This window comes from Rhodococcus sp. IEGM 1381 (assembly GCF_030056795.1).
Lineage (GTDB): Bacteria > Actinomycetota > Actinomycetes > Mycobacteriales > Mycobacteriaceae > Rhodococcoides.
On record NZ_JASHKQ010000001.1, the window covers coordinates 1837452 to 1893293 of the forward strand.

General features: G+C 65.0%; 61 protein-coding genes, 1 pseudogene and 1 riboswitch (2 of these 63 running past the window's edge). Of the genes and pseudogenes, 25 read left to right on the forward strand and 37 right to left on the reverse strand.

The features are described from left to right. A protein-coding gene (locus QM797_RS08635; RefSeq protein ID WP_283274878.1) for an alpha-ketoglutarate-dependent dioxygenase AlkB crosses the window boundary here: on the reverse strand, nucleotides 1–599 show its 5' portion. 22 nt of this gene lie to the left of the window's left edge; the window shows 599 of its 621 coding nt (coding positions 1–599); it begins with the start codon at nucleotides 597–599; its stop codon lies beyond the left edge, outside the window. A gap of 58 nt (nucleotides 600–657) precedes the next feature. Here QM797_RS08635 and QM797_RS08640 point away from each other — a divergent pair, with 58 nt between their 5' ends. Further along, nucleotides 658–1083, forward strand: coding sequence for a VOC family protein (locus QM797_RS08640; protein WP_283274880.1), 426 nt, complete (start codon nucleotides 658–660; stop codon nucleotides 1081–1083). Here the strand turns inward: QM797_RS08640 and QM797_RS08645 are convergent. Both QM797_RS08645 and QM797_RS08650 read right to left on the reverse strand, forming a co-directional pair. Further along, the gene (locus QM797_RS08645) at nucleotides 1076–2101 is read right to left on the reverse strand and encodes an AraC family transcriptional regulator (RefSeq protein WP_283274882.1); all 1026 of its coding nucleotides are present in this window, start codon (nucleotides 2099–2101) and stop codon (nucleotides 1076–1078) included. The genes QM797_RS08640 and QM797_RS08645 overlap by 8 nt on opposite strands. Beyond that, nucleotides 2098–3270 (reverse strand): pyridoxal phosphate-dependent aminotransferase, encoded by a 1173-nt coding sequence (locus QM797_RS08650; protein WP_283274883.1) that lies wholly within the window; start codon nucleotides 3268–3270, stop codon nucleotides 2098–2100. Before QM797_RS08650 ends, QM797_RS08645 begins: the two co-directional genes overlap by 4 nt. 62 nt (nucleotides 3271–3332) lie before the next feature. Here QM797_RS08650 and QM797_RS08655 point away from each other — a divergent pair, with 62 nt between their 5' ends. Further along, complete coding sequence (locus tag QM797_RS08655; protein ID WP_283274884.1) at nucleotides 3333–4319, forward strand: LLM class F420-dependent oxidoreductase; 987 nt, start codon at nucleotides 3333–3335, stop codon at nucleotides 4317–4319. Here QM797_RS08655 and QM797_RS08660 read toward each other — a convergent pair. From QM797_RS08660 to QM797_RS08670, 3 genes are all read right to left on the reverse strand, one after another. Then, complete coding sequence (locus QM797_RS08660; RefSeq protein WP_283274886.1) at nucleotides 4300–4989, reverse strand: DUF3239 domain-containing protein; 690 nt, start codon at nucleotides 4987–4989, stop codon at nucleotides 4300–4302. The genes QM797_RS08655 and QM797_RS08660 overlap by 20 nt on opposite strands. A 39-nt stretch (nucleotides 4990–5028) precedes the next feature. Continuing rightward, nucleotides 5029–6684 (reverse strand): DNA repair helicase XPB, encoded by a 1656-nt coding sequence (locus QM797_RS08665; protein ID WP_283274887.1) that lies wholly within the window; start codon nucleotides 6682–6684, stop codon nucleotides 5029–5031. A gap of 89 nt (nucleotides 6685–6773) precedes the next feature. Next, nucleotides 6774–9065 (reverse strand): helicase-associated domain-containing protein, encoded by a 2292-nt coding sequence (locus tag QM797_RS08670; RefSeq protein ID WP_283274889.1) that lies wholly within the window; start codon nucleotides 9063–9065, stop codon nucleotides 6774–6776. A 61-nt stretch (nucleotides 9066–9126) separates the two neighbouring features. Between QM797_RS08670 and QM797_RS08675 the strand changes: the two genes are divergently transcribed. Continuing rightward, a complete protein-coding gene (locus tag QM797_RS08675; RefSeq protein WP_032395857.1) occupies nucleotides 9127–9315 on the forward strand; it encodes a hypothetical protein in 189 nt (62 codons plus the stop codon). Nucleotides 9316–9393: 78 nt separating this feature from the next. On the opposite strand, the gene QM797_RS08680 is transcribed toward QM797_RS08675, so the two are convergent. From QM797_RS08680 to QM797_RS08690, 3 genes are all read right to left on the reverse strand, one after another. Beyond that, a complete protein-coding gene (locus QM797_RS08680) occupies nucleotides 9394–9999 on the reverse strand; it encodes a transglycosylase family protein (RefSeq protein ID WP_283274912.1) in 606 nt (201 codons plus the stop codon). Nucleotides 10000–10007: 8 nt separating this feature from the next. After that, nucleotides 10008–10209: riboswitch (cyclic di-AMP (ydaO/yuaA leader) on the reverse strand. A gap of 276 nt (nucleotides 10210–10485) precedes the next feature. Further along, the gene (locus QM797_RS08685) at nucleotides 10486–10860 is read right to left on the reverse strand and encodes a YccF domain-containing protein (RefSeq protein WP_283274913.1); all 375 of its coding nucleotides are present in this window, start codon (nucleotides 10858–10860) and stop codon (nucleotides 10486–10488) included. Nucleotides 10861–10863: 3 nt separating this feature from the next. Next, nucleotides 10864–11082 carry a hypothetical protein gene (locus tag QM797_RS08690; protein ID WP_283274914.1) on the reverse strand — a complete coding sequence of 73 codons (219 nt, stop codon included), beginning with the start codon at nucleotides 11080–11082 and terminating at the stop codon, nucleotides 10864–10866. 188 nt (nucleotides 11083–11270) lie between these two features. Between QM797_RS08690 and QM797_RS08695 the strand changes: the two genes are divergently transcribed. Continuing rightward, nucleotides 11271–11687, forward strand: a complete 417-nt coding sequence (locus QM797_RS08695; protein ID WP_283275326.1) for a cold-shock protein — start codon at nucleotides 11271–11273, stop codon at nucleotides 11685–11687. 12 nt (nucleotides 11688–11699) lie between these two features. Here the strand turns inward: QM797_RS08695 and QM797_RS08700 are convergent, their stop codons facing one another. Genes QM797_RS08700 through QM797_RS08710 form a run of 3 tightly spaced genes read right to left on the reverse strand, consistent with a single transcriptional unit; the run spans nucleotide 11700 to nucleotide 14756 of the window. Further along, nucleotides 11700–12212: a DUF2771 family protein gene (locus QM797_RS08700; protein WP_283274917.1), complete on the reverse strand. Its 513-nt coding sequence runs from the start codon at nucleotides 12210–12212 to the stop codon at nucleotides 11700–11702. Beyond that, nucleotides 12209–13888 carry an MFS transporter gene (locus QM797_RS08705; RefSeq protein WP_283274919.1) on the reverse strand — a complete coding sequence of 560 codons (1680 nt, stop codon included), beginning with the start codon at nucleotides 13886–13888 and terminating at the stop codon, nucleotides 12209–12211. Before QM797_RS08705 ends, QM797_RS08700 begins: the two co-directional genes overlap by 4 nt. A 4-nt stretch (nucleotides 13889–13892) precedes the next feature. After that, nucleotides 13893–14756: a glutaminyl-peptide cyclotransferase gene (locus QM797_RS08710; protein ID WP_502942279.1), complete on the reverse strand. Its 864-nt coding sequence runs from the start codon at nucleotides 14754–14756 to the stop codon at nucleotides 13893–13895. 41 nt (nucleotides 14757–14797) lie between these two features. Between QM797_RS08710 and QM797_RS08715 the strand changes: the two genes are divergently transcribed. Genes QM797_RS08715 through QM797_RS08725 form a run of 3 tightly spaced genes read left to right on the forward strand, consistent with a single transcriptional unit; the run spans nucleotide 14798 to nucleotide 19060 of the window. After that, the gene (locus QM797_RS08715; protein WP_283274924.1) at nucleotides 14798–15793 is read left to right on the forward strand and encodes a DUF3027 domain-containing protein; all 996 of its coding nucleotides are present in this window, start codon (nucleotides 14798–14800) and stop codon (nucleotides 15791–15793) included. Continuing rightward, nucleotides 15790–18519, forward strand: a complete 2730-nt coding sequence (locus tag QM797_RS08720; RefSeq protein WP_502942303.1) for a sacsin N-terminal ATP-binding-like domain-containing protein — start codon at nucleotides 15790–15792, stop codon at nucleotides 18517–18519. Before QM797_RS08715 ends, QM797_RS08720 begins: the two co-directional genes overlap by 4 nt. Beyond that, entirely contained in the window at nucleotides 18509–19060 is a 552-nt protein-coding gene (locus QM797_RS08725) for a phosphatase PAP2 family protein (RefSeq protein ID WP_283274929.1), read from the forward strand. Before QM797_RS08720 ends, QM797_RS08725 begins: the two co-directional genes overlap by 11 nt. Here the strand turns inward: QM797_RS08725 and QM797_RS08730 are convergent. Together QM797_RS08730 and QM797_RS08735 are read right to left on the reverse strand one after the other, a co-directional pair. After that, nucleotides 19029–19172, reverse strand: a complete 144-nt coding sequence (locus QM797_RS08730; RefSeq protein WP_283274930.1) for a hypothetical protein — start codon at nucleotides 19170–19172, stop codon at nucleotides 19029–19031. The two genes, QM797_RS08725 and QM797_RS08730, sit on opposite strands and share 32 nt — an antisense overlap. Nucleotides 19173–19312: 140 nt before the next feature. Next, nucleotides 19313–19552 carry a DUF2530 domain-containing protein gene (locus QM797_RS08735; RefSeq protein ID WP_057479284.1) on the reverse strand — a complete coding sequence of 80 codons (240 nt, stop codon included), beginning with the start codon at nucleotides 19550–19552 and terminating at the stop codon, nucleotides 19313–19315. A 59-nt stretch (nucleotides 19553–19611) separates the two neighbouring features. Here QM797_RS08735 and QM797_RS08740 point away from each other — a divergent pair, with 59 nt between their 5' ends. From QM797_RS08740 to QM797_RS08750, 3 genes are read left to right on the forward strand one after another with little or no spacing between them, the layout of a single operon-like run. Next, nucleotides 19612–21063, forward strand: a complete 1452-nt coding sequence (locus tag QM797_RS08740) for an NCS2 family permease (RefSeq protein ID WP_283274932.1) — start codon at nucleotides 19612–19614, stop codon at nucleotides 21061–21063. Between the two features lie 49 nt (nucleotides 21064–21112). Further along, a complete protein-coding gene (locus QM797_RS08745) occupies nucleotides 21113–21544 on the forward strand; it encodes an Rv0880 family HTH-type transcriptional regulator (protein ID WP_283275328.1) in 432 nt (143 codons plus the stop codon). Nucleotides 21545–21601: 57 nt separating this feature from the next. Continuing rightward, on the forward strand, nucleotides 21602–22873 hold the full coding sequence (locus QM797_RS08750; protein ID WP_283274933.1) for an MFS transporter: 1272 nt from the start codon (nucleotides 21602–21604) through the stop codon (nucleotides 22871–22873). 6 nt (nucleotides 22874–22879) lie between these two features. Here QM797_RS08750 and QM797_RS08755 read toward each other — a convergent pair whose 3' ends face one another. The 5 genes from QM797_RS08755 to QM797_RS08775 are packed head-to-tail and all read right to left on the reverse strand — an operon-like array spanning nucleotide 22880 to nucleotide 26595. Next, nucleotides 22880–23485, reverse strand: coding sequence for a response regulator transcription factor (locus QM797_RS08755; RefSeq protein ID WP_283274934.1), 606 nt, complete (start codon nucleotides 23483–23485; stop codon nucleotides 22880–22882). Continuing rightward, entirely contained in the window at nucleotides 23482–24618 is a 1137-nt protein-coding gene (locus QM797_RS08760) for a sensor histidine kinase (protein ID WP_283274935.1), read from the reverse strand. The genes QM797_RS08755 and QM797_RS08760 overlap by 4 nt, the downstream gene beginning before the upstream one ends. Nucleotides 24619–24656: 38 nt before the next feature. Further along, nucleotides 24657–25424, reverse strand: coding sequence for an ABC transporter permease (locus QM797_RS08765; RefSeq protein ID WP_283274936.1), 768 nt, complete (start codon nucleotides 25422–25424; stop codon nucleotides 24657–24659). After that, nucleotides 25421–26371 (reverse strand): ABC transporter ATP-binding protein, encoded by a 951-nt coding sequence (locus QM797_RS08770; protein ID WP_283274937.1) that lies wholly within the window; start codon nucleotides 26369–26371, stop codon nucleotides 25421–25423. The genes QM797_RS08765 and QM797_RS08770 overlap by 4 nt, the downstream gene beginning before the upstream one ends. After that, nucleotides 26368–26595 carry a hypothetical protein gene (locus QM797_RS08775; RefSeq protein ID WP_283274939.1) on the reverse strand — a complete coding sequence of 76 codons (228 nt, stop codon included), beginning with the start codon at nucleotides 26593–26595 and terminating at the stop codon, nucleotides 26368–26370. Before QM797_RS08775 ends, QM797_RS08770 begins: the two co-directional genes overlap by 4 nt. Before the next feature lie 552 nt (nucleotides 26596–27147). On the opposite strand from QM797_RS08775, the gene QM797_RS08780 reads away from it, so the two are divergent. The 4 genes from QM797_RS08780 (at nucleotide 27148) to QM797_RS08795 (ending at nucleotide 30565) form a co-directional block, all read left to right on the forward strand. Beyond that, the gene (locus QM797_RS08780; RefSeq protein WP_283274940.1) at nucleotides 27148–27510 is read left to right on the forward strand and encodes a YciI family protein; all 363 of its coding nucleotides are present in this window, start codon (nucleotides 27148–27150) and stop codon (nucleotides 27508–27510) included. Nucleotides 27511–27542: 32 nt separating this feature from the next. Beyond that, on the forward strand, nucleotides 27543–28823 hold the full coding sequence (locus tag QM797_RS08785) for an RNA polymerase sigma factor (protein WP_283274942.1): 1281 nt from the start codon (nucleotides 27543–27545) through the stop codon (nucleotides 28821–28823). A gap of 41 nt (nucleotides 28824–28864) precedes the next feature. Next, on the forward strand, nucleotides 28865–29038 hold the full coding sequence (locus QM797_RS08790) for a hypothetical protein (RefSeq protein WP_283274944.1): 174 nt from the start codon (nucleotides 28865–28867) through the stop codon (nucleotides 29036–29038). A 201-nt stretch (nucleotides 29039–29239) separates the two neighbouring features. Beyond that, a complete protein-coding gene (locus tag QM797_RS08795; RefSeq protein WP_283274945.1) occupies nucleotides 29240–30565 on the forward strand; it encodes an MFS transporter in 1326 nt (441 codons plus the stop codon). Here the strand turns inward: QM797_RS08795 and QM797_RS08800 are convergent. After that, entirely contained in the window at nucleotides 30562–31761 is a 1200-nt protein-coding gene (locus QM797_RS08800; RefSeq protein WP_283274947.1) for a GNAT family N-acetyltransferase, read from the reverse strand. The genes QM797_RS08795 and QM797_RS08800 overlap by 4 nt on opposite strands. Nucleotides 31762–31835: 74 nt before the next feature. Between QM797_RS08800 and QM797_RS08805 the strand changes: the two genes are divergently transcribed. Further along, nucleotides 31836–32639, forward strand: a complete 804-nt coding sequence (locus tag QM797_RS08805) for a TrmH family RNA methyltransferase (protein ID WP_283274948.1) — start codon at nucleotides 31836–31838, stop codon at nucleotides 32637–32639. Further along, entirely contained in the window at nucleotides 32636–32905 is a 270-nt protein-coding gene (locus QM797_RS08810; RefSeq protein ID WP_283274950.1) for a DUF2537 domain-containing protein, read from the forward strand. Before QM797_RS08805 ends, QM797_RS08810 begins: the two co-directional genes overlap by 4 nt. A gap of 5 nt (nucleotides 32906–32910) precedes the next feature. On the opposite strand, the gene QM797_RS08815 is transcribed toward QM797_RS08810, so the two are convergent. The 5 genes from QM797_RS08815 to QM797_RS08835 form a co-directional block, all read right to left on the reverse strand. Then, on the reverse strand, nucleotides 32911–33642 hold the full coding sequence (locus QM797_RS08815) for a DUF6928 family protein (RefSeq protein ID WP_502942280.1): 732 nt from the start codon (nucleotides 33640–33642) through the stop codon (nucleotides 32911–32913). A gap of 123 nt (nucleotides 33643–33765) precedes the next feature. Beyond that, nucleotides 33766–34659: a septation protein SepH gene (gene sepH, locus QM797_RS08820; protein WP_283274953.1), complete on the reverse strand. Its 894-nt coding sequence runs from the start codon at nucleotides 34657–34659 to the stop codon at nucleotides 33766–33768. A 111-nt stretch (nucleotides 34660–34770) separates the two neighbouring features. Next, a complete protein-coding gene (locus QM797_RS08825; protein WP_283274954.1) occupies nucleotides 34771–35442 on the reverse strand; it encodes a rhomboid-like protein in 672 nt (223 codons plus the stop codon). 96 nt (nucleotides 35443–35538) lie between these two features. Continuing rightward, the gene (serC, locus tag QM797_RS08830) at nucleotides 35539–36657 is read right to left on the reverse strand and encodes a phosphoserine transaminase (protein WP_283274956.1); all 1119 of its coding nucleotides are present in this window, start codon (nucleotides 36655–36657) and stop codon (nucleotides 35539–35541) included. 69 nt (nucleotides 36658–36726) lie between these two features. Then, nucleotides 36727–37845 carry a citrate synthase 2 gene (locus QM797_RS08835; protein ID WP_283274957.1) on the reverse strand — a complete coding sequence of 373 codons (1119 nt, stop codon included), beginning with the start codon at nucleotides 37843–37845 and terminating at the stop codon, nucleotides 36727–36729. 78 nt (nucleotides 37846–37923) lie between these two features. Between QM797_RS08835 and pdxH the strand changes: the two genes are divergently transcribed. The 5 genes from pdxH to QM797_RS08860 all read left to right on the forward strand — a co-directional run bounded on the left by pdxH (nucleotide 37924) and on the right by QM797_RS08860 (nucleotide 43104). Then, on the forward strand, nucleotides 37924–38598 hold the full coding sequence (pdxH, locus tag QM797_RS08840) for a pyridoxamine 5'-phosphate oxidase (RefSeq protein WP_502942281.1): 675 nt from the start codon (nucleotides 37924–37926) through the stop codon (nucleotides 38596–38598). Nucleotides 38599–38603: 5 nt separating this feature from the next. After that, on the forward strand, nucleotides 38604–39887 hold the full coding sequence (locus tag QM797_RS08845) for an MFS transporter (RefSeq protein WP_283275330.1): 1284 nt from the start codon (nucleotides 38604–38606) through the stop codon (nucleotides 39885–39887). Then, nucleotides 39871–40800: an aldose 1-epimerase family protein gene (locus tag QM797_RS08850; protein WP_283274958.1), complete on the forward strand. Its 930-nt coding sequence runs from the start codon at nucleotides 39871–39873 to the stop codon at nucleotides 40798–40800. The genes QM797_RS08845 and QM797_RS08850 overlap by 17 nt, the downstream gene beginning before the upstream one ends. After that, a complete protein-coding gene (locus QM797_RS08855) occupies nucleotides 40797–41735 on the forward strand; it encodes a carbohydrate kinase family protein (RefSeq protein WP_283274959.1) in 939 nt (312 codons plus the stop codon). The genes QM797_RS08850 and QM797_RS08855 overlap by 4 nt, the downstream gene beginning before the upstream one ends. Nucleotides 41736–41805: 70 nt before the next feature. Continuing rightward, nucleotides 41806–43104, forward strand: coding sequence for a citrate synthase (locus QM797_RS08860; RefSeq protein WP_283274961.1), 1299 nt, complete (start codon nucleotides 41806–41808; stop codon nucleotides 43102–43104). Nucleotides 43105–43233: 129 nt separating this feature from the next. Here QM797_RS08860 and QM797_RS08865 read toward each other — a convergent pair whose 3' ends face one another. Further along, nucleotides 43234–44022, reverse strand: a complete 789-nt coding sequence (locus QM797_RS08865) for a carbon-nitrogen hydrolase family protein (protein WP_283275331.1) — start codon at nucleotides 44020–44022, stop codon at nucleotides 43234–43236. Between the two features lie 58 nt (nucleotides 44023–44080). On the opposite strand from QM797_RS08865, the gene QM797_RS08870 reads away from it, so the two are divergent. Beyond that, the gene (locus QM797_RS08870) at nucleotides 44081–44722 is read left to right on the forward strand and encodes a GntR family transcriptional regulator (RefSeq protein WP_269605279.1); all 642 of its coding nucleotides are present in this window, start codon (nucleotides 44081–44083) and stop codon (nucleotides 44720–44722) included. Here the strand turns inward: QM797_RS08870 and QM797_RS08875 are convergent. Then, nucleotides 44694–46043, reverse strand: coding sequence for an MFS transporter (locus tag QM797_RS08875; protein WP_283274964.1), 1350 nt, complete (start codon nucleotides 46041–46043; stop codon nucleotides 44694–44696). The genes QM797_RS08870 and QM797_RS08875 overlap by 29 nt on opposite strands. A gap of 130 nt (nucleotides 46044–46173) precedes the next feature. On the opposite strand from QM797_RS08875, the gene QM797_RS08880 reads away from it, so the two are divergent. Next, the gene (locus QM797_RS08880; protein WP_283274965.1) at nucleotides 46174–46848 is read left to right on the forward strand and encodes a DUF2848 domain-containing protein; all 675 of its coding nucleotides are present in this window, start codon (nucleotides 46174–46176) and stop codon (nucleotides 46846–46848) included. 85 nt (nucleotides 46849–46933) lie between these two features. Then, entirely contained in the window at nucleotides 46934–47293 is a 360-nt protein-coding gene (locus QM797_RS08885) for an FKBP-type peptidyl-prolyl cis-trans isomerase (RefSeq protein ID WP_283274966.1), read from the forward strand. Here the strand turns inward: QM797_RS08885 and QM797_RS08890 are convergent. From QM797_RS08890 to QM797_RS08905, 4 genes and pseudogenes are all read right to left on the reverse strand, one after another. Continuing rightward, nucleotides 47268–48307, reverse strand: a pseudogene (locus tag QM797_RS08890) (isopenicillin N synthase family dioxygenase). The gene QM797_RS08885 and the pseudogene QM797_RS08890 sit on opposite strands and share 26 nt — an antisense overlap. Nucleotides 48308–48369: 62 nt before the next feature. Next, a complete protein-coding gene (locus QM797_RS08895) occupies nucleotides 48370–49689 on the reverse strand; it encodes a sensor histidine kinase (RefSeq protein WP_283274967.1) in 1320 nt (439 codons plus the stop codon). Beyond that, nucleotides 49686–50414 (reverse strand): response regulator transcription factor, encoded by a 729-nt coding sequence (locus tag QM797_RS08900; protein WP_283274968.1) that lies wholly within the window; start codon nucleotides 50412–50414, stop codon nucleotides 49686–49688. Before QM797_RS08900 ends, QM797_RS08895 begins: the two co-directional genes overlap by 4 nt. Before the next feature lie 10 nt (nucleotides 50415–50424). Further along, nucleotides 50425–50631, reverse strand: coding sequence for a hypothetical protein (locus QM797_RS08905; RefSeq protein ID WP_283274969.1), 207 nt, complete (start codon nucleotides 50629–50631; stop codon nucleotides 50425–50427). 141 nt (nucleotides 50632–50772) lie between these two features. Between QM797_RS08905 and QM797_RS08910 the strand changes: the two genes are divergently transcribed. Next, nucleotides 50773–52101, forward strand: a complete 1329-nt coding sequence (locus QM797_RS08910) for a cryptochrome/photolyase family protein (RefSeq protein WP_283274970.1) — start codon at nucleotides 50773–50775, stop codon at nucleotides 52099–52101. Nucleotides 52102–52105: 4 nt separating this feature from the next. Here the strand turns inward: QM797_RS08910 and QM797_RS08915 are convergent, their stop codons facing one another. The 6 genes from QM797_RS08915 to QM797_RS08940 form a co-directional block, all read right to left on the reverse strand. Beyond that, the gene (locus tag QM797_RS08915; protein ID WP_283274971.1) at nucleotides 52106–53008 is read right to left on the reverse strand and encodes a DMT family transporter; all 903 of its coding nucleotides are present in this window, start codon (nucleotides 53006–53008) and stop codon (nucleotides 52106–52108) included. Between the two features lie 63 nt (nucleotides 53009–53071). Next, nucleotides 53072–54286 (reverse strand): cation:proton antiporter, encoded by a 1215-nt coding sequence (locus tag QM797_RS08920; protein WP_283274972.1) that lies wholly within the window; start codon nucleotides 54284–54286, stop codon nucleotides 53072–53074. A gap of 7 nt (nucleotides 54287–54293) precedes the next feature. Beyond that, nucleotides 54294–54458, reverse strand: a complete 165-nt coding sequence (locus QM797_RS08925) for a hypothetical protein (RefSeq protein WP_283274973.1) — start codon at nucleotides 54456–54458, stop codon at nucleotides 54294–54296. A 110-nt stretch (nucleotides 54459–54568) separates the two neighbouring features. Next, on the reverse strand, nucleotides 54569–54733 hold the full coding sequence (locus QM797_RS08930; protein WP_283274974.1) for a hypothetical protein: 165 nt from the start codon (nucleotides 54731–54733) through the stop codon (nucleotides 54569–54571). An 89-nt stretch (nucleotides 54734–54822) separates the two neighbouring features. After that, nucleotides 54823–55392: a flavoprotein gene (locus QM797_RS08935; protein WP_283274975.1), complete on the reverse strand. Its 570-nt coding sequence runs from the start codon at nucleotides 55390–55392 to the stop codon at nucleotides 54823–54825. Further along, nucleotides 55389–55842, reverse strand: the 3' portion of a protein-coding gene (locus tag QM797_RS08940; protein WP_283274976.1) for a hypothetical protein. The gene runs 374 nt beyond the window's last position; only the last 454 of its 828 coding nucleotides appear in the window; its start codon lies beyond the right edge, outside the window — the gene reads right to left on this strand; its stop codon occupies nucleotides 55389–55391. Before QM797_RS08940 ends, QM797_RS08935 begins: the two co-directional genes overlap by 4 nt.

The window sequence follows — 55842 nt, forward strand, 5'->3', positions numbered from 1 at the left end:
AACTGCGCGCTGATGCGTGGGCCGGTCGCGCGGGTGGACTTGGGAATCGCGTGTTCCCACGTGCGTTGACACGAGCCTCCCATCACCACCAGATCGCCGTGCCCGAGCGTGAACTTCAGCGACGTACCGCCGCCGCGAGGTCGAAGCATGAGTTGTCTTGTCGCACCGAGCGAGACGATCGCCACCATGGTGTCCTCAGTGGCGCTGCGGCCGATGTTGTCGCCGTGCCAGGCGACGCTGTCGGAGCCGTTGCGGTAGTGGCACAGACCGGCGGTGGCGAAGGACTCGCCGAGTTCGGCGCGGTAGTGATCGTCGAGCGCGTCCCGCGCCTCGTACAGTGCCGTGTGCGGCCAGTGCTCGCGCTCGGCGTAGAACCGGACCAGGCGTGGCACATCGACCACGCGGTCGTACATCTGTCTGCGTTCGGCGCGCCAGTCGACGTCGGTCACCAGCGAGTCGAAGAGATGGGTATCGGACAACCAGCCCGGGCGCACGTCGATCCAGGCACCGAGCGTCAGCTCCCGTCGGGTGACGGACTGCAGCGACCCGACGCCACCGTCGTCGTCACCGAACAACGAACCTTGCATCGCGAGCGACATGAAGCGACTGTATCGAACAGGTGTTCCCATTTCCACTACACGGCGGTATCTTCTTCCCATGGGCTATCGATTTCAGGTCGTCGTGGACAGCGCCAACCCCCATGCGCTGGCGAAATGGTGGGCACAGACGCTGGGTTGGCAGTCCGAACCCAGCAACGAGGACTTCATTCGCGAGATGGTCTCCGCGGGGCATGCTCGCGAGGAGGATACGACCACCTTCGAAGGCGTTCTCGTGTGGCAGGCGGGCGCGGGAATCGTCGATCCCGACTCGCCCGGCTCCCCGCGGGTGCTGTTCCAGTCGGTAGTCGAGCCGAAATCGGTGAAGAATCGCTTGCACCTCGACATCCGCGTCGGTGACGAGCGTGAGTCGGTGGTGACGGAACTCGAAGCGCGGGGTGCGTCGGTACTTCATCGGGGAAATCAGGGTCCCAGCATCTGGATCACCATGACCGACCCCGAGGGCAACGAATTCTGCGTCAGCTGAGACGGTACGAGCCGGGGGTCTGACCGGTCCAGCGCTTGAAGGCACGGCGGAACGCGCTTGGCTCGGAGAAGCCCAGACGAGCGGAGATGTCGTCGACACTGTCTCCGCGGCTCAAACCGGAAATCGCTGCATCGCGCAGCACTTCTTCGCGCAGTTGGTTGATCGAGGTGCCCTCCTGGCGAAGGACGCGGCGAAGGTGCGGCGGGCTGATGTTGAGCATCGCCGCGATGTCCTCGGTGCCCGGTGCGCCGCCTTTGAAGCCGGTTTCGAGCGCCCGGCGAACCTGGCTCGACGCAGTGCTGTCGTAGTCTCGGGACGAGAACAGCAGATTGGGTGACTCGGCCAGATACTCGGCGAGGGTCTCCTCGGTCTGCACTATCGGTGCTCGCATCACACCACTGTCGAATTCCAATGTCGCGCGGTCGGTTCCGAACTCGACATGGGTTCCGAAGATGGTGTCGTACATCTTGCCTGCTTCGGGTCCGGGTAGCGAGTACGGCAGTTGCACCGACAGCAGCTTCACCCGATTGCCGATGAGCCACGCCGCGAACCGGTGCAGCAGAATCAACAGAAAATCGGTGAGTAATCGCTCGGCGAGTTCGTTGGCTTCCGCGCTCAGATGAGTCGTGGGCGTGACGTGCACCGTCAACACCGTGGATTCTTCGGTGCGGTCCAACGTCATGGGGCGAACAGGAATCAGCACCCGCATGGTTTCGGACATCCTGATCAGAGCCGCCCAGAGGTTCTCCGAATGAATCAGCGTCTGGCAAATGACGCGAAAGCTGCCGCGGCGCACCGGTACTGCGGCGAGGCCGAACAGCTCGTCGCCGGTCATCGCCCAGACCGCCTGAGTGAAGGCAGTGACTTGGCGGGTGGTCAGGCGTTCCGCCGGGTTTCCGAGAATGGTGGGCACGATGCCGGCCATCGACAACGGGTAGGTCAAGTCCATCCCGCCGCTCGTCGCGAGGTCGACGGCCTGCCTCACGAAGTACGCCGGGATCGTCGGTTGCGGAGTCACAATCTCCGTAACCTCTCGGCTGCGTCGGCGAGTACCTCGTCTTGCTTGCAGAAAGCGAAGCGTACCAACGACTTCCAGGGAGCTGGTTCGTCGACGAAGGCGGTGACCGGGACCGCAGCGACGCCCACCAGATCCGGCAGGGAGCGGCAGAATTCGTACGCGTCCCCACGCCCGATCGGCGCGATGTCGGCGCACACGAAATATGTTCCCGCGCTGTACTTCACGTCCGCGCCGGCGGCGGCAAGTGCGGCCGAGAGCGTGTCCCGCTTGCGTTGCAGACCGTCGCGCATCGAGGTGATCCACGCCTGCTCGTGCTCGAGGGCGTAGGCGACGGCAGGTTGGAAAGGGGTGCCACCGACGAAGCTCATGAATTGTTTGGCGGCGCGCACGGCATCGATCAATTCGGCCGGGCCCAGCGCCCACCCCGTCTTCCACCCCGTTGCGTTGAAGGTTTTCGCCGCACTGGAGACGGTGACGGTGCGCTCGAACATCCCCGGCAGGGTCGCGATCGGCGTGTGCACCTTGTCGTCGAAGGTCAGGTGCTCGTAGACCTCGTCGGTCAAGACGAGCAAGTCGTGTTCGACGGCGATCTCGGCGATACGGACCATGGTGGCGCGGTCGAAGACGGTACCGGTGGGGTTGTGCGGGGAGTTGACGATCAGCATGCGTGTTCGGGGGCCGACGGCACGATCGAGGGCGTCGGTGTCGACCGTCCACCCGTTGCCGTCGGAAACCAGTGGCACGGCGGTGCGGGTCGCTCCGGCAAGGGCGATGGCGGCCGCGTACGAGTCGTAGAACGGCTCGATCAGCAGCACCTCGTCGCCCGGCTCGATCAGGCCGAGCAGCGATGCCGAGATCGCCTCAGTGGCACCGACGGTGACCAGTACCTGCGAGTCGGGGTCGTAGTGCAGCCCGAATCGCCTTTCCCGGTCGGCTGCGACGGCACCCCGCAGCACCGGCATACCGGGGCCGGGGGAGTACTGATTGAGTCCGCTCGCAATGGCCTCACGTGCGGCCTCGAGCATGGCAGGCGGCCCGTCGGTGTCGGGAAAGCCCTGCCCCAGGTTGACGGCATTCTTCGCCACCGCGAGAGCGGTCATTTCGGCGAATATCGTCGATGCGAACGGGCGCAGGCGCGCCACTGTGCGCGAGGGCGGCATCTCGGACATTCGTCCAGCGTAGTTCACCGGCCTGAACCGGGCTTTCGCCCTGCATCTGTACTGTGCCTGTCATGCGATTCGGATTGTTCGTTCCACAGGGTTGGCGCCTGGATCTGGTCGGTATCGATCCCGCCCGGCACTGGAATGTGCTGCGTGACCACGCGCTCGCCGCCGAGGCCGGTCCGTGGGAGTCCCTGTGGGTGTACGACCATTTTCACACCGTTCCCACCGCAACCGACGAGGCGACGCACGAGGCATGGTCGCTGATGTCCGCACTGGCCGCGAGCACCTCCCGGATCAGGCTCGGGCAGATGTGCACTGCGATGTCGTATCGCAACCCGGCCTACCTCGCCAAAGTTGCTGCCACGGTGGACATCATTTCCGGCGGACGCGTCGAGATGGGCATCGGCGGCGGCTGGCACGAGCACGAGTTCCGCGCCTACGGTTACGGATTTCCCTCTGCGGGTGAACGATTGGGTCGACTCGACGAGGGCGTGCAGATCTTCAAGCAGGCATGGACGACCGGAGAGGTGTTTCTCGACGGAAAGCACTACCAGATCGACGGTGCCGTGGTTCGCCCGCTCCCGCTGCAGGAGGGCGGAATCCCGCTGTGGATCGCGGGCGGAGGCGAGAAGGTGACGCTGAAGATCGCCGCGAAGTACGCCAACTACACCAACTTCGATGGAACCCCCACCGGATTCGCTGCCAAATCGGCTCTGCTGCGTGAGCATTGCTCCGCCGTGGGCACCGACTTCGATGCCATCGTCCGCTCGGCGAACTACAACGTCGTCATCGGGGCGACCGAGTCCGAAGTGGAAGACAAGCTCCGCGCCCTGGAGAGTCGGCTCACCGACTACGTGGGCGCGGACAAAGCAGAAGGAGCGCTGGCGGCGTTCCGCGGTATGCCGGCCGTCGGAACCCCGGAACAGATCGTCCGGAATCTGACGGCGCTGCAGGAGCAGGGGATGACGTACGGAATCTTCTACTTCCCCGAAGCTGCCTACGATCGCTCCGGAATCGAACTCTTCGAGCGCGAGGTCATTGCGGCTCTTCTGTAGCTCGTCTCAGGTCGTCGGGAAGATCCGCCGGATCGATCAGTAGCTGTTGGTTCTTGGCCTTGCGTACCTTTTCGGACAAGCCGATGTTCGCGTGCAACAGCGCCCACTCGCCCTCGGTGATCTCGTCGGTTGCGCGTGCGAGAACCATTGCATCGGGGGTGCCCCAGGCGATGGGCATCGCCGAAACCAGCTGCCAGGTTCGCCCGCCCGTGTTCGTTCCGCGGTCGGCGAGAACCGACACCGAGGGCACCTTCGCTCCCCGCTCCATCGCGTGGCCGGGCAATGCTCGCACGACCCGGGTGATCAACACGTAGTGCGGTTCTTCGACACCCGGCTTCGCGATGTCGACCAGGGCCAGCAACAGCGCTCCGCTCGGTAGTTTCTCGGCCACCATCGCAGGAACCAGATCGCCTGCAGCGTATTGCGCTTCGATGGACCCCATCTTGCGCGGTGCCCACAGCATCACCCACAGCGAGGTGGCCGCACCGATGCAGAACACCGCGCCGAGGATGTACGACCACGGGGTTGCGATCCAGATGAACCACACCCCCAGAGCAGTCAGGATCGCTGCCGTGAGCGCCGCAGAGGCGCGCAGCCGCCGAAGCTCGGTGAACGTCTCGTTCACCGACTTCGCGTGGGCTACGTCTACTGGGAACTGGAATCGGCGCACACAACTATTCCTAGCACGCCGCCCATGCCGACAGAAGCGTCAGATCGCCGGACCGAGCAAGTCGTCCGCGTCGGTGATGCGGTACGCGTACCCCTGCTCGGCGAGGAAACGCTGACGGTGCGCGGCGTACTCGGCGTCGAGGGTGTCGCGGGAGACCACCGAGTAGAAGTGCGCCTGACCGCCGTCGTGCTTGGGTCGGAGCAGTCGGCCGAGGCGCTGCGCTTCTTCCTGCCTCGATCCGAACGTTCCCGAAACCTGAACTGCGACAGACGCTTCCGGGAGGTCGATCGAGAAGTTCGCCACCTTGCTCACCACGAGCGTCTCGATCTCGCCCTTGCGGAAGGCGTCGAAGAGCACCTCGCGTTCCTTGTTTTTGGTCGAGCCCTGAATGACCGGTGCGTTCAACGCCTCACCGAGTTCGTTGAGCTGGTCGAGGTACGCTCCGATCACCAGCGTCGGCGCGCCCTTGTGTTTGGCGAGGATCGACTTCACGACGGCAACCTTGGTATGAGCCGTCGAGCACAGCTTGTAGCGTTCTTCGGGTTCGGCTACGGCATACGACATGCGCTCGGCATCGGTGAGAGTGACGCGAACCTCGATGCACTCCGCCGGTGCGATCCACCCTTGCGCCTCGATGTCCTTCCACGGCGCGTCGTACCGTTTGGGTCCGATCAGCGAGAAGACGTCACCCTCGCGCCCGTCCTCGCGGACGAGCGTCGCGGTGAGGCCAAGGCGTCGACGCGATTGCAGATCGGCCGTCATGCGGAACACCGGCGCGGGGAGGAGATGCACCTCGTCGTAGATCACCAGACCCCAGTCGCGGGAATCGAACAGTTCCAGGTGCTTGTATTCACCCTTGGTACGACGCGTGATCACCTGGTACGTGGCGATTGTCACAGGGCGAATCTCTTTGCGCTCTCCCGAATACTCGCCGATCTCCTCCTCGGTGAGCGAGGTGCGCGCGATCAGCTCGCGCTTCCACTGCCTACCGGCGACGGTGTTGGTGACCAGAATCAGCGTGGTCGCCTTGGCTTTGGCCATGGCGGCCGCGCCGACCATCGTCTTGCCGGCTCCACACGGCAGCACCACGACGCCCGAGCCACCGGCCCAGAACGAATCCGCCGCCATCTCCTGGTAGTCGCGCAGTGTCCACTTGCCGCCCTCGGTGTCGAGTTCGATGGGGTGCGCTTCGCCGTCCACGTAGCCGGCCAGGTCCTCGGCCGGCCAGCCGATCTTGAGCAACATCTGCTTCACGTGGCCGCGCTCGCTGGGGTGGACGATGACGGTGTCCTCGTCGACCATCGCGCCGAGCATGGGCGCAATCTTCTTGTGCCGCATCACCTCTGTGAGCACTGCACGGTCGAGGCTGATGAGCACCAGCCCATGGACAGGGCTCTTGACCAACTGCAGTCGGCCGTAACGCGCCATGGTGTCGACGATGTCGACCAGCAGCGGCTGCGGTACCGCGTAACGCGAGAAATTCACCAGCGCGTCGACCACCTGCTCGGCGTCGTGGCCCGCGGCCCGCGCGTTCCACAGGGCCAACGGGGTGATGCGATAGGTGTGCACGTGCTCGGGGGCACGCTCGAGTTCCGCGAACGGTGCGATGGCCGCCCGCGCAGCACCCGCGAGTTCGTGATCGATCTCGAGCAACAGCGTTTTGTCGGACTGAACGATCAGCGGGCCGTCGGTCACGGTTCCTCCTAGAGACTTCCGCTGCGCCCGAAAGAGCGCAACTTCTCCATTGTCCACAGGTACGGGCGCGCGTGCACGTGAGCGTCGAACTACTCGACCAGAGCGACCGAGGTGATGCGATGCAGGGTGAAGCGCCGCACCCCTCCCGTGGCGGGGTCGAACGCGTCGAGTTGACCGCCGCCGATGCTGATCGGATCGACGATCCGGTGGGTCGCGACCCCCTGTGCATCGACGTAGCCGATGCTGACGCTGCGTTTGACCTTGGCTGCGGTCTGCAGCAGCGTCATCGTCGCGGTACTGCTCGCGCGCGACCCGTCGGCGCGCACCACCGCGCCGCCGTTGCCTGCGGCCCGGTCGGCTGCGCGCATCCCACGCACCAACGAACCGAGCTGTTCGTCGGTAGGGACAGCCGGAGTACGGAACGTCTGGCGTGGCCGCCTCGCCGATACCCGCGACCCGCGGGCGCGCAGATCGACGATGGTGCCGGACGAGTCTTCACCCGCAGGGGCGAACCCGGCCCCGGCCAGCACCGTGAGCACCTCGGCGAGCGGGGCCTGCGAGATCGCGACGGTCGGGGCGAGGGCTCGAAGGGCAAGCGACTCGGCTGCGGGCGAGGCCATCACCTCGGCCAACAGTGCGGGATCCTCGCATCGGACGAACGAGGCGGCGACGCCTGCTCGCAAGCGGCCGTGTCGACGCGCCACGTCGTCGATCAGGTAGGTCAAGGCCTGCGGCACCGGCGTGCGTGAGTGGGTCGCGAACAACGCGTGCAGCTCCGACGCGCTCAATCCCACATCGAGGGCGCGGCGCAGGCTCGTGTCGCTGATGCGGTACATCGTCGCCGCGCCTGCCGATTCGACATCGGCAACCAGCGCGATCCGATCCTGCAGGTCCGGCTCCAGCGGACCGGGTGCCACCAGTGTGAGGTCGGCTTGGACCAGCACGTAGTCGATGGGTTCGGGCAGGGCCGCGCGCATGTCGGCCTCGGCGTTGCCGTCGTGCAGCAACGAGCGTCCCGGGGTCGACATCGCTCCGCGGGCGACGATTCCCAGTGCGGTTGCTTCGGCGATGACGTGTCCGACCGGTGTGACGCCGAATCGTCCGGACCATCGGGGACGACGCCACGCCAGGATCCGGGCGAGATCCGCCGGCTGGGCCGAGTGTCCGCTGCCGAGTTCGGTGAGCAGTTCCAGGATCATCCGTCGATCCCGCGGTGCTGCCGGAGAGCGGACTTCCTCGGACAGGGCGGCGATGGGCTTGTCGTTGGGGTCGCGCATCCCGATGACCCACGGTGCCCGCGGCACCTCGAGCCAGGCGGAGGCGAGCGTGTGCCAGCGGGCCGCCGGGGCAGCGGTGAGCCAGGCGTCGACCGCGGGTGTGGGAGCCCAGTAGTCGTCGCCGGTGTCGGACGCGGGAACTGGGTCCGGTGTTCCGCTGGAGATCAGATGCGCTGACGCGAGCAGTTCGACGAGAATGCTGACTCGGTCGTCGTCGAGGCCGGTTGCCTTGGTGATCTTGCGGAGCTCGCGCACGCCCAGTCCGCCTGCCTTGAGAGCAGGGGCAGGCGAGCTGGACAGGGCTTCGATGATCAGGACGCAGTGCCTGCCCAGTTCGAGGGCCTCGCCTGCGGCAGCGGCATCGACGTCGGTGAGCGACTGTGTCTTGGTGGTGAGCTTCGGCTCGGCGAGCGACCGTGGATCGGACATCGGCTCGCCGCGCAGAATCTGACCCACCTGGACGGGCAGCTCGACGGTTTGCTCGTCCAACCAGATCAGCAGGCCGGCGGCGAGCAGCTTCTGGACGGGCCGGTCCGGCGGAGTGCCCGGTGCCGCGTCTCTGGTGCGGCCGGTCGGGGACGATCTGGCGAGGGTGTCGAGCAGATTGCGTTCCCCCTCGCCGAGTTCGGCGAGAGCTGCGGTGATGTGTGATTCGGTGAGATTGTCGACCGGATCGAGCGCGCGTCCGATGCGCCACGGCACGGCGTCCGCGGCGGCCGCGCTGATCCGGAGGCCGGACGCGTCGCCCCACACCAGCAACCGCTCGCGGAGCTGGGCCAGCGCCTTGTCGACGCTCTTGGCCGGTGCCCGTTTGGCCACGACGGCCAGTAGTGCGGTGCGAGTGACAGGCCGTTCGTAGGCCTCCTCGATGGCTAGGATCTCGAGGACGGTCAAGGCGAGTGTGTCGAGGGTGTCCGCGGTGTGCAGAATCGACCGTCGCTGCTCGGCCCGTCCGGCGAGTACGGCCAGGGAGGCGGGCGGCGGCGCGGTCAGATCCGGACGCAGAGACATGGCCTTGATCAGCTCGGCGTCGGAGCGAGCTGCGATCCACTGGGGTAGATCGGGGGGCGTGTCGGTGTGTCGAGGCACAGTCGTGTCGGTCATCGCCTATCAGATTAGAGACCTGGGCTGGTGCTCGCCGCAGTGCAGGTGTCAAAATAGGCGCATGGTGAACAAGTCGAAGAAGCCCTATGTCGATCCAGGCTGGCCGGACACCGCTCGCGGTGACCATGCGGTGACCGAACTCTCGTCCGCTCGATCGGGTGGCTTGTCGCCCTTCGGCGAGGACACGGAGTTCCCGCTGCCCGTCGAAGACCTGCCCTATGCGCATCCGGTGACCGTGGTCAACCGCTAGCAAAGGCCACGCAGTACCGAAAAAGCCCCCGACGATGTCGGGGGCTTTTTCGTACGAGATGCGAACCGTCGCGGGCGCTTACTGAGGCAGGAATGCCTTGTTGGCCTGGTAGAAGTTCACGACCTGCGGATCGAGCTGGATGCCCTGCGCTGCGTTCTGGACGAACGAGGCGATCGCCGGATCGTTGGTGAGGTTCTGGACGGCGGTGACGATGCCGTTGACGACCTCCGTGGAGCTGTCGACTGCTGCCGACAGTTCGGGGACCGCGGGAACTGTGGGTGCCTTGGGGGTGACCGGAACGCTGCGCTCGGACGGCGCGCTGCTCAGGCCGAGGCTCGAGGAGCAGGACGGCCATGCGCCCCAGCCCTGCGAGTCGAGGACCTTCTCTGCGACTGCGATCTGCTCTTCGCGGCTGGCCTGGTTGGCCGTGGCTGCGTACTGCTGGCCGCCGTGCGAGTTCCAGGTGCTGGGGGAGAACTGCAACCCGCCCTGGAAGCCGTTTCCGGTGTTGATGCCCCAGTTGCCGCCGGCTTCACACTGTGCAAGGCGATCCCAGTCGGAATCCGGTGCCGCGTTCGCGGTGCCGGTGAAGGCGATGCCCGCGGTGCCCATGATGGCTCCGGTGACAGCAACCTTGGCGACGGTCTTGCCAGTGGTGCTCGGCTTGCGATGACGTCCGCTCATACGAGTTGAAATCCTCTCCACACGCGCCTGCGAGGTCAGCTGTCGGGTTCGGGCTGAGAGGTAGCCCGGCCTTTTCGCTCATTCTTCTCGAATGGGCAATTGGGCTTCACCCCAAGGGAAGTCGGTGCAACTTCGTGAGTTGCGACAACTTCCCGGTTGTCCGTGGAGGACGTGGGTCCCCCGTCCTCGTCCCCTGGGTGATCGTCGAGGGTGTTCCGGTATCCGCGGGACGAGGTTTGGCGCTGCGGACCGGAGTTCGGCCGAACTTTCCGGCCGCTGCTGACCGTACTGAAATTCCCGGCTTACGTCACTATTTGGTAACTGTCGATTTCGCGGCATCGTCGCGAGCACATTTCTCAGCCCTTTCAGGCCTCTCGCGTCTGCCCAGCTAGTGGACGTGGCGGGCAGTGAACCCCGGTCCGTTGCCGACCCGTTACCCCACCGTTATGTGATGGAAGTCACAGCGGCCGAGAGCCATCCGGAAGATCACCGAACGGCAACGATGTCCTTGCCGAGGGGCATCAGTGATACGGGGATCAACTTCAGGTTCGCGATCGCGAGTGGAATGCCGATGATGGTGATCGCCATTGCGATCGCGGTGACCACGTGAGTCAGTGCCAACCACCATCCGGCGAGGATCAACCAGAGCACGTTCCCGATGAGCGCGCCGGACCCGGACCCTGGCTTGTCGACGATCGTCGACCCGAACGGCCACAGTGCGTACACACCGATACGGAACGACGCGATGCCGAACGGGATGGTCACGATCAGGATGCACAGCAGAAGACCGGCGAAGAAGTAACCGATGGCCAGCCACAGTCCACCGAAGACCAGCCAGATGATGTTCAGAAGCAATCGCATGAGCTACCGGGCCCGCCGTCCGGACGCCAGCGCGTACACCAGAGCCAGCACGAACCCGGCCGGTGCCGAGAACATGGCCGTCAGATACAGGCTCAGCGGGGGCTTGGCGTCGGAGAAGATCGGAAACAGCAGGATCGCGACGATGGCGACGAGGCCTATCGCGAACAGTACGAGCGCGATGCGCAGCAGAACGGTGCTGCTCTTACGGGTCGGTGTGTCCACGTGCACCACGGTAGTGCGAAGTGCGGGGTGCGAAGAACTCGAATGCTCTATCGGGACCCACCGCGCTAGACTGGTGTATTCGCGTCCTACGTTTTCGTGGGGCGCGAAATTTGTGCAGACCGCAGGTCCGAACATCGGGCCGGCGAACAACGAAACGACCGACAGCAACAGATGAACGGGTGAGCTCAGTGCCGACCGGCAAGGTGAAGTGGTACGACGTCGACAAGGGATTCGGATTCCTCTCACAGGAGGAAGGCGAGGACGTCTACGTGCGTTCGTCGGCGTTGCCGGAGGGCGTCGAGGGCCTCAAAGCCGGTCAGCGCGTCGAATTCGGCATGGCCGCGGGCCGTCGCGGACCGCAGGCGCTGAGCTTGAAGGTGCTCGAGCCGGCACCATCGTTGCGGCAGAACACCGGTAGCACCCGCCGTGAACCCGTCGAGCGCAAGCACACGCCCGACGAGCTGCACGGGATGGTCGAGGACATGATCACACTGCTCGAGGCGACGGTGCAGCCCGAACTCCGCAAGGGCAAGTACCCCGATCGCAAGATCGCGCAGCGAATCTCCGAGGTCGTTCGCGCCGTCGCCCGTGAGCTCGACAGCTGATATCCACCGAAACTACGGGCGGGTGCCGATCGACCAGATGGCGTGGCTGACGAACCCTTCTTGATTGGTGTCGGTATCGATGATGCCGGTCGGCAAGCGCACCTCGATGCCGAGCAGCGTCCGGTTGCTGTCGTCCTTCGTGGGAACCGTGACGCTGAGCTTGGTGTCCGGCTCGTTGAACTCGGCGTTCTCCACCACATCGCCACTGTCGTCGCCGTAGACCACGGCGAGCACCCACGGTGCGGAGTAGATGGGGGCCGGCAGCGAGAGCTGCACGGTCCTGGCGGTGCCTACCTGGATCTCGGTGGTCTCACCGACGTTGGTGCACAGCGGGTCGCTGACCGCGCAGTACAGATACGGCTCCACCACGACGGCGCGTCCGTTTGCGTATGCGGTGACGGTCGGTTCCTTCTCCGGTGCTTTCCCGATCAGCAGGGCGAGCACCGCGACGAACGCGACGGCGATGACGACGAGACCGGCGGCGGTGATCGCCGCGATCTTCTTGGTGCGGGGAGCGAGATTCACTTGGTCACGTTTTCGCCGAAGGAGCCGTCGGACATTTCTTGTTCGACGTGATCGGGGCGGTTGCCGCCGAAGCCGGGTAGAAGCGATTTGCCGCGGTAGGTGAGGAAGGTCTGCACGAGGCCGATCGTAAGCAACACCGACACGACGGTGAAACCGAGCCAGTATTCGGTGGGCAGCAGCACACCGAGCGTGCCGCCCAGAACCCAGCACAACTGCATGACGGTTTCCGAGCGGCCGAATCCCGACGCGATCGACTCCGGCGGCAGATCGGCCTGTAGGGATGCATCCAGCGAGACCTTGGCCAGCGCGCTGGCGCTCGACGCCACCAGCGCTGCCACGGCTGCGGTGAGCAGGCTGTCGGTGATCGCAGCGACGACTGCCACCACCGTCACCGCGATGGTGCACCGCAAGACGACCAACGACGGCCGGCCGAGCTTGATCCTGGCACCGAGCGCGTTGCCCCCGAAGTTGCCGAGACCGGCGGCGGCTCCGACGAGTCCGAGCATCGCGGCCTGCTGCAGCGGTTCGTGTTCGGTGCGGGATTTGGCAACGAACGCGATGTAGAGCGTCAGGAAGCCGGTGAGGATACGGATGGTGCCGTTTCCCCACAGTCCCACGATGACGGCCCGTCCCAGGGGCTGTCTCCGGTTCTTGGTGCTGCTCGGCGGCGTGCGGCGCAGATTTTCTGTCGGGGCACTGCTTCCGGCGAAGTCGCTGCCGCTGTGCTGTTCGGCGTGGTAGCTCAGGGTGGCCGGCACTTCACCCTCGGTGATCTCGACCCAGGACGGGATCTGCATGCTGAGGTAGCCGCCGAGCACCGTGATCGCGGCGACGAACCACAGCGTGCCGGGTGAGCCTGCGACAAACGCGATGCCGCCGGCGACGGCCCCTGCCGCGATGGTGCCACCGAGCAGGCCGAAGACCGTGAGCCGAGAATTGACGCGGACGAGGTCGATCTCCGGCGGTAGCACCCTCGGTGTCACCGCACTCTTGAGGACTGCAAACGACTTGCTGAGCACGAGCATGCCGAGCGCGGCGGGGTACAGCACCCAACTGTCGAAGTTGAACACCAGCACCACCGCCAGCACTGTGCGCAACCCGAACGACGTGGCCAGCGCGATGCGTCGACCGTGTTGAAGGCGGTCGAGCAGCGGCCCGATCAACGGGGCGATCAAAGCGAAAGGCGCGATGGTGATGACGAGATAGAGCGCGACCTTGGTCTTGTCCTCACCGGTGGCCGCAGAGAAGAAGAGTGTGTTGGCCAAGGCGATGGCCAACGCCGCGTCCGACGCGAAGTTCGCCATGGTCGCGTAGGTCAGCGCCGTCAATCCGGACTTGTCGGCACCGTCGGCTTTCGCCGCTCGCTGGAACGATGCGATGCCCTTGCCGGTGAGCTCGCGGCCGCGCATGGCGGCGACGCGCGTGACGGTCAGCTTCTTGGGCATCGGCGGGGGCTTGCGAGTGCCGGTCCGGCCACGCGGAGCGGTGATCTTCTCGGTCCGCGGCGGATGCAGAGGCGGCAACGGTTCGCGGCGACTCGGAACATGGGCGGAGGCAGCAGTCGGGTAGTTGGCCAGACCCGGATGATCCGAATGATCAGGAGCGGAGCCTGCGGAGTGAACCTGTTCGGGGTCGTCCGCACCCGGTGGGGTGTGGGGGAGACGGGGATCGGTCACGGGGTCAATTCTGTCCTACGGGCGCGGTATCGGTGAATCGCACCTCGAAGATCTTGGGCCAGAATTTTCCGGTCACGAGGAATCGGTCTGTACCCGGGATCTGCGCGATGCCGTTGAACACGTCGGCTCCGCCTCGATCGGCTGCAGACATCGAATCCCACAGGGGTGTGCCGTCGATGACGGCCGTCACCTTCCCGGTCTCGGGGTCGATGCGCATGATGTCGAATGTCTGCCACACATTGGCGTAGATCGAGCCGTCCTCGGCACATTCGAGCTCGTTGAGGCGTTCCACCGGTTTGCCGTCGAGCGTGACGTCCACCGTGTCGACGGCGTCGAAAGAGGTGGGGTCGCGGAAGGTCAGAGTGGATGTGCCGTCGCTCATGACGAGGCGGACGTTCGGTGTTCCTCGACCCTGTGTTCCTCGGCCCTCGGTGCAGAGTCCCCAGCCTTCGCCGTCGTAGTTCACTCGACGCTGCTCGGTCAGGGTGTCCCGGTCGCGGGCGATGGCGACTCCGTCTTGCCAGGTGATCTGCCACAGGGTGTCCCCGTCCACGGTGATCCCTTCGCCGAAGAGGTCGGACGGCAGATCGACCCGCTCCAGCTCGGTCATGTTCTCGAGTGAGGTGCGCCTGACGAACGACGAGCCTTCCAGCCCGGTGCCCTCGTAGAGCACATCACCGTCGATCTCGAATCCCTGGGTGAACGCGTCGTCGCCGCGGTCGTATTCACGCACGACTTCTGCAGTCAGGGTCGGCACCGAGTCGGAGGTCGTCGGAGCTGCGGTCGTCGATCCCGATGTCGACGAGCAGGCGGTGACCGCCAGTGCAGAGGTCAGGACGGCGGCGAAGGTGCGGGCACGGACGGTCATTGCATCCATGATGGCAGCCCGAACTGGGCGTCACCGAGTCGATGCGGCAAACTGAATGTGTGAGTTTCGTATCTTCTCCAGAGCTCGATTTCATCCGCCCCGTCTTGGCCGATGCCGTGGACCTCGCGCGGCAGGCTCTGCTCGACCTGGGAGAGGGCGGTGTCGGCGAGTATCTCGGGGTCACCGTCGAGGACGCCAGCGCGGCCACTCACCGGTTCGCCAGCGATCTCGAGGGCTATCGGGGGTGGCAGTGGGCCGTCGTGGTCGCGGCCCCGGAGGACGCCGATCGCGCCACGGTCAGTGAGCTGGTTCTGCTGCCTGGCCCCGACGCTCTGGTGGCACCGTCCTGGGTGCCCTGGGACGAACGCATCCGTCCCGGCGATCTGGGACCGGGCGATCTGCTGTCTCCGCGGCAGGACGACCCACGGCTCGTCCCGGGCTACGTCGGCTCCGGTGATCCCGCCATCGACGATGTTGCCGGCGAGATCGGTCTCGGGAGAACGAAGGTCACCAGCCTCGAAGGACGTCTCGACGCTGCCCAACGCTGGCACGACGGTGATTTCGGTCCCGATGCCGAGATGGCCAAGGCTGCGCCGTCGACGTGTGGGCTCTGCGGCTTCTACCTGCCCATCGCCGGATCGTTGTCTGCCGCATTCGGAGTGTGCGGCAACGAATTCGCAGCCGACGGGCACGTGGTGCATGCCGAGTACGGTTGCGGTGCGCATTCCGATACCGAATTGCCGACCGGAGCAGGATCACCGCAGTTCGAGCCGTACGACGACGCGGCTCTCGACGTCACCGTAGCGCCGACGCCTCCGGCCGAGACGAGTTCTCCGGACGAGTCCAGTGCGTCGCACGAGACAACCGACAGTGCCGACCCGAGCGACGCGCCGACAGGCACAGCCGATGCGCAGATCGAGGCAACGGCACCGCAGGACGAGGCGCTCGAGCTGGAGGACACGACGGCTGCGGAAGTTCCCCACTCCGATGTGACAGAAGATGCTGTGCACGAAGAGGATTCGGTATCTCCGAGCTGATCGACCCGTTCGATACCGGGTCGCTGCGCGAGTCGATTCTCGCGGCCTGGGGCTCGTCGCCCACGCGGCTTCGCGAGGATTCGGCGTCCGAATCCGATTTGGTGCGCGGAGGCTACCGCGATCGGCTGTTGACCGAGCTCGCGCAGAACGCTGCGGACGCGGCGTCGCGGGCGGGTGTTGCGGGCCGGTTGGCCGTGTGGACCGATGATGCCGGTTGCATTCACATCGCCAATACCGGTGCTGCGCTCGATGTTTCGGGTGTACATGCACTGACGGCGCTGAGAGCGTCGGCCAAGACTGCTGTAGATGGCGGCGTCGGGCAGTTCGGAGTCGGTTTCACCGCGGTGCGATCGGTGTCCGACGAGATCGAGGTGCGATCGCGTGACGGCGGTGTGCTGTTCAGTGCGCGGCGCACCTCGGCCGCGCTGCGCGAGCGCGGGATGGCCATGCCCGAGGCAGGCGTGCCGGTACTGAGGTTGGCATGGCCGGTGGAGGAACCCCCCGCTGCGGGGTTCGACACCGAGATCGTGTTGACACCGCGAGCGGCTCCGGACGCGGAGTCCTTCGTGTCCGGATATGCGGACGAGGCTGTCGATTTGCTGCTCGAACTCGAAGCGCTCGACTCGATCGACATCGAAGGCGATGTGATCGACTGCGTCAGAACGATACTCGACGCCCAGAGTGCCGACATCGCGATCGGGTCGCGAACATGGCGACAGTTCACCACCCCTGCCGCGCGATGGCTGGCTCCGGTTGTTGACGGTTTACCCGTTCCTGCGTCGCCCGACGTGTTGCGGGCTCCCACCCGGTCGGACGAGCTGTTGTCGTTGCCCGCGTTGGTGATTGCCGATGTGCCGATGCAGCCGGACCGGCGACGCGTGCTGCCGGGTGTCTCGTTCGATGCGGTGGCACGCGGGTACGCGGATTTCGTAGCGTCACTGCCGGCAGCGTCGAGAGTGTCGTTCGTGCCCGAGGTCGTATTCGCTCGAAGCGAGGTCGATGGGCATTTGCGAGAGCTGATCTTCCGCCGATTGTCCAGCGCACCATGGCTTCCCGGTGCACACGGGCATGACCTCGTGCCCGAGCGGTCGAATGTCGTCGCGGACGCCTCCGAGGAACTCGCCTCGGTATTGATCGACGTCGTACCCGATCTGGTCGACGCGACGCTGTCGGGGGCGCGCCACGCGTCGGCGCTCTCAGCGGTGGGGGTGCACCGGATCGGATTGGCCGCTCTGGCGGAGATGCTCGGTGGTCTGGGCCGTGAGCCGCAGTGGTGGCAGCAGCTGTACGACGCGTTGACACCCCTCGTCGTCGACGGCGTCGCTGCGGAAGAGCTTGCTGCCCTCCCTGTTCCGCTGGCAGACGGCCGCACGGTGACCGGTGCGCGAACAACGGTGATCGGCTCCGACGCCTCGGCGGCGGTGACGTGGGTGCGTCTGGTGCATCCGGGTGCAGTGAGTCCGCTGCTGACGCGGCTCGGTGCCCGCGCGGCTACCGCATCCGAATTGCTGACGGACCCGGCCCTCGAGTCGGCGCTCGACGATCTCGACTGGGACAGCCGCGACGACGTCGAGACCCTGGTCGATGCCGTTCTCGCCCTGGCCGCGGAGGCGGGTGAACTACCTGGCTGGATCGGTGGCCTGCCACTCGAAGACGAGCACGGCGAGCTGCGTAGTGCCGACGAATTGTTGCTTCCCGGAGCGCCGTTGGCGGATCTGCTGGTGCAGGATTCACCGTTCGGCGTACTCGCGCCGGCGGTGGTGACGAGGTTCGGTGAGCGGGCGCTGCGTGCGGTGGGCGTCGGGTGGGGTTTCTCGGTGGTGCGCGACGAGCTGCCGACCGGGCCGGATCACGACCTCGACGACGAGTCGGCGTGGTGGTCCGGCCTGTCCGCGGAACCGGAGACGCTGCTCGCAGTCCGAGATCTCGATCTCGTTCGTTCGGACGCGTGGTCCGAGGCGTTGACCGTTCTGCTCGACGATCCGAGTACCGGCGCGGCACTGACCGATCGCGACGGCTACACCGCGTGGTGGCTCAGGCGTCATGCGCGGATGCAGAGGGTGCCCCTGAGTGCGTTCCGAGCGCCGTCCGACGAGACATTCGCAGGCCTGCTCGATCCGCTGGATCACCCGCGCGCCGACGAGCTGTCGGCCGTACTCGGCGCATCGACCTGCAACAGCGTCGAGACCGCCCGGACACTGATCCAGGCTCTGTCGGATCCACGGCGGAGTCCGACCCCGGCGGTGATCGCACGTACTCACACGCTGATTGCGACCGCGGTTGTCGACGGTCTCATCGACATTGCCGACATCGACCCACCGGATCGAGTCCGCACTCTCGGCGGAGCGGTCATCGACGCGTCGGATGCGTTGGTGATCGACACGCCGTGGCTGGCAAGCGTCGTACCGCCGGAGGCTGCAGTTCTCTCGGACATGGCTACCGCGGCCGCTTTGGCAGACGTTCTCGACATCAGGCCGGCGTCGAAGGTAGTCAGCGGAGAAGTGCTCGGAGTCGGACGCGTCAGCTCTTGGGACCGCGAACCCGGAGCGGTATTGGCCTGTGCAGTAATGGGATCGACGCTGCCATCCGGAGGGGTGGTGGTGCACCGGGAACTGGTGGTCCGATTGACCGGGGACATCAGTGGTGACCACGCCGTGCCTGTATGGGTTACCGCAGACGGAACCGTGCACTGCGCGGAGAGTTGGGAGCGACCTCGTGGGCTTTGACGCCACAGTGCTGGACTGGATGGTCGAGCATCGAGTCGACTGGCTCACTACGGTGTTCTGGATCGTCACCACACTCGGCAACACGGTGTCGATGTTTCTGTTGTCCGCGGTGGTCGTCGTTGCGGTGCTTCGCCTCGGACGCAGATCGGATGCCGTTGTCGTCGCGGGTTCGATGCTCACCGGCTGGGGTCTGATGAATGCGCTCAAATTCGCATTCGCGCGGGAGCGTCCACCGATTCCGGAGCGGCTGGTGGATATTGCGAGCCATTCGTTTCCGTCTGGCCACGCGATGATGTCGATGTTGCTTGCCACGGTGGCGATCGCGGTGATACTGCGATCGTCCACTCCGTGGCTGCATCGGCCGGTACTGCGTGCGCTACCGGTGGTCGCGGCCCTGCTGATCGGATTCTCTCGGATCTATCTGGGTGCGCATTGGACCACGGACGTACTGGCCGGCTGGGTGTTCGGTGCCCTGTGGGGGCTGGGATGGATCTATGCCGTCAAGCTGATCAGCGCGAGAAATCCGAGCGCTGGGCGATGACGAGCAGCTCGTCGCGCATGGCCGGGCTGGAGACAGCGTTGGCGCGTGCGTAGAGGGCGCGGAGCGAGCGGACGTGGTTACGGCGATTGCGGTACTGAGCGACGATCTTCATGGCCTGGCTTTCGTGGATCGAGAGGTTATCTGAACTGACATAACCCATGGTCCACGTTAACTTTGTGTTACTCAACCGGCTGAGGGGTTAGTTTGCCCACGTCAGGGCGGTGTGGTGATCGAGCTAACGTGATGCTGGTCTCAATCGAGGCCGCGCTGGGCGGTTTTACTTCCGCGACGTGACGCCGCTCTCTGTATCAGGAAGATTCCGAAGCCTACGGCACCGACCGCCAGTCCCGACCAACATGTCGCGAGTGCGTCATCGGTGCGGTCTCCGGTGGCGGTGAACACCACCAGCGCGACGATCCAGCCGAGTATGCCGATCGCCAACACCGGCACCGGATCGGTGAGGCTGCGCGGGATCTGGGGGAGGTCGGCCACAAAATCACGCTACGCCACCATATTTCCCCAAGTCTCGCAGTGTGCTTTATCGTTCGCTCATGCAATTGTCGTCGCGGCTACTCGACAACTACTTCAAGATCACCGAGCGCGGCTCGACGGTGGGGTCCGAGGTGCGGGGAGGCGTGGTCACTTTCGTGGCCATGGCCTACATCGTCGTCCTGAATCCGTTGATCCTCGGTAGTTTCTCAGCCGACGACGCAGCGGCCAAGACCGACGTGCTCGGCAACATCCTGCCGGTGGCCCAGGTTGCCGCCGTGACAGCGCTGGTCGCCGGGTTCATGAGCATCGCATTCGGCATCATCGCGAACTACCCCTTCGGTATCGCGGCGGGCCTTGGCATCAACACGTTGCTTGCCGTGACCATCGCACCGCAGGTGACGTGGCCCGAGGCGATGGGGCTGGTGGTCATCGACGGCATCATCATCGTGCTGCTGGCCGTCACCGGATTCCGCACGGCGGTCTTCAACGCGATCCCGGCGGAGCTCAAAGCTGCGATCGCCGCCGGTATCGGCGCGTTCATCGCGTTCATCGGGCTGGTCGACTCCGGCTTCGTGCGCCGTATCCCCGACGCCGCAGGTACGACGGTTCCCGTCGGGCTCGGCATCGACGGGTCGATTGCGTCGTGGCCGACGGTCATCTTCGTGTTCGGGCTGTTGCTCATGGGTGTACTCGTAGTGCGCAAGGTCCGCGGGGGACTGCTGATCGGCATCGTCGTCACGACGATCTTCGCGGCGATCATCGAGGCCGTCACCGATGTGGGGCCCTCCAACGGCGTCGACCCCAAGGGATGGAATCTGTCGGTGCCGCAGTTGCCGAGTCAGTTGGTGCAGTCTCCCGATTTGTCGCTGGTCGGCAACGTCGATCTCTTCGGAGCGTTCACTCGCATCGGCGTACTGGCCGCAAGCCTGTTGGTCTTCACGCTCGTGCTCGCCAACTTCTTCGATGCGATGGGCACGATGACCGGCCTGGGCAAAGAAGCGAATCTGGACAAGGATGGAAAACTGCCGAACATCGGCAAGGCTCTGGTGGTCGAGGGTGCCGGAGCGATCGTCGGTGGCGGTGCGTCGGCGTCGTCGAACACAGTGTTCGTGGAATCGGCGTCCGGAATCGCCGAGGGTGCCCGCACCGGGCTGGCCAACGTGGTTACTGGACTGCTGTTCTTGCTGGCCATGTTCTTCACTCCGCTCACGGCCGTCGTCCCGATCGAAGCGGCCGCTCCGGCCCTGGTCGTGGTGGGTGCGCTGATGATCGGGCAGGTACTCGATATCGACTTCAAGCGCTTCGATTACGCGCTGCCCGCCTTCTTGACCATCGTGGTGATGCCGTTCACGTATTCGATCGCCAACGGGATCGGCGTCGGTTTCATCACCTGGGTCGTGCTGGCAGTCGGTTCCGGCCGCGCTAAGTCGGTACATCCCCTGTTGTGGATTGTTGCACTGCTGTTTGTTGCATATTTCGCGGTCGGACCCATCACCGAGGCGGTTACATGACGCGCGGTCGGTACCAAGGCGTATTCTCTGCGCTGTGACGTCGGGAAACATAGTTAAAGACAATCGGGAATTGGCAAGCGATCTGTCGCTTGCGGTGGTGAGGTTGACTCGTCACCTTCGGGGTAGGCGAGTGGACTCGCAAGTGTCACTGACTCAGCTGTCCGCTTTGGCCACGCTGAGTCGGGAGGGCGACATGACGCCCGGTGCGTTGGCTGCGCGGGAGAAGGTGCAGCCGCCGTCGATGACGCGGGTGATCGCGTCGTTGGCCGAACTCGGCCTCGTGGTGCGCACGCCGCACCCCACCGATGGACGCCAGGTGATCGTCTCGCTGTCGCCTGCCGGTCAGGAGCTGATCGCCGACGAGGCGAGCGCGCGCGAGGCATGGATGACCGCGCAGCTCGCGGGCCTCACGGCCGAGCAGCTCGGCGTTCTGCGTGACGCGGTGAACATCATCGGTGCCCTGGTGAGCGACTCCGAGTAGTTACCTAGGTTTATTATTTGAATGGTGGCCCCTGCTTCCTCTACGTCCGGTTCGTCGATGTTCGCTGCTCTGAAGACTCGCAACTACCGATTGTGGGCGTCAGGGCAGATCGTCTCGCTGGTCGGAACGTGGATGCAGCGGGTTGCCCAGGACTGGCTCGTGCTGACGCTGTCCGGCGGCAACGGCTTCGCCGTCGGCATCGTCATGGCCCTGCAATTCGGGCCGACGCTGTTTCTCTCGGTGTGGGGCGGAGTACTCGCAGACCGGTACGACAAGCGCAAGCTCCTCATGATCACCCAGGTGTTCGCCGCAGTCTGCGGTCTGGTGCTCGGCGTGCTCGACGTCGGCAACATGGTCGAGCTGTGGCACGTCTACGTCATTGCCTTCATCCTCGGCTGCTCGTCCGCCATCGACGCGCCGGTGCGCCAATCGTTCACCATCGAGATGGTCGGCAAGGAAACTCTCTCCAACGCGATCGCGTTGAACTCGATGACCTTCAACATGGCGCGGATCGTCGGGCCTGCAGTGTCCGGGGTGCTGATCACCCTCGTCGGTACCGGCTGGGTGTTCCTGATCAACGCGGTGTCGTTCGCCGCGGTGTTCGGTGCCCTGGTGGCGATGAACGTCGGACAACTGTTCCGTGTCGAACCGGCCCCGCGAGCCAAAGGTCAGGTGCGGGAGGGCTTTCGGTATGTCTGGGGGCGGGGAGACCTGCGAGTGTTGCTGGCGACGGTGTTCATGGTCTCGACGTTCGGTCTCAACTTCCCCCTGAGTCTGTCGGTGTTGGCGCGCAACACGTTCGGTAGCGGTGCCGACGCATACGGATTGCTCTCGACCACCCTCGCGGTCGGCACGTTGGCGGGAGCGACCCTGGCGGCCCGGCGTGCCACGGCCCCGCGATTGCGGCTCTTCATCGGTGCAGTCATCGCGTTCGGGCTGTTCGAGCTACTCGTGGGGTTGATGCCCACTTACGTTCTGGTGGCAATCCTGTTGGTGCCCACCGGCGCATTGACGCTGACGTTCACGACGTCGGCGATGAACATTCTGCAGATGTCGGTACCGTCCGACATGCGCGGACGCGTGATGGGCATCTACATGCTGTGCTTCCTGGGCGGAACCCCGCTGGGCAGCCCGGTGCTCGGCTGGCTCGCCGACGTCCTCGATCCACGCGCACCGCTCGTGTTCGGCGGCGTCATCTCACTGGCCACGGGGCTGTTCGCAGCCGTGTATCTGCTGCGGCACAACAACTTGCGGATCACCGTGTTGCCGCCCGCCGACGGTCACCGGCTGCCCACCCTCGACACGGTGGCCGTCGGAAGCAAGGTCTGACGCTCGTCAGATCCAGCCGTGACGCCGGGCCAGTGCGCAGGCCTCGTGCCGATTCGCCGCGCCGAGCTTCGCAGCGGCGGCGGACAGATAGTTGCGAGTGGTCCCCGGCGACAGATGCGCGCGTTGTGCGATCTCCGCGATCGATGCGCCGTCGGCGGCGAACTCGAGCACATCGGCCTCACGAGGTGTGAGCGGTGAGTCCCCGGCCCCGATGGCTTCCGCGGCGAGCGTCGGATCGACGTAGCGCCCGCCGCCGTGCACGGTGCGCACCACCTCGGCCAGGGTGGCGGCCGAGGTGGTCTTCGGCAGGAACCCGCGCACTCCGGCCTCCAGTGCCTTCTTCAGGTAGCCCGGTCGACCGTGGCTGGTGACGATGATCGACGCACAGGAGGGCAACGTCTCGGCAATCTTCTGGGCCGTCTCGATGCCGTCGATCCCGCCCATCTGCAAGTCCAGCACCGCCACGTCGGGTGTGAGTGCGGCCGCCGCGGTCAGTGCCATCTCTCCGGAGTCGGCTTGACCGACGATCTCGATATCGTCCTCGAGGTCGAGCATGGTCGCCAGCGCCGATCGAATCAGATTCTCGTCGTCGGCCAACAGGACTCGGATCATGTTGTGGTCCTAGGGTTCTGGGGCGATGTCGGCAACGTCGCCGTGAGGGAGAAGTCGTCGCTGGTCTTTTCCGCGGTCAAGGTGCCGCCCACTGCGACCAACCTTTCGCGTAGGCCGCTCAGGCCGGTGCCGTCGTCGCGGCCGGCCGATGGTTGCGGATGATCGTTGATCAGTCGAATGCTGTTGTCGGTCAGCTCGATTCGGCAGTAGGTGGCCTCGGAATGTCGCAGGATGTTCGTGACTCCCTCGCGGACCACCCAGGCGGCCGCCTCGGCCGCGCGCTCGGACAGGACCGATGTCTCGCCGACCAGTTCGGTGGAGATGCCTGCGGCGGACAGCAGCGATCGAGCTCCGTCGAGTTCCGACGCCACATCGACCGATCGGTAGCCCCGCACCAGCTTTCTGGCGTCGGCCATGGATTCCTGGGCCAGGAGGCGAACCTCGTCCATCTGGCCTGCCGCTCGGTCGTCACCCCGACGAGCCAGCGTGGCGGCGAGTTCGCTCTTGACGGCGATGGCCGAGAGTGCGCGTCCGACGACATCGTGCAGATCTCGCGAGAATCGCAAACGCTCCTCGGCAACCGAGAGTGCGGCGGCGGCGTCGCGGGTGGCGTCGAGTTCGGTGACGATGCGCAGCAACCAGGCCGACAATTGGGCGGTGCAGGCCATCGCGCCGATGAAGCCGCCCACGAGTATGGCGTCGGGCATCGGTGTTCCCAGGGCCATAGCGACGGCAGCGACGAGGACGGAGGCCATCAGGTACCACCGCAGCGCAAGCACGGTTCCCGCCGCGCTTGCGAGGATGACCACGGCGCCGAGCCTGGTGGTGGTGTCGCCGATCACCATAGCGACGGCGGCGGCGACACACATGATGGCCAACGGGATCCGAGGGCTTGCCTTCGACGCGCCTCCGAGCGCGGCAGTTCGTTGCACGGTCGCGAAACCTGCTGCAGCGCAGACGCCGATTGCCGTGACCGACAGGTAATCCTCGTTCGTCACCGACACCGCTATGGTTCCGACGGCGATGGCGACGATGATCAGCAGAAACGATTGGCGGGTGTACACGCGAACCTTGTCCACTGCACTGCTGTCGTCCCAGCCGTGCAGTGGGTTGAGGTATTCGTGCAACTTCATGGTCTCCAGCCTTGCAGACGGTGGTGTCCCGGTGTGATCTAGGATCGCGGTTCCCAGCGGAAGTGCGTTCGGCCGATCAGCAAGCTGCCGACGATCCAGGCCAGCATCACCGCCAGCGGCATCGCGGCCTCGGAGAAGGTGGCGGCGAAGCCGATCGACGCCTCGCCGGGGGTCGTGGTGCCGAACCAGCCGAGGTTCAACAGATCCGACACGGCAGCCATCGGAGTGAGTTCGACGAATCGGCTGAACGACTCGGGAAGGACCTCGCGCAGCATTGCCGAGCCGGCCATGGCGATCAGGATGACCGGCAGGCTGGTGATCTGGGCGGCCTCGGCGTTACGAGTGAACGCGGAGGTGATCAGCGCCAGAGCCGCGAACAACGCGGCACCACCTAGAAGTGCGACGGCGACGAGCAGGGCATTGGTGGGAACCGGTCCACCGAAGGCCAGCACCACTGCGCTGACGACCAGGCCGAGGATTACGGTCAGTATCAGGGAGGGTATCGCTGGGCCGAGGAGGATCTGGACGTCCGAACTCTCTCCGGTACGAAGTCGCTTGAGCACCAACTCGTCTCGACGCGTCGCGTAGATCGAGAGCATGTTGTAGAACACCATGAACACCAGGAGAATCAGTACGAAGAGTTCCAGCGCGCCCGCAACGACCACATCGGTCAATTCGTTGGCCTTGCCGACGGCCAGTAGGGCTATCGGTATCACGAGCGGCAGAACAATCGCGTTGAAGAGTAGTACTCGGTTGCGTCCGAGCAGTGTGAACTCTGCTCGCGACAGGGCGGTCATCGTGCTCATGCGCTCATCACCTCGGTCTTGTCATTGGCTGGGTCGTTCACAGTGGAGTTGTCGAATTCGTCTGCGATGGAGAGGAACACGGTCTCCAGCGACGCCGCTCGGGCGTCGAGACCGTGCAAGGTCACCCTGTTGTCCCGAGCCCAAAGCAACAGGTCGGTCAAGGTGTCCTGTACCGAGGCTGTTTCGATCGACACGGTGTCACCGGAGACGTCCATCGACGTACCCGGCAGCGACGGCAGCGCCGTGCCGGGAGCCTTCAATTCGATCTTCGCCGGATGGTCGGCGACCACCTCGTCCACGGTGCCACTGCGAACAACTTTGCCGCGGTGCATGATAGCGAGTCGATCGCACAGCGACTCGGCCTCGTCCAGGTAGTGCGTCGTCAACATGATCGTCACGCCGGAGTTCTTCAGCTCCTGTATCAACCGCCATGTGTTGCGGCGACTTTCGGGATCGAGACCGGTGGTGGGCTCGTCCAGGAACAGGATGCGCGGACGGCTGATGATCGCGCAGGCGAGGTCCAGCCTGCGCTGCTCGCCGCCGGAGAGAAACTTGACCCGAGTATCGGCGCGATCGGCCAGGTCGACGCGACCGAGCACCTCGGTCACCGGCAACGGATCGCTGCAGGTGCCGGCCCACATCCGCAGACTCTCGGCGGTCGTCAGATCCTGTGGCAGGCCGCCCTTCTGCAACATGATGCCAAGAGCGGGGCGCACCTTACGTCGATCGGCAACCGGATCCATTCCCATGATCCGCACCGTGCCCTTGCTGGGCCGCGAAAGGCCCTGAATCACTTCGAGAGTGGAGGTCTTGCCGGCCCCGTTGGTGCCCAGCAATCCGAACAGCTCACCCTCGGCGATATGTAGATCGAGAGCCTGGACGGCCTCGTACGCGTTCTTGCCCGAGCCGTAGCGACGCGTCATGCCGTCGACATCGATGATGGTCATGATTGCTTTCCCCACTGGCGCATTCCGATGACGAACCGAACGCCCATGAAGGCGACGATGACGCCGAGTGCGACGCACGCCGGAAGCGAAGTACCGACGACCGCGAACAGCACGGCAACTATGGCAAGGCTGATGACGATGACGACGATCTCACGTGCCATGGTCGGAGCCGGTCCGAGCTCCATCAGATCGGTGAACAGATTTCCTTCGTCTGGTTGTTTCATGACTACGAGTCTGCTGCGCCCGAACCACCGAAAACAGTGCAGCGCATCATGACCTGAAGTGACACCGTCACGGTCCAGCCATGACAAAAGTCATGCTCTGTCATTGCCTCCGACGCTGTAGTCGAAGAGACGGTCCGATGGGAAGCCATGGCGGACCTCAGCGCCGAGCACGTCTTCGTTCGGCCCCACTGCCCCTGGCGGAACCGCAAGGTCGAGCGTGACAACCGCACGCTGCAGGTCGGGTGGGCACACCGGCAGTTCTTCCTCACCAGCGCCGAGCGCAGCAACGCTCTTACCCCCTCGCGCGAGTTTCACAACACTGGACGAGCCCCCTCATCCACTGGAGGCCTTCCCCCGATCAGCCGACTGTCATGAACGTGTCAGGCGAGTACAACTAGGCTCGCGAAGCGGACTCCGGCAAGCAAGGCGGCGGCGCCGTACAAAGACTTGAAGAAAAATTGGCCTAGCTGTCGATTCGGCAGCGGGATGTTCGTCGTAGTCAATGACGGAGCCGGACAGACCGGCCCGCGACCTAATGCAGGAGGCAGCTCCATGTCCCAGTACGCGATCCTCATCTACGAAGACCCGGCGTTCTACGCGAACATCTCGCCCGAGGCGTGGCCCGCGGTGATCGACGCCCACAGCAAGTTCGTCGAGCAGGTCTTCGCGCTCGGTGGTTCCCTGGTGGGCGGGCAGGCGCTGGCGCCCCCGACGACTGCCACCTCGATCAAGGGCGGCGCCACGGTGACGGACGGGCCGTTCGTCGAGACCAAGGAGGCCCTCAACGGCATCTACGTCGTCGAGGCGCGCGACCTCGACCACGCCGTCGAGATCGCCAAGCTGTGCCCGGCCCCGGCCCCCGGCGGCGGCGTCGAGGTCCGCCCGGTCGTGGATCCGACGACGAACCCGTTCTGACCGCTCCGAGCGACGATGCGACCGCGTCCGCCGTGCAGGCGGACGCGGTCGCTGCCGCGCTGGCGCATGCCCACCGCTCCGAGTGGGCCTTCGTGCTGTCCGCCACGGTGCGCGTCGCAGGCGACCTGGACGTCGCGGAGGAGTGCGCGCAGGAGGCGTACGTCAGCGCGCTGCAGGCTTGGACCCGGGACGGCGTCCCGGAGCGGCCCGGCGCGTGGCTGACCACCGCGGCGCGGAACAAGGCGCTCGACCGGCTGCGTCGCGAGGTCACCCTCCGGCGCAAGCTCCCGCTGCTCGTGGAGCCGGCCACCGTCGATCCGCACGACCCGGCCGACCTGGACTGGCACGATGCCGCCGTGCCGGACGACCGGCTTCGGCTGGTGTTCACCTGTTGCCACCCCACCCTCGCTCCCGAGGCCCGCATCGCCCTCACCCTGCGCCTGGTCTGCGGCGTTCCCACGCCCGACGTCGCCCGGGCCTTCCTGGTGTCCGAGCCGACGATGGCGGCACGGATCACCCGGGCCAAGAAGAAGATCTCTCAGGCGCGGATCCCCTACCGGGTTCCGGGCCGGGCGGAGCTGCCCGAGCGCCTGGACAGCGTGCTCACCGCCGTCCACCTTCTCTTCAGCACCGGCCACACGGCCGGAGAGGGGGACGCGCTCGTCCGAGAGGAGCTCTGCGACCGGGCCCTGTACCTCGCGCGCACCCTCGCCGCGCTGCTCCCCGAGCAGGCCGAGACCCGCGGTCTGCTGGGCCTGCTGCTCCTCACCGACGCGCGCCGGGCCGCCCGGACCGCCGAGCAGGGCCGGCTACTTCTGCTCGCCGACCAGGACCGGACGCGATGGGACCAGCGCGCGATTCTGGAGGGGCTCACGGTGACGGCCGGGGCGCTGGCATCCGGCCCACCGGGGCGGTTCACCCTGCTGGCGGCGATCGCCGGTGTGCACGCGATGGCACCGTCCGTGGAGCAGACCGACTGGCCGCGCGTCGTGCACCTCTACGACCGGCTGCTGGCGGTATGGAACACCCCCGTGGTCGCGCTCAACCGTGCCGCCGCCGTGGCGTTCGCCGACGGTCCGGCCGCCGCCCTGCCGCTCCTCGACGAGCTGTCGACCGATCCCCGGCTCGCCGACTACCCGTACCTTCCCGCCACCCGCGCCGATCTGCTGCGCCGCCTCGGCGACGCCGCCGGCGCGGCTCAGTCGTACCGGCGCGCGCTGGAGCTCACGGCGAACACCGCGGAGCGCGCCTTCCTGGAGCAGCGCCTGGCCGAGGTCAGCCGCGCCGCCGGTGCCGAGCCCGCTCCCGGCTGAGGACGGCGGGTCGGCAGTCGCTGCAGCAAGTAGCGGGCGCGGTGGGTCTCGCGGTCCTGGTCAGCCTGGCCATAGGTCGCAGCGACGGATCCGGTCTGGACGGGGCAGCGGCCACCGTCGACGGATACCAGCTCGCGTTCACGGTCGGGACTGCAATCCTGGTCGTCGCCGCCGTCACATCCTTCGTCGTCCCGCGAGGCGCATCCCGTGCCTGATACTGCTCGTGCCTGATACTGCTCGTGCCGGATACTGCTCGTCGCCGGACCGGACGGGCGAGGCTGGACCCACATCAATCATCTGTTCGCCAAGGCGCAGCTACGTGATCGGGCTCAGGCAGAGCACTTCGCTTGCACCAACGGTTTGGCGGGATAAACGGCTCACCTGCGTGAACGCACGTGTTCGGGTACTTTCAGCTCGTGAATCGCACCGACCCGGCGAGGCCGGCAGCTGGATCCGGCCGTCGTACGCAGATGCGCGTCATTCTGGTGGGCTCGGTGCCGAACCTCGTGCAGTGGTTCAACCTGTACCTGTACGCGACCTTCGCGCCGTACTTTCGGACCGAGTTCTTCGATCCGGCCTCGACGAACTCACTCGTGTACGTCTACGGACTCTTCGCACTGACCTTCGTCGTACGCCCGCTCGGCTCGTGGCTGTTCGGCAGGCTCGCGGACGCGCGAGGCCGACAGTTCGCGCTCGTCGCGGCAGTCACGCTCATGTCGGCCGGATCGGTTGCTCTGGCGGTCACACCGACGGTCGACGAAATCGGTGCCTGGGCGGCGGTGATCCTCGCGGTCGTGAGCATCGTCCAGGGCATCGCAACCGGTGGCGAATATGCAGCGGCGACGGTGTTGCTCTCCGAGTCGGGCACGCGAGGTCATCGTGGATTCTTCGCCTCGTTCCAGGCCACGACCATCGTCGGCGGCCTCGTGCTCGCGCAGACTTGTCTATTCGTGCTGCTCGCGAGCACCGACCGTGCGGCAATCTCCGAGTGGGGCTTTCGGCTCGCGTTCGCCGCGGGAGGCGCGGCCGGGCTGGCGTCGCTGTGGTGGGCGCGCGGACTCGATCGCGCCCCGCGAGAATCGAAAGCACCCCAGGCAGACCGAGACGCCACGATGGGAGCGCTGTTTCGCGATCACTGGCGTCCGTTGACTTGGGTGTTCCTGCTGACCGCCGGAGGAAGCGCGGCGTTCTACACCTTCACCGTCACGGTTCCCTCGATCGTTCGCGAGACGTTCTTCGCCGCGGACGGTGACAGGGGAGAGCTCACCGCGACCGGCCTCGTGCTCGCTGCCTTAGTGGTGCTCGTGGTGCTGCAGCCGGTCGGCGGTGCATTGAGCGACCGCATCGGCAGAAAGCCCCTGCTCGTCGTATTCGGGGTGCTGGGGATCCCTGCCACCGGTGCGTTGGTGCCGGCGACCGCACATCTCGCATCCCCACTTGCTGTCCTCGCCATCCTGGTGAGCGCATTTTTGGTACTCACGTGCTACCTGTCCGTGAACGGCATCGCCAAGGCGGAAGTGTTTCCCCCACACATCCGAGCGCTGGGCGTCGGCTTCGGCTACGCGGTGGCGAACTCCCTCTTCGGAGGCACGGCACCGTTGATCTACCACGCCACGAGCGGTCACGGCAGTGTCGAATTCATCGCCTACATGGCGGTGCTGATCGCGGTGACGCTGTGCGCCGCCCTGCGGATGCAAGGCGGCTCGGCGACCGCGCTCGACAAGCCGAACAGCCCGCTCTAGAAACCCCAGCCCATGACGGCCGGGCGCGCTGTTCCGAACGTCAGATCCAGCGCATGCAGAGATTCCTCGTTGCGGGCGGTGAGGCGGTTTGCCGCGGCGAACAACCGAGCCCGGTGGGTGCCGAAGTAGATGCTGGCGAGCACATCGATGTCGAGTTCGATGTCCGGTTCGGATTCCACCCGGGTGCAGGTCGCCTTGCCATCGTCCACGGTGAACGAATAGGTACCGCCCGCTTCGAGGAACGGATCACGGACGGCGATGATCAGCGACGTGTCGAGAGCGTAGGTACGCGCCTCGAGAGCTGCCTCGACGTGCATGATGCGGGCCCACAGAGCGTCATGGTGAGCCGTGACCTTCGGTAGCCGGTTGTTGGTCAGCAGGAACGGCAGTACTTCGTCCCGTGCCTGCCGGACTTCGATGGTGTCGACCAGGTCGACCCCGACCAGGATCTGCCACAGCGCGGCGTACGCGTCGTCGGTCACCGCGATGAATTCTTCCACCACCACCCGGCTGGGATTGCGTCCGCGGCGGTAGGCGACGTAACCGTCGGAGTGGACGATGAAGAACAGTGCGGTCAGTCCGCCGCGTCGGTTCTCGCGATCGGCGAAGAATCGCTCCCAGCGGATCGGCGGCTTGGGCTGCGCGCCTGCGGTCCGCTGCTGCCACCGTTGGTAGATGTTCGGGAGCAGTTCGGTGGCCTCGGCCGATTCGATCAGCCGCACACCCGTCGCCGGGGGAGCGTCCTTGCGGAACTGCGCGAACCGACGGTCGATCGAGACGCTGATCTCCTCGGTCACCGGTCCGTATCCGAAGCGTCCGTAGATCGTCGCCTCGCTGGCTGTCAGCAGCGACAGCGGCGCACCCGCGTCGTTCAGAGCCCGGTGCTGCTGGGTGAACATCGATCGCAGGATGCCGCGTCGGCGATGCGTCGGTGCGACCGACACCCAGGAGACTCCCGACGCCTCGACCTGCGCGCCGCCCGGAACGGTCACCGACATCGGGAAGTGCATGGCGACACCCACCGGGGTCTCGCCGTCCCATGCCAAGTACACGTGTTCGGACTTGGTCAGGATCTGCGTCTCGGCGAGATCCTCGGCGTTCTGATGCTCGCCGAACGCGTGGGCGTCGAGTAGCGCGACGGCATCCCAGTCGTGGTCGGAGGCGGTGCGGATGGTGATCGATTCGTCGGTAGTCATCGTTCTTTACTTTTCCATACAGAAGTAGACCTTCGCCGGGGGACTGCCAGAAGTGCGGGTGACAAGATGAGCGGGTGGTTCATGTAATCGATGTCGACGATCCTCTCGACCCCCGGCTGGACGATTTTCGCGACCTCAACTCCTCGGACAGGCGACCCGATCTGCCCGAGGGCAAAGGCTTGGTGATCGCCGAGGGAGTGCTGGTTGCACAGCGCCTGTTGAGTTCGCGTTTTCCGATGATCAGCCTGCTCGGCGTGGATCGACGGCTCGACGCGTTGCGCGACGACCTTGCAGAATCGGATGTTCCGTTCTATCGGACGTCGGCTGAGGTGATGGCCGAGGTCGTCGGCTTCCATCTCAATCGTGGCGTGTTGGCGGCGGCGAACAGGCCGCCGGCCCTCGATCTGGACGAGGTGCTGGCCGGCGCGAAAACGGTTGCGATTCTCGAGGGCGTCAACGACCACGAGAATCTCGGGTCGATGTTCCGGAATGCGGCCGGCCTCGGCGTCGATGCTGTGCTGTTCGGTGCCGCGTGCGCGGATCCGCTGTACCGGCGGTCGGTACGGGTGTCGATGGGGCATGTGCTGCGTGTGCCCTTCGCGAAGGTGCCCGAGTGGCCGCGTGGTCTCGATAGTGTTCGCGCGCATGGTTTTCAGCTGATCTCATTGACGCCCAATCCCGAGGCCGTATCGCTGGCCACGGCGATGACAGGGGAGAAGGTCGCACTGCTGCTCGGCGCAGAGGGCCCAGGTCTGACCGAACATGCCATGCGCGCCACAGACATTCGTGCTCGCATCCCGATGGCACCGGGCACCGATTCACTCAACGTCGCGACAGCGGCGGCAATGGGATTCTACGAACGGGTGCGTCTGACGTGACCGATCGCGACCCAGGTGTTCGCTGGACCGGTCTTCCGATCGCCTTGATCTCGGCGACACTGGTGGCAGTGGCCTTGACGGCCTTCGGCCTGGAACTGGCGAGAATTCATCCGCTGCTCGCGATCGGCTTGAACATCGTCGTCGTGGCAGGCGCAGCCCCGACGGTTCTGCGTTGGCTCGCCGTCCCGGTCTGGCGCTGGGCTGTCTACGGAGCCGGCATGGGTTCCATCCTGAGCTTCGTGGCACTGGCGGCGCTGGCCTTCTGACTCGCCTATTTGCGCGAGAACCAACGCTTCTTCGGTCGCGGTGCCGTCTGCTCCGAGGCGTCCGGCATGGGAGCCTGGCCACTCGATCCGTTCGAGCCTCGGCTCTGCTGGTTCGGCGGCGGTGGCTCCTGCCCGGGAACGTACATCGTGAAGCCGCAGACCGGCAGTGTGGCCGGATCGAATTCACCGGGGTGCGGGGCACCGGTGTAGCGGAATCCGAGCCACTGAGCGTTGGCGGCCTCGGCGAATTCCTGCGGGTGAAACGGCAGCGACTGTGGATCCGGCATCACTCCGGGGGGATAGATCAGCGGATGCTCACCGGCCCAGAACGACCGCTCCCACACCAGCGGTAGGCCCGCGTCCTCGTAGATGTACACCGGAGTAGCGCTGAACGATCGCCGAAATTCACCGCGCTCCCAGTACGCGAACGCGCCCCACGCGTGCTGTGGATCCGATGCGACGAGGTAGGTGTGCTCGGATGCCAGAGGGCGAGTGAAGGATTCGGGAAGCGTTGAGGGTGTCGGGACCGAAATATTGGACCCGCACACCACGGTCACGCCCGGATAGCAGCCGATGAAGACGTGATCGTCGTCCACACCTGCCGATGTCGATATCGGACCCTGGGCGAGGGGCACAGCCGTCATGTGGGGGTACAGACGGCCGACGAGGGCCGTCGCAGCATTCCAGTCCGAGGTGGTTGCCTCTCGGAGGACAGAAATCGGATCCGGTGTGTCCACGTACCAGATCGTTGACGCTTTGGCCCCCACTACCGGCACCTCTCTCTCCGTAAGCTTCGTCGGAAGCCTACGGCGTGAGCGTCGGCGTTTTGTAACCGAGCGGTAAATCGGTCATCGACGAAGTCAGTTGTGACCGCTGCTGCGGACGCCGAGCAGCACGTCTTCCCAGGACGGCATGGCCGGTTTGCCGCGTTTGTCCTTACCGCCGTGACCGGGTGCAGGCCTGGGTGCGGGCTTGGGGTCTCTGGCCACCGGCTCGCGCGGCTGATCGACCTCGGGGGCCGGGGCCTCGTCGGCCTCGATCTCGACCGTCTCGGCGTCCAATTCGCTGTCCGAGGTGGTTCCGTAGTACTCGTCGAAGCTCTGCTGCGAGGCCTCGTCGTCTGCCGCTGCGGGCGCAAGGGCGCGTACCGGAGCCAGACCACGTAGCTGGCGTCCGAAGTCGGGATCGATCAGTTCGTGTGCGGTGTCGTCGAGTGGCGCGATGGTGCCGCCGTGCCCGTCGGGCAGGAACTGCCAGTGGGCCTTGTTGGTGGTGCGTCCCGCCTGCCACTTCAGCTGTGCGACCCACTTGTTGTCCTCGTCGCGCCAGGCGTCCCACTCGGCGTCGTCGAGATTGTGGCCGCGAGCTCGGAAGGCGAGAGTGACGATGTCGAGCAGAGTCTGGACGGCGGGCCCGTCGTGGCGCAGCGGATGGCCGGCCTGAGCCATCGACGCGGCCTGCGAGCGCTCGAGCAGAACAGGGTGAGCAAACACCTCGACGCGGCTGACGGCCATTCCGGAATCGGCGGCGACCTGTTCGATGGTCGCTCCACTCCGAATTCGAGCCTGAATTTCCTTCGGCCGAAGCAAGCTGTCCATTTCGATCTCAATCTGTCCTAGTCGAGCGATGTCGCCGCGAGAGGCCGCGCGGAGCTTGTCGTCGGCCGGAAGCCGGAATCTGTCGCCGGTCTTGGGATCTGCGCACACGACGAACTTTCCGTCGGCCTCGAGACCCACCACGTGTAAGTCTCGCACTGTGACCTCCTCATCGCGCCGGCTCGCGATACCGTCGAATTCGACCCTAGTTCACCCGATGGTTTCGGTGGGTGTTCGACACGCATCGCTCCGCCGGCCATCGTTTCTCTATCAGAGAGTAGACAGCTGCGGGCTCGACTGCACTCGATCGGCGGATGTTGCGTCAATTGCCTTGTGACGCAACATCGATACGTCCCGCTTCAGATACAACGCGCCCAGGCCGAGGCCGATGCTCAGGGCGACCGCGTGTCCGACGGCGGTGAACGACGGGTTCGATATTCCGCCGACGGCGACGACCGCGATCCAGAGTGCGGCCCAGCCCAGCCGCCACGGCATCGGCAGGTAACGAATCATGGACCCGGCCACCGCTGCTGCTGCGTAGCTGACCCCGACGTCGACTGCCATCGCCAGCGAGTCGGCCAACCAATCTACGCGTATGCCGATGAACAGGCCGACGGCAACCAGTGCCGTCGCGCCGATGTGGCCGGCGCTGAAGGTGAGTAGAAACCGTCGCCATCCGGACACCCATTCGGCGACGGCGAACAAGAATGCGACTCCGGCAAGCCACAGCCAGTTCACCCGACCTTCGGTGAGAAAGACGCTCGTGACGAGGGTGGCGAGATGGCCGTCGGTCAGATTGTGCAGGTTCGTACTCGCCGCATGCAGCACGTGCCAGCGGTCGTGCGGCCCGATCTGGCCGAGCGCTACGGTCCCTGCCACCGCGAGGGTGCAGTAGACCAGTGTCACGCGAATCCGCAGCGCGAGTGCCAGGAGCCCGAACATACGAGCGCTCCCTCCGAGGTCGTTACGCTTGCGTACTTGAACGCAAGTGTAGGCCTCGAAGGGAGCGACTCAGCTGGGATCTTGCTGGGAACTAGCTCACAGCGCGGAGACGACCCAGTCGATGCTCTTCGTCAGCGCGGTGATGTCGTCCGGCTCGATCGCGGGGAACATACCGACACGCAACTGGTTGCGGCCGAGCTTGCGATACGGCTCGGTGTCGACGACGCCGTTGGCGCGCAGGATCTTGGCGACCTGAGCTGCGTCGACCTTCTCGTCGAAGTCGATGGTTCCGACAACCTGGCTGCGGTGATCCGGGTTGGTCACGAACGGCGTTGCGAACTCGCTCTTCTCGGCCCAGTCGTACAGGCGCGAGGACGAATCGGCGGTGCGCGCAGTGGCCCAGTCCAAGCCGCCCTTGCCGTTGAGCCACTCGATCTGATCCGCGAACAGCAGCAGAGTCGCCACGGCCGGGGTGTTGTACGTCTGGTCCTTGCTGCTGTTGTCGACGGCGATCGGCAGAGACAGGAAGTCCGGTACCCAACGGCCGCTGGAGGCGATCTCGTCGACGCGGGCAAGCGCGGCCGGGCTCATCAGAGCGACCCACAGCCCACCGTCGGCGGCGAAGCATTTCTGCGGCGCGAAGTAGTAGACGTCGGAATCTGCGACGTTCACCGGAAGACCGCCGGCACCGGAGGTGGCGTCGATCGCGATGAGGGCGTTCTCGGAGCCGGCCGGACGGCTGACCGGAATGGCCACGCCCGTGGACGTCTCGTTGTGCGCCCAACCGATGAGGTCGACGGACGGGTCGGAGGTGGGCTCGGGTGCACTGCCCGGCTCGGCCTTGACGACGATGGGATCACCGATGAAGGGGTTGTTCTTGGCCACCGAGGCGAACTTGGAGCTGAACTCGCCGTTGGTGAGGTGCAGCGACTTCTCGCGAATGAGGCCGAACGCAGCGGCGTCCCAGAACGCCGTGGTGCCACCGTTGCCGAGCACCACCTGGTAGCCCTCGGGGAGCGAGAACAGGTCCTTCAAGCCACTGCGCACGCGTCCGACGACGTCCTTGACGGGCTTCTGACGGTGGCTGGTGCCGAACACGGACGCGCCGACGTCGACCAGGGATTGCAGCTGCTCGGGGCGAACCTTGGACGGGCCGCAACCGAAGCGTCCGTCGGCGGGCAGGAGATCGGCGGGAATGATCGGCAAATCGGCCATGGAGTAGCGCGTCCTAGCGTCGATGGAATATGGCACCCACAGGCTAGTCGGGTGCCATGACACCGCTGACTACCGGATCAGCTCCCAGCCGTCGACGGACTCGGGGGTGCGGGGTTCGGGGCCGGTGTAGAGGGCGGCCGGGCGAACGAGCTTGCCGAGGCGCTTCTGCTCCATGATGTGCGCGCACCAGCCGGCTGTACGACCGCAGGTGAACATGGCAGGCATCATGTGGGCCGGCACCTCGGCGAAGTCGAGGATCACCGCGGCCCAGAATTCGACGTTGGTCTCGATGGCGCGGTCGGGGCGGCGCTCACGCAGTTCGGTCAGCGCGGCTTGTTCGAGCGCGGCGGCAACCTCGTAGCGGGGTGCGTTCAGCCGCTTAGCAGTGGCGCGCAGCACGCGGGCGCGAGGATCCTCGGCGCGGTAGACGCGATGCCCGAAGCCCATGAGCTTTTCCTTGCGGTCCAGGATGCCGGTGATCAGGGCGCGAGCGTCCCCGGTCCTCTCGACTTCCTCGATCATCGGCAGCACGCGAGCAGGCGCACCGCCGTGCAGAGGGCCCGACATCGCGCCGATGGCACCGGAGAGGCAGGCGGCGACGTCTGCTCCGGTGGAGGCGATCACGCGGGCGGTGAACGTCGAGGCGTTCATGCCGTGTTCAGCGGCCGAGACCCAGTACGCGTCGATGGCGGCGACGTGAGCGGGGTCGGGTTCGCCCTTCCAGCGGACCATGAAGCGTTCGGTGACGGTCGCAGCCTGATCGATGCGGCTCTGTGGGACGGCGGGCTGGTAGATGCCGCGAGCGGACTGGGCGACATAGGACAAGGCCATCACCGACGCGCGGGCGAGGTTGTCGCGGGCCGTGGTGTCGTCGATGTCGAGCAGCGGCTGGTAGCCCCAGATGGGCGCGAGCATCGCCAGGCCGGCTTGGACGTCGACGCGAACGTCGCCGGTGTGAATCGGGAGGGGGAAGGGCTCGGCCGGTGGGAGACCACGCCCGAACGCGCCGTCGACGAGAAGGGCCCAGACATCGCCGAAGGTGACGTTCTGCGCGACGAGTTCTTCGATGTCGACACCGCGGTAGCGCAGTGCGCCGCCGTCCTTGTCGGGTTCGGCGATATCGGAGGTGAAGGCGACGACACCTTCGAGACCGGAGACGAAATCCTCGGGAACGTGTTGAACAGCCATGGCCTGTGGACTCCCTCGTCGCGTTTACGCCCGGCTCTGCGCCGCATCCGGGCGTACTGTGCCAGAACCATAGCGAGCATGTACGCGGGAGTAGCGTCTGGGTTCGTGTCTGCAGATGAACAGCGCCTGGCGCACATGCGAGTCGACTACGGCGAGCCCGAAGACCTCGATGTCGACGCTCTGGTCGGCGGGTGGTTCCCACTGGCGCAGCAGTGGTTGGCCGACGCGGTAGCGGCAGATCTACCCGAGCCCAATGCCATCGTGTTGGGGACCGTCGACGAGGCAGGCAGACCCGCTACTCGCACCGTGCTGTGCAAGGGTCTCGATCCCGACGGCGTGGTCTTCTACACCAATTACGACTCGGACAAGGCCCGTGCGCTCGCCGTGACTCCCTACGCGTCGGTGACCTTCCCATGGATCGCGAGCGCCCGGCAGCTCACCGTGCGCGGCTCGGTGGTCAGGGTCGACGCCGAGACCACCGAAACCTATTGGCGCACCAGGCCCCGCGGCTCCCAGCTGGGGGCGTGGGCGTCCGAGCAATCACGACCCGTCGGCTCGCGGGAAGACCTGGCCGCCAAGCTGGCCGAGGTCACCGCAACGTTCGACGGTACCGATGTTCCGGTGCCCCCGAATTGGGGCGGCTTTCGCGTCGAGCCCGAGACGGTCGAATTCTGGCAGGGCCGAACCAGCCGTATGCACAACAGGATTCGCCTGACGGTGGCAAGTGGTGTGATCGAGCGTCTGCAGCCGTGAGCGGGTTGCGCGGCATTCTTGCCGATACGACACCGCTGAAGACTCCGGCCTACCGTCGGCTGTGGCTGGCCAACATCGTCACCGTCATCGGTGCTCAGCTCTCCATTGTTGCTGTGCCGCAACAGGTATTTCAGATCACGCTGAGCTCCGCCTATGTGGGCCTGACGGGTGTGTTCGCCCTCGTGCCGCTCATCGTGTTCGGCCTGTGGGGCGGCGCGCTGGCCGATGTGATGGACCGCCGCACCCTGCTGATGATCACCACCTGCGGTCTGATCGGAACATCCGCGCTGTTCTGGCTGCAGGCGTTCCTCGGTCTGAACAACGTGTGGATCATCCTGGTGCTCTTGGCAGTTCAACAGGCGTTCTTCGCCGTGAATCAGCCGACCCGCAGCGCGATTCTGCCCAGGATTCTGCCTGCCGAACAGCTACCGGCTGCGAACTCTCTGAACATGACGGTGTTCAGCTTCGGTGCGATCGCCGGCCCGCTCAGTGCAGGCATCCTGATCTACTACATCGGACTCGAGACTCTCTACCTGATCGACACCATCGCGTTGTTCGCAACCCTGTGGGCCGTCATCCGGCTGCCGGGAATTCCGCCGGCGAAGTCGGGTCAGCGAGCCGGATTGCGTTCGGTGTTCGACGGTTTCGCGTATCTCGCCACCCAGAAGGTGCTGCTGGCATCGTTCGTCGTCGACATCATCGCCATGGTGTTCGGTATGCCCCGCGCACTGTTCCCGCAGATCGCGCACGAGAGTTTCGGCGATCCAGCGTCGGGCGGGCCGGTACTGGGCATGTTGTTCGCGGCGATGTCCGCGGGCGCGGTGCTCGGCGGTGTGTTCTCCGGCTGGCTGCCGCGAGTGCGCAGGCAGGGCCTGGCGGTGCTGATCTGCATCGTCGTGTGGGGCGTGGCGATGATCGGGTTCGGCGTCGCCGTCGGCGCAGCCACTGACGGTGCGACCGCCGTTGCCCTGTGGTTCGCGCTGGCGTTCCTGGCCCTCGGCGGCGGGGCCGACATGATCTCGGCGGCGTTCCGCAGCACGATGCTGCAGACGGTCGCGACCGACGAGATGCGCGGCCGACTGCAAGGTGTCTTCATCGTCGTCGTCGCGGGAGGGCCTCGCATCGGTGACGTGCTGCACGGTGCCGCAGCCGCGTCGGTGGGGACAGCAGCCGCCGCGGCCGGCGGCGGCGTGCTGGTCGTCATCGGTGTCTCGATCGCAGCGCTGGCTCTTCCGGCATTCATTCGCTATCGAGTGGGTGTGGTGGTGAACAATGGCGGTCATGGCTGACGCACAGACCTACTCGTTGACGAGCGGCAAGTATCGGGCAGACATCGCTGCCGTCGGAGCGGGCCTGCGGGTTCTCGAGTACGACGGTGCCGCGCTCACCGAGACGTGGGCGGCGGGTTCGAAGCCGCCGCTGTCGGCGGGGCTGGTGTTGGCCCCGTGGCCCAACCGGACGGCCGACGGGACGTTCGCCTTCGAAGGCGTCGAACATCGGTTGGAGATCTCCGAGCCCTCGCGCAACAACGCCAGCCACGGATTCGTCCGACGCGTGGCGTGGACGCTGGTCCAGCACACCGACTCTCGCGTCGAGCAGAGCGTGGACGTGGGGACGCATCAGGGATGGCCGTTCTCCTTGACTGTGACGGTGGTGCACGAGCTGTCGGCGGACGGTCTCACCGTGACCGCGTCTGCGAAGAACACCGGTGATTCGGCCGCGCCGTACGGGATGGGTTTCCACACGTACGTCCGAGTGGGGGATGTGCCGCTCGACGAGTGCACGCTCGAACTCTCGGCCGGGACTCGGCTGCCGCTCGATCCGGTGCGCAATCTGCCCGTGGGGAATTCGGTTCCGACGGCCGATAGCGAGTACGACTTCCGTGAGCCGCGCGCGCTGCAGGGCGTGCAGCTGGACACCCCGTTCAGTGCGTCGCTGCCCGACGGCGACGGCCGTGCGAACCATGTTCTGCGTGGCCCTGACGGCACCGCGACCGTGTTGTGGACCGATAGCAGTTTCGGTTGGGTTCAGGTGTTCACCGCCGATCCGGCCAATGATCAGGCGTATCCCGATCGGGGGCGTGCGTTGGCGATCGAGCCGATGACGTGTCCACCCGATGCGTTGAACTCCGAGATCGATCTGATCGTGCTCGAGCCGGGGCAAACCTGGTCGGGCACCTGGGGAATGAGGTACGAGAAGTGACGATTCTGGTGTGCGGTGAAGCATTGGTCGACTTGGTCCCGGTGCACGAGGGGCCGCTGCTCGCACCCAAACTCGGCGGCGGACCGTTCAACGTCGCCGTCGCGATCGGTCGATTGGGTTCGCCCGTCGCGTATCTCTCACGGATATCCCGCGACCCCTTCGGTGAGCAGATCCTGGCGAGTCTGCGCGACGCAGGCGTCGACATCTCGTGGGTGCAGCGCGGCGACGAGCCGACCACACTGGCGATGACCACGCTCGCCGAGGACGGCAGTGCCGAGTACTCGTTCTATGCCGACGGCACCGCCGATCGGCTGGTGGCCGATCCCGGCGACCTGCCCGAAGAGATCAGCGTGCTCTCGTTCGGCACGCTCTCTCTGCTCTACGAGCCCGGCGCGTCGATGTACGCGGGCCTGCTGCACCGGGCGCGAGCAGCGGGCAAGCTCACGATGCTCGACCCCAACATTCGCCCCGCCGCCATCGACAGCACCAGCGGCGACATCACCGCCGACGGGTTTCGCGACCGCTTTCGCTCGTGGCTGCCCAGCATCGACATTCTCAAGGTGTCCGAGGACGACTCGTTCTGGTTGGGGCTCGGAACCCAGGGCACCACCGTCGACGACTGGCTCGCGGCAGGGGTGACCGCAGTGGTCATGACCCGCGGCGGCGACGGCATCTCCGTCTTCACTGCAACCGACGAGATCTCGGTGCCGGGTGTGGCTGTCGACGTGGTCGACACGATCGGCGCTGGTGACACCGTCCACGGCGCTCTGCTGAGCTTTTTGCAGAAGGAGAGCATTATCACATCGAACGCGGTGCAGGAGATGAGCAAGCAAGATTGGCAGCAAGCGCTCGAGTTCGCCGCGAAGGCAGCGGCAATCACGGTTTCACGACCCGGTGCCGACCCTCCCTGGGCGTCCGAGGCGTCGAGAGACTAGTTTCACTATCGACGTTAGATCTGTCCGTTTTAAGTACGTGTCCGTTACACGAGTTCGAGAGGGACCATTCGTGCCCGCTGAGAATGATGCCAAAGCCACCCTCACCTATCCCGGTGGCGAATATTCCATGTCGATTGCCGAGGCCTCCGAAGGCAACAACGGCATCGAACTGGGAAAGTTGCTGGCTACCACTGGTTACACGACGTTGGACGGCGGATTCGTCAACACCGCATCGACCAAGTCGGCCATCACCTACATCGACGGTGACGCAGGCATCCTGCGCTACCGCGGTTACCCGATCGAACAGCTCGCGGGCAAGTCTTCGTTCATCGAGGTCAGCTACCTGCTGATCTACGGGGAGCTGCCGTCGGAGGACCAGCTCGAGAAGTTCACCGACAAGATCCAGCGGCACACCCTGCTGCACGAGGATCTCAAGCGATTCTTCGACGGATTCCCGCGTAACGCGCACCCGATGCCGGTGTTGTCGAGCGCCGTCAACGCGCTGTCGGCGTACTACCAGGATTCGCTGGACCCCAACGATCCGGAGCAGGTCGAACTCTCGACCATCCGCTTGCTGGCCAAGTTGCCGACCATCGCGGCGTACGCCTACAAGAAGTCCGTCGGTCAGCCGTTCCTGTACCCGGACAACTCGAAGAGCCTGGTCGAGAACTTCCTGCGCCTGACGTTCGGCTTCCCGGCCGAGCCGTACGAGGTCGATCCCGAGATCGTCAAGGCACTCGACATGCTGCTCATCCTGCATGCCGACCACGAGCAGAACTGCTCCACCTCGACGGTGCGCCTCGTCGGATCCTCGCAGGCCAACCTGTTCACCTCGATCTCCGGCGGCATCAACGCGCTGTGGGGCCCGCTGCACGGCGGAGCCAACCAGGCCGTGCTCGAGATGCTCGACAAGATCAAGGCCGAGGGCGGCGACGCCACGGACTTCTTGCGTCGAGTGAAGAACAAGGAAGACGGCGTCAAGCTCATGGGCTTCGGACACCGTGTGTACAAGAACTTCGATCCGCGCGCGACGCTGGTCAAGGAAACTGCGCACACGATCCTCGGCAAGCTGGGCAACGGCGACGAGTTGCTCGACATCGCCCTCAAGCTCGAGGAAACGGCACTCACCGACGACTACTTCGTCGAGCGCAAGCTGTACCCCAACGTGGACTTCTACACCGGCCTGATCTACCGCGCGATGGGCTTCCCGCCGCGCATGTTCACGGTGTTGTTCGCGATGGGTCGTCTCCCGGGCTGGATCGCGCACTGGCGCGAGCAGAACGAGGACACGACCGGCAAGATCGGCCGTCCGCGCCAGATCTACACCGGTTACACCGAGCGTGACTACCAGGACGTCAGCTCCCGCTAGCCAGTACTGCACAACAACGCCGCCGGCTCCCCTCGGGAGCCGGCGGCATTGTTGTATCCCCGTGCCGAACTCGAAGTTATGGACGCGATTCGGCCGAATTCCGTCCACAACTTCGAGTTCGCGGCACCGTCAGGCGTCGAAGTGCTTGCGGTTCTTCAGGACCGGCAGCGTCTTCCGCACGGCGTCGACCAGTGCGGTATCGATGTCGATGGTCAGCATGCCGGGCGTCGCGTCCAGCTGACCGAGAATTTCGCCGGTGGGGGAGCAGACGATGCTGTGTCCCACGCCCAATGGTGCATTTCCCTCGGCGGCAGCGGGTTCGGCCTGGTCGCAGGCTGCGATGAACGTCGTCGAATCCAACGCGCGTGCGCGGGCGAGCAGCGTCCACTGATCCACTTTGCCGTCACCCGATCCCCACGATGCCGGAACCACAACGAGTTCCGCGCCGAGGTCGCCGAGTTTCTGGAACAGCGCCGGGAATCGAATGTCGTAGCAGGTCGCGAAGCCCACCCGAATTCCGGCGATGTCCACCACCAAGGGGTCCGAACCCGGTGCGACGGTGTCGGATTCGGCGAATCCGAATGCATCGAACAGGTGAATCTTGTCGTAGCTCGCATCGGTGCCGGGGCCGGTGACGAGCAGTGTGTTGGTCACTCGGTCATTCGCGGCGGGAGTGAACATCCCCGCGACGACGGTGATGCCGGCGTCCGACGCGATGGAGCGCACCGCGTTGGCCCATTCGCCGTCGAGCGGCTGTGCGAACTTTCGGATGGGTCCGCCGAAGCAGCGCATCGTCGCCTCCGGAAACACGACGACGTCCGATCCGGCATGTGCGGCTGCACGGGCGTGCGTGTCGATGAGTTCGAGATTCTCGGAGGGGTGTTCGCCGCTGGTGATCTGGGCGAGGCTGATGCGAATGGACGAGCTCACGGTGTGACTCCTGGTTTCGTCGGAGGAAGACAGGTATACATATCGTATGCAGCCGCTGTCGGGGAGGGAGAAGGCGTATCTGTTCGTGCGCGATCAGGTGCTGTCGTCACCGGCCGCCACCGGCACTTTTCTCAACGAGCAGGAGCTCGCCACGCGCATCGGCGTATCGCGCACGCCGGTTCGAGAAGCGCTGCTGATGTTGCAGTCCGAGGGTCTGGTCGAGATGGTGCCCAAGCGCGGCGCGCACGTGCCGGCGATGTCCGGACGGCAGATCGCCGAACTGATGGATCTGCGCGGCGTCCTCGAGCGGCACGCGGCCACCCGAGCGCTGCGCGCCGGTGATGCGCCGATCGCGGCGATGCAGAATGCGCTGACGCAGCAGGAGTTGCTGATGAACTCGGGCGATGCGGATGCGCCCAAGCAGTTCATCGACTGGGACGGCACGTTTCATCAGAGTCTGATCGATTCGGCGGGAAGCGATCTGCTCTCTCGTACGTATGCCGGTCTGCGAGCGCGCCAGCTTCGCGTGGGCTTGAGTGCGTTGTTCACCGCTGCCAACCGGCAGCATCGGGTGTGCGCCGAGCACCAGGCCATCATCGACGCACTCGGTGCGGGCGATGAGGGCCTGGTACACGAGAAGATCGACGCTCACCTCGAGGTCACACTTCAGACTCTGCTGCGCGCGTAGCCTTTTCGTGCTCCTGGTTCAGCAGCACGTAGTGCTCGTCCTCGGTGGGGTCGGGGTTGCGGCCGAGTGCGAGGCCGACGAGTGTCACGGCACCGACGATCACTATGTACCCGGCGATCGGCACCCAACTGTCCGTCTTGTCCAACAGGTAGACGAAGATCAGCGGGGCCATCGCACCACCGAACACCCCGGCGATCGTGTAAGCCAACGAGCTACCGGTGGAGCGCAATCGCACGCTGAACTGCTCGGTGACGAACGCGGCCTGTGGCCCGTACATGAACGAGTGGAACGCCAGGCCCACAACCACACCCAGGATCAGCAGCGGTAGAGATCCTCCGCCGATGACGAGGAAGAAGATCGCGCTCCAGGCAACACCGCCCACGGCTGCGACGCCGTAGACGAGACGCCGGTTGATCCGGTCGGACACTGCTCCGGCGAGCGGGATCAGGCCGAGCTGGCACGCCGATCCGATCAGAATGGCCGTGAGTACCTCGCTGCGCTCGAACCCCAACTTCTGAGTGCCGTACGTGATCGAGAAGACCGTGAACAGTGCGTAGATGACGTCCGGTGCGACCCGAGACATGATGCCTGCCAGCAGTGGTCGCAGTTCGGTCTTGAACACCTCGCTGATCGGCGCTTCGGAGCGATCGCCGCTTTCCTGGAGTGCCTTGAACACCGGGGTGTCCTCGAGCTTCAGGCGGATCCACAAACCGAACCCGACGAGCACGGCCGAGAAGAGGAATGCCACCCGCCATCCCCAGGACTCGAACTGCTGGTCGGTCAGCGACAGCGTCAGGATTGCAAGCGCGCCGTTGGCGAGCAAGTTGCCTGCCGGTGGACCGATCTGCGCGGCGGAGGACCAGAAGCCGCGCTTGCGGGGATCGCCGTATTCGCTGGAGAGCAGAACGGCACCGCCCCACTCGCCGCCGACGGCAACGCCCTGGCAGAACCGCATCGTGACGAGGATGATCGGGGCCGCGATGCCGATGGTGTCGTATCCGGGGATCAAGCCGATGGCGAATGTCGTGACGCCGATCAACAGCAGGGTGATCACGAGTAGCTGCTTTCGCCCGATCACGTCGCCGAGGCGGCCGAAGACGAAACCACCGACCGGACGGGCGATGTACCCGACGGCGTATGTCGAGAAGGCCAACAGTGTTCCGGTCAGCGGGTCGCTGTCCGGGAAGAAGACCAGCGGGAACACCAGCGCTGCGGCGGCCGAGTAGACGGCGAAGTCGTACCACTCCAATGCCGTTCCGGTCAGGCTGGCCGCGAAGGCCTTGGCCAGGCCTTTTCTATCCACCGAAACAGGTTCGGTCATGACGACTCCTTCGTGTGCCTGGGATCACTCTATCCGTTGTACGTGCTCCATACTTGCTGTATACAAGACGTATGCGCAAGGCTTTGGGCGTATCGGAAACAGAAAATTTACGAGGAGAGGGTCCTTACTAATGCTCACATTCACGTTGCCCGACGGCACGATCGAGTCGGTCGAGGTCACCACGCTGCTCAACGCGGGGTACGCGGGCCGCAACCAGGAGGAGGTGGCGTCGCACATCGCGGAGTTGGCCGAGCTGGGAGTCCCCGCCCCGACTGTGACCCCGGCGCTGTACCCCATCTCGCCGTACCTGGCGCAGCAGACCGATACCGTCGCCGTCCAGCACGGCCGCACCTCGGGCGAGGCCGAGTGGGCCCTGGTTGTCCTGGGCAACACGATCGACGACGTGTTGCTCACGGTTGCGTGTGATCACACCGACCGTGACCTGGAGGTTCACAGCGTCGCATGGAGCAAGAACGCCGCCCCCGACGTGCTGGGTACCGGCGCGTGGCGCTTGACCGATGTGGCCGCTCGATTGGACGACATCACCCTGACCGCATGGGCCGACGGAGCACTCATTCAGACCGGAACGCTCGGCGATCTTCTCGCCCCGCAGTACTGGCTCGATGTACTCACCGAACGTGGACTGTTCTCGCGTGGAACGGTTTTGATCTCGGGCACCATCTCGATGCACCACGGGGTGAATCAGTTCTCCGACGCCTGGAAGGTCGAGATGGCCGACCCCACGACCGGCAATGCTCTGACCTGCGAATACAAGACGAATTTGATGCCAGCTCCGATCGGCTGACGGTCACGACGTAAAGTCGAAGCGGAATATGCCCAGAGCTTCACAGCCGGCGTCGGCGGGCCGGCATCAACCGCAGGAGACTTCAGTGACGAAGCCAGTGATCGAATTTCAGGCCGGACCCGCACCCTTGGACCTGGTGGCGGTCGACCTCGTCGAGGGTGACGGCGCAGAGGCAGTTGCAGGCGGCAACGTCGAGGTGCACTACGTCGGTGTCGAGTTCGACTCGGGCGAAGAGTTCGATTCGTCCTGGAACCGCGGCGAATCCATTCAGTTCCCGCTGCAGGGCCTGATTCAGGGCTGGCAGGACGGCATTCCCGGAATGAAGGTCGGCGGACGTCGTCAGCTGACCATTCCGCCGGAGCTCGCGTACGGCCCCGCCGGCGCAGGTCACCGCCTCTCCGGCAAGACCCTCGTGTTCGTCATCGACCTGCTGGACGTGAAGTAACAGCGCGTCGTACCCGCTCGGCTTCGCGGGTTGCCGAGGCATTCGCCGTTCCGCCTCGGGAACCTGCCAGCTTTGCCCGAATGTGTTCGGCCACGGTCACCGGTCGGTACCGGGGTACTGCGCCTGTCTCGACGCACGACGCCAACGGTGCGATCACCGCGTCGAGGTTGCCGTCGTGGAAGAAGGCGGCAGAACGCCTACGTTGAATCGTTCCGCCCAATACCGGTGGCCGCACGCGATGCAAGTCGACATCCAGCGATCGTTGGTCAGTCGGGCTGTCAGATCACCCAGATTCACCAGTATCGCGCCCTCGGCAGGCTGCACGTCGTGCCACAGCCGGTCGGCACCGAGGACCTGTAGGCCGGGTACCCGATCGGCCCAGAGCACCGTCACCAATCCGTAGTCGGTGTGCTCGCTCATTCCGGTGAGTTCGCGCTCCGGGACGTCGGTGCCCGGATCGAGTGCGTAGTTGTTCATTCGCAGTGTGTCGAGTGACTGATCGGTGATGCGTGAGAACAGGTTCGGCGATTCCCCGAGTGCATCGGCGAACACCCCGGTCAGCGTCCGTGCCACGCGGGCAGCTTCGGCGAAATACAGTTCGACGGCGCTCCGAAACTCGGCCGACTCGGGCCAGGTGTTCGGCTCACCGGTGCCGACGTTGAACGCCTCGAAGTAGTCGTTCATGCCCGATGCCGAATCGAGTCCGAGACTCAGGCTCAACGTTTCGCTCTTCGGGGCGGTGTAGCCGCGGTTGAGCTCGGGCGGGCAGATGTAGGCCGATTTCTGCGCCGGGTCGAGTCCGAAGAACGAATCCATCGCCAACGCGAGCCCGGCAACGACCTCGTCCCGGATGCCGTGGCCGACGATCTGCATGAAACCGACTGTGCTGCATGCATGGTCGACCTCCGATGCCACGCTTCGGCGTGCGGTGGCGTCGGTGCCTGGGGAGCTGTCACCCAGAACGTACGGCGAGATGTCGATGATGGGAACGATGAAATCCGTCGACGAGTGCACGAGTCCATTCTCCTCGCATCGGACGATCCCGCGGGTTTCTCCTGCGTAACGAATGCCGCAATCTAGCGAATCTGCAACTCCATCACCAGGCGCGCACCGCCCAGCGGACTGTCGGTGAAGTAGACACGGCCACCGTGCAATTCGGCCTGCTGCGCAACCAGCGCCAGGCCGAGTCCCGAGCCGCCCTTGGCTGCCCTGGTTCCGCGCTCGAAGCGGCCGAACACCGATTCGCGTTCGTCGACGGGAACGCCGGATCCGTTGTCGTCGATCAGAACGCGCACCATCGTGTGCATCCGTTCAACAGTGATGACGATCGAGGTTGCGTTGCCGTGCCGGACGGCGTTGCCGTGCCGGACGGCGTTGCCGATCACGTTGTCGACGGCCAATCGCAGACCGGTCGGTAGTGCGCGCATCGTGATCTCGGAATCGGGAGCGGACTCCACGCGTATGTCGAGTTCGGGGTGCAGTCTCTGCGCGTCCTGGGCCGCGACGTCGCAGATGTCGATGATGTCGGTCTCGACTCTGTCACCCTCACTGGACAGTTCGCCCGACGCGAGTCGTTCCAGCGCGGTCAGCGTCGTCTCCACCCGCCCCTGCGTTCGCTCGAGGTCGCCCAGAATCTCGCGTTGCTGCGCGGGCTGGAGGTCGAGGGTTCGCAAGACCTCGATGTCGGTGCGCATCGCCGTCAGTGGGGTGCGCAGTTCGTGTGCGGAGACGGCCGCGAAGTCACGTGCGGTGTCGAGTGCAGCATTGGTGCGGTCCTGTGCCTCGTTGAGTCTGGTCAGCATGCCCCCGATGGCGACTGCGAGTGCGTCGGCCTCGGTGACGCCGGTGCGGGTCTCGGGCGCGGTCGGTGGCTGCGCGCTGACCTGCCGGGTCAACGTCACCAGCGGTCTGACGGCTCGCCCGCCGAACAGCCAGCCCAGGCCCGTGGACACGGCAATCGCAACCAGCCCCAGCATCAGCACCTGTTTTTGTTGCTCGTCGGTCACCTGTTGTGCCTCGAGGGCCGGCACTCCGATCGAAATGGAGATGGTCGAGACCACGGTCGATACTGCCGTGTAGACGCGGAACCGTTGGCCGTCCACGTCGACGGTCTGCGATCCGGTATCCAGTGCGGGCAGCCGCGTCGGTGTGGACGCGACCACGATGTCACCGCTGCGAATGGTGACGGCGAATGCGCCGGAGAGTTGATCGATGAAGGCCTCCAACGTCGACGAGTTCGGGACCAGCACCTGTGACGCTGTCGTCAACCGTTCGTCGAGCTGATTGACGTTGTTGCGAGAGATGGCGACCGAGGTGACCACCGCGAGTGCGGCAACGACGAGGGTGGCGCCGAGGGCCGTGGCGGCAGCGACGCGGGCACGCAGCGAGAAGCTCATGCGGCGTCTCGGACGACGAATCCGACGCCGCGGACGGTGTGCAGGATGCGCGGAGAACCATCGGATTCGAGTTTGCGACGAAGATAGCCGACGAACACGTCGACGACGTTGGTGTCGGCGACGAAGTCGTAACCCCACACCAACTCGAGCAATCGCTCACGCGTGAGGACCACGCCCTTGTTCCGCGCCAGAATTGCCAGCAGCTCGAATTCCCGCTTGGTCAGGTCGATGTCGACTCCGCAGCGATGCACGCGATAACCGGGGATGTCGACCACGAGGCTACCGATGGCCACCGCCGAGTTCGGTACACCTGAATCTGCTACCGGTACAACTGGATTGGTGCTGCGCCGCCGCAGCATTGCGCGGATCCTCGCAACGAGTTCGGCCAGCACGAACGGCTTGGTGAGGTAGTCGTCGGCACCGGATTCGAGCCCGGCGATGCGATCGTCCACCGAGCTTCGGGCACTGAGCACGCAGATCGGGATGTCGTTACCCATCGCACGCAACGCGGTCACCACGCTGGCCCCGTCGAGCACCGGCATATTGATGTCGAGCACGATCGCGTCGGGCGAGGTCCTGGACACCACGCCGAGCGCCTCCGCGCCGTCGGATGCGGTGATGACGGTGAACCCGGACAGGCGCAGTCCGCGTTGCAACGACGACAACACGTCGGCATCGTCATCGACGACGAGGACGGTGGCGGGGGTACTCGACGATTCGGTCACCGGTCCAATGCTAGGCAACCCAACTGTCGACGGTGGTTCGGCGTTCCTCGGGCGTCTTGGCGAAGAACTCCTCGAGCGCACTGCGGCGGCCGGTGTCGGCATCGAGTGACCATGCGAGTGCCGGAGCCTTGGCGTAGAGCTGTTCGTAGTACTTCTCGAAGGTGCAGGTGCTGTTCACCAGGGAAAGAGCGCCGGGGAAGGGGCGGGTGTTCGACATGGTGTTCTCCTTTTCTCTTCTGTGTTTCCCAAGGTAGAGGCCCATGTTGCGGCCTTGGTGAGTCGTCGTTGGCGGTTCTCTGAGAATTGCGCGGGGCGATGGTGTGGGTTGCCGGCCGCGACGGTGGGTAAGACTGGGTGCATGTCGCTCGTATGGTTTCGCCGTGACCTCCGTCTGGGGGATCTGCCCACACTCACCGCCGCCGCCGAGTCGGGAGATCCGGTACTCGGACTGTTCGTGCTCGACGACCGCTTGCTGAAGCCCTCCGGTGGTCCGCGCAAGGACTTCCTCTTTAGATCTCTCGAGGCACTGAACGAGCAGCTCGACGGCAGGTTGATGGTGGTGCACGGCGACCCCGAGACGGTGGTCCCGAAGGTGGCGAAGGCGATCGACGCCGAAGACGTCCATATCAGTGCCGACTACGGCCCGTACGGGCGCGAGCGAGACAAGCGTGTCGGCGAAAAGGTGAACTTGGTCGAGACCGGGTCTCCGTATACGGTCGCCCCCGGACGGATCCTCAAGAACGACGGGGAGCCGTACAAGGTATTCACGCCGTACTCGCGCCAATGGTTGGAACACGGCTGGCGCGGACCGGCGGACACGTCCGCGAAGACCGTGGAGTGGATCGACCCGGACGGAGTGAAAGGTGTTCGGCGCGCAAAGATTCCCACAGAGAGCGAGGCGTCCGACTTTGCAGCCGGCGAGGCGGCCGCGTCGAAGCAGTGGAAGGAATTCCTCGACGAGGTATCCGCGTACGACGATGAGCGCAACCGTCCCGACCTTGATTCTACGAGCCGGATGTCGGTGCATCTGAAGTACGGAACCATTCACCCGCGGACGATGTTGGCCGACCTCGGCAAGCTTCGCAGCGAGGGGTCCGCGTCGTACCGTCGGCAGATCTGCTGGCGAGACTTTTACGGCGACATACTCTTTCAGCGTCCCGACAGTGCCCGGGAAAACTACGTCAAGAAGTTCGACGCGATCGAACTGGACTCCGGCAAGCACGCCGACGAGTTGTTCGAGGCGTGGTGCAAGGGTGAGACGGGCTTCCCGATCGTCGATGCCGGTATGCGGCAGTTGAACTCGGAGAAATGGATGCACAACCGGGTCCGCATGATCGTCGCGTCGTTCCTCGTCAAGGATCTGCACCTGCCGTGGTGGCGGGGAGCGCGCTACTTCATGCAGCATCTCGTCGACGGCGATCTGGCCAGCAACCAGCACGGTTGGCAATGGACCGCGGGAACCGGTACCGACGCCTCGCCGTACTTCCGTGTGTTCAACCCCATCACCCAGGGCGAGAAGTTCGACCCCACCGGCGACTATGTACGACGCTGGGTGCCGGAGCTGCGCGGTGAAGAAGGAAAAGCAGTGCACACGTTGAAGTTCGGTCGACCCAAGGATTATCCGGAGCCGATCGTCGACCACAAGCACGAGCGGGAAGTGGCGATCGCACGGTTCAAGGCCTTGTGACGCGTCAACGCTTGCGGGACAAGCCGACTCCGACGAGGCAGATGACACCGCCGACCACTGCGAGAATGTGCGGTATCTCCCCGAGCAACAACCAGGCCAGAGTGATGGTGATCGGCGGCACGGCGTACGTGGTGATGCCGAGCTTGCCTGCGTTCATTCGCGTCAACGCGTATGCCCAGGTGCTGAACGCGAGTGCGGTCGGCACCAGGCCCAGGTAGATTAGTCCGCCGGTGGCTCCGGACGAGGCGGTCGACAGGTCGTCGAGCAGAGCAGGCGCGAAGGGCAGCGTGCACACCGCGCCGATGGTGCACGCCATCCACGTGACCTGAAGTCCCGGGATCGTCCGAAGCACCGGCTTCTGGCTGAGCACTCCGATGGCGTAGGTCACCGCGGAGACCAGGCACAGTGCGATGCCGAGGAAGTCGGCGTCCGTCTTGGTGGTCGAGGTGGTGGTGACGGCGGTGACGACACCCACCATGACTGCCCCGGCGAACGCGATGCCTGCACCGATCACCAACCACTTCGGAAAGCCCTCGCCCAGAAGCAGACCCGCGAACAGGGCGACCAGAATGGGTCCGATCTGAATGATCATCGACGTCGTGCCGGCGTCGACGCGCTGTTCGGCGGCATTGAGGGAGACGTTGTAGATGCCGAACCAGAAGACGCCGATGCTGATGATCTGCAGCCACTGCGTCCGATTCGGCTTGACCCACTGTCTTCTGACGAGAACTATCGCGCCGAGTGCGAAGGATCCGATGAGCAGCCGGCCCAACGCCAGCGGGCCGGCACCGAACGACTCGCCGACGCCGCGAATCGCAACGAAGGCCGAGGCCCACGAGACCACCGTGACGGTGACTGCACCGAGGGCGAGCCAGTCGACGGCAGGTCGGGTGTCGAGATCTGTCATGCCCACGACGCTATCGCGCGGGACGTCCCTCTGGCGCGCGGGTTTCGGCCATGGTTGCTCGTATTACCGCCGAAGCGGCTGCGGTGAATCGACGCAGGTCTTGCGTGACAGGCGCGCCAGCGCGGCGACAGGTCCAGTGAATACAGTGCTGATGAGCGCAACTATCGCGAGGCAGGCAAATCCGACGGGTGTGAGTAAACCCGATCGAAGTCCTATCGACGCGATGACCAATTCGGTCACTCCACGGCAGTTCAGTAACGACGAGTAGATGAAACAATCCATGGTTCTCATTCCGAACCCGATGCCAGAGGCAATTCCTGGTACAAATTTGACGAACAAACACAGCCCCAACAGCCACGACACAGTGGTGGCGGCAGACACTCCGGCTTGCCCAAGAAGTTGTAGCGGAGCGTGAGCTGATGCCACCACAATGAAGATCGGTAGCAGCAACCTGTGCAGCCAAGGCTCGAGCTTGACGAATGCGGCTGCGACCGCGCTGCTCGGCCGCATGGAGATCCCTGCGATCGCCGCACCGATGGACGGATGCGCACCCACGATATCTGCTGCGTACCCAAGGCTGACGGCAGAAACGATGATGGCCGCGGTTGCTACTCGGACACTTACGGTCGAACCGGCGACGAGGGAGCCGGCGGCTCCGGCCAACGCAAGAATTGCTGCATGAATCGCATCCCCACCGTCCCACGATGTGGCCGACACTGTCGCCAACAGCAAGGCTGTGAGTCCGAGCCAGGCGACACCATCGGTGAGAATCGAAACGGTCATACAACGGCGAACGGCAACGTGGTCGGAGATGCCGGCCTCTCGGACAATGGACGCCAGGACCGGGACGGCGGTTACCGAGACCGCAAGGACGAGAAAAAGCGAGCTCGGCAGGGTTGTGGGTATGAGAAGTTGCGGCGTCCCGAGGCCGAAGATTACGGTCGCTGCCAGTATGCCTGGACCGGCGACGGCCACGACAATGGCCGCGGAATGCCGCACCCAGCCGGTCGGCCCGTCGCTCTGAAGGCGTAGTGCCCTGACGCTGTGCGCCACGGCGGCGACAACCAGAATCAGCCCGAGGTTCCCCACTTCGCTGGGCAGTGAGTGTGAGTCGGCGAGTACAGCCGATGCAGAGGGGGCCAAGCCGTGAAAAGCCGTGGCAGACAGTATCCCCCACACCATCGAACCGAGAACAATGGGTTGCTTGAACATCGACGCCAGACGGCCCAGGAGGGCACTCCCCACCACCGCCGATATCAGGACGGCAGCGGCGACCATCGTACCGTCAGTGGTTGCCGGTGTGGCGTCGCGCGGACAGCGTCACTACACCGACACCGAGGCCGACGGCTATCAGGCCCCAGCCGGCCACCTCGCCGAGGCCGAACACGAGCACAAGGCCCAGGGCGATGCACACCAGTGTGGCACCTGACATTATTCGTTCGAACGTCATTGCGACTCCTTCGATTCACATGCAGGACGACCCTCGAGTCTGAAGCAAAAGCGGTACTACACAGTTCGGACTTGTTGATCGATGACCGAACTGTGCAGTACCGCAGCGGATCAGCAGACGATTTTGACCGTCGTCGCCCCGGCCGTGAAACCGGCGATGCTGAGACCGATAGTGCTGATCGGGTCGCTGCTGGCGGGTGCCTCGGAGAGCGACGAAGCTGTCAGTTCGTCCGAGGAAGTGAAGCGGGTGAGATCGCCGAACAGGTCGTTCTTCATGTCGATGCCTTTCTTCTGCGTGTGAGGATTGTATCGGACTTTTCCGAACTTACGCTCAAATATGTTGTGAGGCAATAGATTTGAGAATATTATTCGAGCATGTCCGATTTCAGGTCGGCCAAGGCGGACAATGCCTGTTCGAACGGAACGCATACGCCGATACCTTCGCTTCCGGAGCTCGCGCTGATTCCGGAGACCGGTGCCACCACAGAGACGTTGTCGCGCAGCGACAGTCGTCGTACGTTGTCGCGATAGCCCTCGTTGAGGGCACCGCCCGGTGGCAGTGACGGGCAGACCACCACCGGGGCTCGCGTGCATTGGACTGCCAGCATCGCCGGGGAGTTTCCGAACCCGTGGGCAAGTCGGGCAACGAAGTCCATAGTCGCGGGATGAACGATCACGCCATCGGCCCAGTCCGCGAGCTCGACGTGTAACGCGTGATCGTATTCATCGAAAGCGTCGATCAGCGGTGCGCGTTGCGCGAGTGCGCCGAGTGCGACTCGGGTGAGGAACCGTTGGGCAGATTTGGTCAGTATTACTTGGACCTCGAAGCGTCCACCGTGTTGGGCCGCCGCCACTCGGTCCAGGGCGAGAGCAGCTTGAAAACCACCGGTGACCACGTAGAGAAGTCGTGACCGTCCGGTGCCGTCGCTGTTCACACTGTGCTCGCGATGACGTCGGCCATGGATTCCATGGCAGTCGGATCGCCCATGCTCGAGGCGAATTCGCGGTAGTGCGAGATCAGTCGGAATATTTCTGCTGAGTCGATGGCCTCGGCGTCGTATCCAATTTCGGTGGCGGCGGCGCGGATTTCGTTATGCGCCTCTCGGATTGCCTGGCCATTCTCGCCCAGAACTATGCTTCGAGCGTGCAACTCGCGAAGTTCTCCGAGGAGGCAGCCGACATCGTATTCCGCTGATGCGCTCGATCGCCAGGGTCCGCTCAGCACTTCGATGCCGGTGCCGACGGCGACCATGTTGCCAAGGCCGAACAGGCCGTGACAGGCCACTGGTCCGGCACATCGTGTGATGGCGTTCACCGCCCCCCGCGCCGTGGACCATTGCAAGTCGCTCAATCTGGACTGCAGGTCCGCCGAACCATGTCCCGCT

Bases quoted from the DNA above. Each gene is read 5' to 3' on its own strand.
- QM797_RS08640 (WP_283274880.1), top strand. From the start codon at position 658: ATGGGCTATCGATTTCAGGTCGTCGTGGACAGCGCCAACCCCCATGCG.
- QM797_RS08650 (WP_283274883.1), bottom strand. From the start codon at position 3,270: ATGTCCGAGATGCCGCCCTCGCGCACAGTGGCGCGCCTGCGCCCGTTC.
- QM797_RS08655 (WP_283274884.1), top strand. From the start codon at position 3,333: ATGCGATTCGGATTGTTCGTTCCACAGGGTTGGCGCCTGGATCTGGTC.
- QM797_RS08670 (WP_283274889.1), bottom strand. From the start codon at position 9,065: ATGACCGACACGACTGTGCCTCGACACACCGACACGCCCCCCGATCTA.
- QM797_RS08675 (WP_032395857.1), top strand. From the start codon at position 9,127: ATGGTGAACAAGTCGAAGAAGCCCTATGTCGATCCAGGCTGGCCGGAC.
- QM797_RS08680 (WP_283274912.1), bottom strand. From the start codon at position 9,999: ATGAGCGGACGTCATCGCAAGCCGAGCACCACTGGCAAGACCGTCGCC.
- QM797_RS08685 (WP_283274913.1), bottom strand. From the start codon at position 10,860: ATGCGATTGCTTCTGAACATCATCTGGCTGGTCTTCGGTGGACTGTGG.
- QM797_RS08710 (WP_502942279.1), bottom strand. From the start codon at position 14,756: ATGACCGTCCGTGCCCGCACCTTCGCCGCCGTCCTGACCTCTGCACTG.
- QM797_RS08715 (WP_283274924.1), top strand. From the start codon at position 14,798: ATGCGGCAAACTGAATGTGTGAGTTTCGTATCTTCTCCAGAGCTCGAT.
- QM797_RS08730 (WP_283274930.1), bottom strand. From the start codon at position 19,172: ATGAAGATCGTCGCTCAGTACCGCAATCGCCGTAACCACGTCCGCTCG.
- QM797_RS08740 (WP_283274932.1), top strand. From the start codon at position 19,612: ATGCAATTGTCGTCGCGGCTACTCGACAACTACTTCAAGATCACCGAG.
- QM797_RS08750 (WP_283274933.1), top strand. From the start codon at position 21,602: ATGTTCGCTGCTCTGAAGACTCGCAACTACCGATTGTGGGCGTCAGGG.
- QM797_RS08755 (WP_283274934.1), bottom strand. From the start codon at position 23,485: ATGATCCGAGTCCTGTTGGCCGACGACGAGAATCTGATTCGATCGGCG.
- QM797_RS08760 (WP_283274935.1), bottom strand. From the start codon at position 24,618: ATGAAGTTGCACGAATACCTCAACCCACTGCACGGCTGGGACGACAGC.
- QM797_RS08765 (WP_283274936.1), bottom strand. From the start codon at position 25,424: ATGAGCACGATGACCGCCCTGTCGCGAGCAGAGTTCACACTGCTCGGA.
- QM797_RS08770 (WP_283274937.1), bottom strand. From the start codon at position 26,371: ATGACCATCATCGATGTCGACGGCATGACGCGTCGCTACGGCTCGGGC.
- QM797_RS08775 (WP_283274939.1), bottom strand. From the start codon at position 26,595: ATGAAACAACCAGACGAAGGAAATCTGTTCACCGATCTGATGGAGCTC.
- QM797_RS08780 (WP_283274940.1), top strand. From the start codon at position 27,148: ATGTCCCAGTACGCGATCCTCATCTACGAAGACCCGGCGTTCTACGCG.
- QM797_RS08800 (WP_283274947.1), bottom strand. From the start codon at position 31,761: ATGACTACCGACGAATCGATCACCATCCGCACCGCCTCCGACCACGAC.
- QM797_RS08825 (WP_283274954.1), bottom strand. From the start codon at position 35,442: ATGTTCGGGCTCCTGGCACTCGCGCTGCGGATTCGCGTGACACTGGTC.
- serC (WP_283274956.1), bottom strand. From the start codon at position 36,657: ATGGCCGATTTGCCGATCATTCCCGCCGATCTCCTGCCCGCCGACGGA.
- QM797_RS08835 (WP_283274957.1), bottom strand. From the start codon at position 37,845: ATGGCTGTTCAACACGTTCCCGAGGATTTCGTCTCCGGTCTCGAAGGT.
- pdxH (WP_502942281.1), top strand. From the start codon at position 37,924: ATGTACGCGGGAGTAGCGTCTGGGTTCGTGTCTGCAGATGAACAGCGC.
- QM797_RS08850 (WP_283274958.1), top strand. From the start codon at position 39,871: ATGGCGGTCATGGCTGACGCACAGACCTACTCGTTGACGAGCGGCAAG.
- QM797_RS08870 (WP_269605279.1), top strand. From the start codon at position 44,081: ATGCAGCCGCTGTCGGGGAGGGAGAAGGCGTATCTGTTCGTGCGCGAT.
- QM797_RS08875 (WP_283274964.1), bottom strand. From the start codon at position 46,043: ATGACCGAACCTGTTTCGGTGGATAGAAAAGGCCTGGCCAAGGCCTTC.
- QM797_RS08880 (WP_283274965.1), top strand. From the start codon at position 46,174: ATGCTCACATTCACGTTGCCCGACGGCACGATCGAGTCGGTCGAGGTC.
- QM797_RS08895 (WP_283274967.1), bottom strand. From the start codon at position 49,689: ATGAGCTTCTCGCTGCGTGCCCGCGTCGCTGCCGCCACGGCCCTCGGC.
- QM797_RS08905 (WP_283274969.1), bottom strand. From the start codon at position 50,631: ATGTCGAACACCCGCCCCTTCCCCGGCGCTCTTTCCCTGGTGAACAGC.
- QM797_RS08910 (WP_283274970.1), top strand. From the start codon at position 50,773: ATGTCGCTCGTATGGTTTCGCCGTGACCTCCGTCTGGGGGATCTGCCC.
- QM797_RS08915 (WP_283274971.1), bottom strand. From the start codon at position 53,008: ATGACAGATCTCGACACCCGACCTGCCGTCGACTGGCTCGCCCTCGGT.
- QM797_RS08920 (WP_283274972.1), bottom strand. From the start codon at position 54,286: ATGGTCGCCGCTGCCGTCCTGATATCGGCGGTGGTGGGGAGTGCCCTC.
- QM797_RS08925 (WP_283274973.1), bottom strand. From the start codon at position 54,458: ATGACGTTCGAACGAATAATGTCAGGTGCCACACTGGTGTGCATCGCC.
- QM797_RS08930 (WP_283274974.1), bottom strand. From the start codon at position 54,733: ATGAAGAACGACCTGTTCGGCGATCTCACCCGCTTCACTTCCTCGGAC.